A 56,740-nucleotide genomic window follows, 5' to 3' on the forward strand; every position below is an offset into this window, starting at 1 on the left:
ATCGGCGCATCGGGCTGCCGCATTCTCGTGACGCTGCTGCACGAAATGCAGCGCCGCGACGCGAAGCGCGGCCTCGCCTCGCTGTGCATCGGCGGTGGCATGGGCGTGGCGCTCGCGCTCGAACGCGCGTGACGGGAGTGCCGGGGCGGGCCGCTAGCGGTTCGCCCCGGCGCGGCGACGAACGCGCAGGTCACTTGAGCGGTGGCCCGCGAACGGCGCAGGCGGAGACAGCGGGAAGGAGCGAGGCCGGAGCCGTTGATCAACGCTGACGATCGGCGCATCCGGAAAACGATAATGGAGTGTGGTTTATGTCAGAGCGTATTGCGTACGTAACGGGCGGTATGGGCGGCATCGGAACAGGCATCTGCCAGCGCCTCGTCAAGCAGGGTTTCACGGTGGTCGCCGGCTGCGGCCCGAATTCGCCGCGCCGCGTGAAGTGGCTCGAAGACCAGAAGGCGCTCGGCTTCGACTTCATCGCCTCGGAAGGCAATGTGGGCGACTGGGATTCGACGCGCCAGGCGTTCGACAAGATCAAGGCGGAGGTCGGCGAAGTCGACGTGCTCGTGAACAACGCCGGCATCACGCGCGACGTGGTGTTTCGCAAGATGACGCGCGAAGACTGGACGGCCGTGATCGACACCAATCTCACGAGCCTCTTCAACGTCACCAAGCAGGTGATCGACGGCATGGTCGAGCGCGGCTGGGGCCGCATCATCAACATCTCGTCGGTGAACGGTCAGAAGGGCCAGTTCGGGCAGACCAACTATTCCACGGCCAAGGCGGGCATTCACGGCTTCACGATGGCGCTCGCCCAGGAAGTGGCGACCAAGGGCGTGACGGTCAATACCGTCTCGCCGGGTTATATCGGCACGGACATGGTGAAGTCCATCCGTCCCGACGTGCTGGAAAAGATCGTCGCGACGATTCCCGTGCGCCGTCTGGGCGCACCCGAGGAAATCGCCTCGATCGTGGCGTGGCTCGCCTCCGACGAGTCAGGCTTTGCAACCGGTGCTGACTTCTCGCTGAATGGCGGGTTGCACATGGGCTGATCCCCGCGTAGCAGGGATCGAGGGCGGCAGCGGGCCTGTTTGCACACCGGGGCAGGCCGCTACCGGGCTAGACCAACGCGCGACGGCAGTGGCCGCCGCGCGTTGGCGCTAACAAGGGCGACACATGACGACTACAAAGAAAACCGCCGAACGTCTCATCAAGAAATATCCGAATCGTCGGCTGTACGACACGGAGACGAGCACGTACATCACGTTGACTGATGTGAAGCAACTCGTGCTGGATCAGGAGGAGTTCAAGGTCATCGACGCGAAGACCAACGAGGATCTGACGCGCAGCATCCTGCTGCAAATCATTCTCGAAGAGGAAAGCGGCGGCCTGCCGATGTTCTCGTCGTCGATGCTGTCGCAGATCATCCGCTTCTACGGCCATGCGATGCAGGGCATGATGGGCACCTACCTGGAAAAGAACATCCAGGCGTTCATCGACATCCAGAACAAGCTCGCGGACCAGTCGAAGAGCCTTTACGAAGGCAACGCGATGAACCCCGAAGTCTGGTCGCAGTTCATGAACATGCAGGCGCCGATGATGCAGGGCATGATGACGAGCTACATCGAGCAGTCGAAGAACATGTTCGTGCAGATGCAGGAGCAGATGCAGAACCAGGCGAAGAACATGTTCAGCAGCTTCCCGTTCAAGCCCGCAGCGCCGGGCGGTGCGGCGGCGCCTGCCCAGGGCGCGCCCGAGGGCGGCGAGGAAGAGAAGAAGTAAGCGACGGCCGGCGGGTTGCGCCGCTTCGCGGCGCGCCGTAACTGGCGCGCGTCGCGCTATGCCACGCTACGCCACGGGCGGCCACGCCTCGCCACGCGGCCGATGCAAGCGCTTTCAGGCGCGCTGTAAATCGCGCAAGGCTTCGGGGTGCGCCACGGCCACCCGCAGCAGCATTTGCGCGGCGCCGGTGGGTTGGCGGCGGCCTTGTTCCCAGTCCTGTAGCGTGCGTGTGGAAACGCCCAGCAACGCTGCGAACGCACTTTGCGAGAGCCCGGCCTTGGAGCGCGCGAGCGCCGCGGCCGTGAGCTTGTCTCGCGAGATGAGCGTCGGGTTCTTGTTCACGTTGGGTGTCTCCACGTTGCCGGTTGAAGGGGGCCACGAACCGCGCACGAGGTTCTGGCGGCCGGAATTATGCGGCGGGGCCGTAGCCGGGCGAGAAAAAGGTGACGGAAGTTTGATCCAGTCGATATTTCATTCGACCCTGACGGCCCGGGCGTGCGGGCCGTTATGCTGCACCGCACGATACGCCAAACGGGTAAAATGGCGGATTGGCAAGATCCTCGCGCCGCGCTTAATTCGCCCCGCGCCCCACATCCGGACGTACACGTGAAAAACCCTGTTGAATCAACGACCTCCCGCAACCCCGCTCCGCGCGTCGGGATGGTTTCCCTCGGCTGCCCGAAGGCGCTTGTCGACTCCGAGCAGATCATCACCCAGCTGCGCGCCGAGGGTTATGAAATCTCGGGTTCCTACGACGGTGCGGATCTCGTGGTCGTGAACACCTGCGGCTTCATTGACGAAGCGGTGCAGGAGAGCCTCGACGCGATCGGCGAGGCGCTTTCCGAGAACGGCAAGGTGATCGTCACCGGGTGTCTGGGCAAGAAGGCCAGCGCGAGCGGCTCGAACCTGATCGAAGAAGTGCATCCGAAGGTGCTCGCCGTGACCGGCCCGCACGCCGTGGGCGAGGTGATGCAGGCGGTGCACAGCCATCTGCCCAAGCCGCACGATCCGTTCGTCGATCTCGTGCCGGCCGCCGGCATCAAGCTCACGCCGCGCCATTACGCGTATCTCAAGATCTCCGAAGGCTGCAATCACCGCTGCACGTTCTGCATCATCCCGTCGATGCGCGGCGACCTCGTGTCGCGCCCGGTCGCCGAGGTTATGCTCGAAGCGGAAAACCTCTTCAAGTCCGGCGTGAAGGAACTGCTCGTGATCTCGCAGGACACGAGCGCCTACGGCGTGGACGTGAAGTACCGCACCGGCTTCTGGAACGGCAAGCCGATCAAGACGCGCATGACCGACCTCGTCGCCGCACTGGGTGAGCTGGCCGCGCAGTACGGCGCCTGGGTGCGCCTGCACTACGTCTACCCGTATCCGAGCGTGGACGAAGTCATTCCGATGATGGCCGAAGGCCCGTTCAAGGGCCATGTGCTCCCGTATCTCGACGTCCCGTTCCAGCACGCGCACCCCGAGGTGCTCAAGCGCATGAAGCGCCCCGCAAACGCCGAGAAGGTGATGGAGCGTGTGAAGGCGTGGCGCGAAATGTGCCCCGACCTGACGATCCGCAGCACGTTTATCGCGGGCTTCCCGGGCGAGACCGAGGAGCAGTTCGAAACGCTGCTCGACTTTATTCGCGAGGCCGAGCTCGACCGCGTGGGCTGCTTCGCCTATTCGCCGGTCGAAGGCGCCACGGCTAACGAACTCGACGGCGCGCTGCCCGACGAGGTGCGCGAGGAGCGCCGTGCGCGCTTCATGGAAGTGGCGGAGCAGGTCTCGGCCAAACGCATTCAGCGCAAGGTCGGCAAGACGCTCAAGGTGCTCATCGACGAAATCAACGCCGATGGCGGGATTGGCCGCACGGCGGCCGATGCGCCCGAGATCGACGGCGTGGTGTATGTCGCGCCCGCGACCAAGGCGTCGAAGCGCTACAAGGTCGGCGACTTCGTGTCGGTGAAGATCACCGGCGCGGACGGCCACGACCTGTGGGGCGAGGTCTGAACGGCATGACGAGCGTCGCGGCGGAAGTCCTCGCGTATGGCGAGGCCATGGTCGAGTTCAACCAGGCTTCGCGGGATTGTCCCGAATACCTGCAAGGCTTCGGCGGCGACACATCGAACTTCGCCATCGCGGCGGCGCGCCAGGGCGCGCGCACGGGCTTCGTCTCCGCCGTCGGCGACGATCACTTCGGACGCCTGCTGATCGACCTGTGGACGCGCGAAGGCGTCGACACGTCGGCGGTGCGCGTGGACGCCACGGCGCCCACCGGCGTCTACTTCGTTTCGCACGGGCCGGCCGGCCATGCGTTCGACTATCTGCGCAAGGGCTCGGCCGCAAGCCGTTACACGCCGGGCGACTTGCCGCGCGATGCGATTGCCGCGGCGCAGGTGCTGCATCTTTCCGGCATCAGCGTGGCGATCAGCGACAGCGCCTGCGACGCGGCGCTCGCCGCGGTCGAGCACGCGCGCGCCAACGGCGTGCGGGTGAGCTTCGACACCAATCTGCGCCTGAAACTCTGGCCGCTCGCGCGCGCCCGCGCCGTGATGAACGAGGTGCTGCGCCTGACCGACATCTGCCTGCCGAGCTGGGACGACGTCGCCGTGCTCACGGGCCTGGACGACCGCGATGCGATCGTCGATTACCTGCTCGCGCGCGGCGCACGCGTGGTGGCGCTCAAGCTCGGCAAGGACGGCGCCTACGTGGCGACACCGGGCGAGCGGCGCGTCGTGCCGGGCCACGTGGTCGCGGCCGTGGACGCCACGGGCGCGGGCGACTGCTTCGGCGGCGCGTTCGTCGCGCGGCTCGCGGCCGGCGACGACCCGTTCGCCGCCGCGCGCTACGCGAACGCGGCGGCCGCGCTTTCGACCCTGGGCTATGGCGCGGTGGCGCCGCTTCCGTATCGTGAGGACGTCGAGCGCATGCTGGCCGCGCAACCCGCCGGCTGAGCACGCGACGTTTCAGCAAGAAGAACAAGATTCATTTCAATCAGAAAGACGAGGAGCAAGACAATGGAACGCGAAGTAGTGGTGGTGAGCGGTGTGCGCACGGCAATCGGCGACTTCGGCGGCAGCCTGAAGGACTTCTCGCCGACCGATCTCGGCGCGCGCGTGGTGCGCGAAGTGCTCTCGCGCGCGAACGTGGAAGGCGACGCGGTGGGGCACGTGGTGTTCGGCAACGTCGTGCACACGGAGCCGAAGGACATGTACCTCGCGCGCGTGGCCGCGATCAACGGCGGCGTTGCGCAGCACGCGCCCGCGCTGACCGTGAACCGTCTGTGCGGCTCGGGCCTCCAGGCCATCGTCTCGGCGGCGCAAACCATTCTGCTCGGCGACGCTGACATCGCGATCGGCGGCGGGGCGGAAAACATGAGCCGCGCGCCGTACTCGATGCCGGCCGCGCGCTTCGGCCAGCGCATGGGCGACACGCAACTCGTCGACATGATGATCGGCGCGCTGCACGACCCGTTCCAGGCGATCCACATGGGCGTGACGGCGGAAAACGTCGCGAAGAAGTTCGGCATCACGCGCGAGGCGCAGGATGCGCTCGCGCTCGAATCGCACCGCCGTGCCGAGCGCGCGCTCGCCGAAGGCCGCTTCAAGGACCAGATCCTGCCGATTTCGCTCAAGTCGAAGAAGGGCGAAGTGGTGTTCGACGCCGACGAGCACGTGCGTCACGGCGCGACGCTCGAGGACTTCTCGAAGCTCAAGCCCGTGTTCGCGAAGGAAAACGGCTCGGTCACGGCGGGCAACGCATCGGGCATCAACGACGCCGCTGCCGCCGTGCTGCTGATGAGCGCCGACGCCGCCCGTGCACGCGGCGTGAAACCGCTCGCCCGCCTCGTTTCGTACGCCCATGCGGGCGTGGATCCGGCTTACATGGGCATCGGCCCGGTGCCGGCCACGCAGAAGGCGCTCGAGCGCGCGGGCCTGAAGGTCAGCGACCTCGACGTGATCGAGGCCAATGAAGCCTTTGCGGCGCAGGCCTGCGCGGTTTCGCAGGAACTCGGGCTCGACCCGGCCAAGGTCAATCCGAACGGCTCGGGCATCTCGCTCGGTCACCCGATCGGCGCGACCGGCGCGCTCATCACCGTGAAGGCACTTTATGAACTGCAACGCATTGGCGGGCGCTATGCGCTCGTGACGATGTGCATCGGCGGCGGCCAGGGCATTGCGGCCATCTTCGAGCGCATCTGATCCGTTGGCGCTGATCCCTTGGCTCGCCCCGTCCGCCTTGCAAGTGAGGGAAGGACACAGATGGAAGTTGTGATGCAAGCACAGCGGCCGCCGCGCGCGGCCGCTCGACCCGGCGACAGCGGCCGCGCCATGAAGGCGCGCGGCTGGCTCGTGATCGCTGCGGCGGCGGTGGCAGTGGCGGCGCTTGCGCTGCCGCTCGCTTCGCACGCGCAGAGCGCCGCCGCGTCGCAGCTCAAGCCGAACCCCGAGTTCGCGAAGCTGCCGCAATACACCGGCACGCTCGGCAAACGCCCGATCGTCATGCGCCTGGGCGCGAAGACCGACGACGACGACCCGACCGGCGTGCACGGCGAATATCAGTTCACGGACACCGGCGAGGTGAACCTGATCGCGGGCGACCGCGACGGCGCCACGCTCGAAGCCGAGGACTCGAACGACGGCACGCATATCAGCGGCAACTGGGTGGGCACGTTCGCCGAAGACGGCGCGCTCACGGGCGAGCGCATGGAACCCGACGATTCCAACCCGGTGCCGTTCGACTTGAAGCCGGTTGCACAAGGCAGCACGGCTGCGGCGGCTCCCGTTTCTGCCTCTACTCCCGCGTCCGCCTCGAAGGGTGGCCAGGCCGTGAACGGCGTGGGCAATCTCGTCATCGGACAATAAGCGCCGCCGCGGGTGTTACTCTTCGGTATGCGGTGTTGCAAGCGCGCGCGGGCCCCACGGCTTCCATGCCGAATGGCCAGCCGCGCGCCGCAACGTGACCGCGCCTCAACCGAATTCGCTCCGACATGAAGAAATCCGACTCCAGCCGCGCGTTGCAGACGCGCATCGTTCACCCGCAAGACGACCTCACGCCCGGCTTCGAATCGTTTGCCGCGCCCGTCACGCGCGCTTCGACCGTGGTGTTTCCCGACCTCGCATCGGTGCGCGCGCTCGACTGGCGCAACGACGCGCAATGGCGCTACGGCCTGCACGCCACGCCCACTTCGGCCATGCTTCAGAAGCGGATTGCCGAGATCGAAGGCGGCGAGTATGCGTTGCTTCAGCCGTCGGGACTGTCGGCCATCTCGAACGTCTACTTCGGACTGCTGAAGTCCGGCGACGACGTGCTGATCCCCGATAACGTCTATTCGCCGAACCGCGACCACGGCGACTGGCTCGCCCGCGATTTCGGCCTTACGGCGCGCTATTACGACCCGATGATCGGCGCGGGCATCGCCGACCTGATCCAGCCGAACACGAAGCTGATCTGGCTGGAGGCGCCCGGTTCGGTCACGATGGAAGTGCCCGATACGCGCGCGATCACGGCGGCGGCGCGCGCGCGCAACGTCATCACGGCGATCGATAATACGTGGTCGGCGGGTCTTGCGTTCAAGCCGTTCGAGCACGGCATCGACATTTCGGTGCAGGCGCTCACCAAGTACCAGTCGGGCGGCAGCGACGTGCTGATGGGCGCGACCATCACCGCCGACCGCGATCTGTATCTCAAGCTCAAGGCCGCGCGCATGCGGCTTGGCATTGGCGTGTCGGTGGACGACTGCTCGCTCGTGCTGCGCGCACTGCCGAGCATGAAGGCGCGTTTCGAGGCGCACGACAGCACGGCGCTCGCGCTCGCGGGCTGGCTCAAGGCGCGCCCCGAAATCGCGACCATGCTGCACCCCGCATTCGAGGACTGCCCGGGCCACGCGTTCTACAAGCGCGACTTCACGGGCGCGGGCGGCCTCTTTTCCGTGGTGTTCGACGAGCGCTACAGTGCGGCGCAGATCGACAGGTTCTGCGAGTCGCTCGAACTCTTCTCGCTGGGCTGGAGCTGGGGCGGGGCGCATAGCCTTGCCATGCCGTACGACGTCGGCTCGATGCGCACGGCCGCGAGCTGGCCGCATCGCGGCACGCTGGTGCGCTTCTACATCGGTCTTGAAGACGAAGCCGATCTGCGCGCGGACATCGAGCGCGCGCTCGCGAGGCTCGCGGAAAAAGCCAGTACACCTGAATAAATCGCACGATGCAAAAACGGCCACTCGCGCCCATAGGGACGCGAGCGGCCGTTGTCATTTGCGGCCGCTGTGAACGTGCGATCAGAAGAGGCGCAGCAGCCCGTCGAGCCCGACGAAGTTGAACGCGACGCTTGCCGCTTCGCGCACCACGGGTTTCGCGCGGAACGCCACCGAGAGGCCCGCCACACCCATCATCTTCAGGTCGTTCGAGCCGTCGCCCATCGCGATCGCGCGGCGCGGCTCGATGCCGATCTGCGCGCAGGTTTGCGCGAGCGTTCGCGCCTTCACATCGGCGTTGACGATCTCGCCGACAACGTGGCCCGTGAGCTTGCCGTCGACGATTTCCAGCGTGTTCGCGTGCGTGTAATCGAGCCCGAGGCGCGCCTTCAGGCGCTCGGTGAAGAACGTGAAGCCGCCGGAGACGAGCAGCGTCTTCAGGCCCGCGGCCTTCGCGCCCGCGAGCATGCGCTCCGCGCCCGGCGAGAGTTGCAGGCGCTCCTCGTACACGCGCTCCAGCGCGCTCGCGTCGAGACCCTTGAGCAGCGCCACGCGGCGCGTGAGGCTTTCGTTGAAGTCCTTGATTTCGCCGCGCATCGACGCTTCGGTGATCGCCGCGACTTCGGCCTTCAGGCCGCAGAAGTCCGCGATCTCGTCGATGCATTCGATCGTGATGAGCGTCGAATCCATGTCCATCGCCACGAGGCCGAAATCGGCCAGCGCGCGGCCCGCTTCGACGAAGGCGTAGTCGAGCTCGTGCGTGCCGCAGTAGACGTCCAGATCGGCGCGCTGGGCGGGCTCGGCGTTCTCGATGCGGATCGCGTGAGCGTCGAGCGGGGTGAGGCGGCTGCCGCGCGCGAGCGCGAGGAGCGCCTTGTGGTGGGCGGTGTCGAGCGGAGCGGGACTCTGGATGACGAGATTCATGGCTGGGCGGGCAGAGCCCCGGTGCGGCGTCGGCGGGGCGGACGGGTGAAAAGGGCGCATGTCGCGCGCGTGAGGCGCTGCGGCGCGCGCGGCAAAGCGCAATATTGTAACTTCTCGACGCTTGCGGCGGGCCGCGCGCCCCGGTTTCAACCCGTCCGGTTGCCCTCGATGCCGCCCTGATTCATAGAGATGTTGGGCCGCGCCGCGTACACCTTACGGCGACGAAAGCGCCCATTCGAGGCACAATGAAAGCACGTGCGGCGATCCGACGGGGGCGGCCGCCGCGTGCCGTCAACCAAACGTGTCGCGACTCGCGTCGCGCGACGCGCCATGTGCGTCGTGGCGCACCAGGGGAACCGGTATGCAGGACGCTCTCAAGGCCAAAGCAGCCACCACTGCCCGAACGCCGCGCGGCGAGCGGGCCCAGACTTCGGACGCCGCCGCGCCGGCCTCGCTCGCCGCGTCCGTGCATCGCTCGCCTCGCGCCGCCCGGCGCCGACGCCCCGGGAGCGCCGCCGAAAGCGAAATCGCCGGCATACGCATCACGAGCGCCCGGCGCGTCATCGACGCCGACAGCGGCACGCACAAGCTCGAACTCGTGCGCTACTACGCCCGCGTCGCGCGCTGGATCCTGCCGCATCTGCGCGAGCGCCCGGTATCGCTCGTGCGCGCGCCGCGCGGCCTGAGCGGGGAAACGTTCTTCCAGCGCCACAGCGGCCGCGCGCCGCTGCCCGAGCTCACGGAGCATGAAGGGCTCGATCCGGGCCATCCGGCGCTGCTCACCATCGACACGCCCACGGCGCTCGTGAGCGCCGCGCAGATGGACGTGATCGAGCTGCACACCTGGAACGCCTGCGTGGGCGATATCGAGCGGCCCGACCGCGTCGTGTTCGACCTCGACCCCGATCCGGCGCTCGGCTGGGACCGCATGATCGAAGCGGCGCAGCGCACGCGCGCGTTGCTCGCGGAGCTCGGCCTCGAATCGTTCTGCAAGACGAGCGGTGGCAAGGGCCTGCACGTCGTCGTGCCGCTCACGCCCGCGGCGGGCTGGGACGAGGTGAAGGCCTTCTCGCGTGCGGCGGCGCAGCATCTGGCCTCCATGTGGCCCACGCAGTTCACGGCGACGATGGGCCCGGAGCATCGCAAGAAGAAAATTTTCATCGATTACCTGCGCAACGCGCGCGGCGCCAGCACGGCGGCTGCGTATGGTGTGCGGGCGCGGCCGGGCATGGGCGTGTCCGTGCCGATCGCGTGGGACGAACTGGAAGCGACGACGGGCGGCGCGCATTGGATCCTTTCCAACATCGACACGCGCCTCGCGGCGATCGAGCACGCCGATCCTTGGGGCGCCTATGGGCGCGTGCAGCAGAAGCTGACGGCGGAGTTGACGTTCGAGCTGGAAGCGGGCGGGAAGTAGCGGCGCACAGGTGAGCAACAAGCGGGCAAATCGAGACCAGACCGGCGATCATTTTCAAAAATCGCCAAAGAAAGTTTCGCGGATTGCGCCGCTACCGGGGGCGGATGGCGCCACCTAAGATGGTTTCGAACGGCGCCACCCGGCGCCGGCCCATCCCGCCCAGGAGCTTCTGATGAAAGCTGTCGCCCTCTACCGCTATCTTCCGATCGACGACCCCGAATCGCTCGTCGATGTCGAGTTGCCCACGCCCGTTCCCGCCGGTCACGACGTCCTCGTGAAGGTCGAGGCGGTGTCCGTGAACCCGGTCGACTACAAGGTGCGTGCGCCGAAAGCCACCGTCGAGAGCGCGCCGCGCGTGCTCGGCTGGGATGCGGCGGGCGTCGTGGAGGCGGTCGGCCCCGAGGTCACGCTCTTCAAGCCGGGCGACGCGGTGTTTTACGCGGGCGACATCACGCGCGCCGGTTCGAACAGCGAGTATCAGCTCGTGGATGAGCGTATCGTGGGCCGCAAGCCGGCTACGCTCGATTTCGCGCATGCCGCCGCGCTGCCGCTCACCGCGATCACCGCGTGGGAGGCGTTGTTCGCGCGCCTGGGCGTCTCGCCGCAGGGCGCGGACGCCGGCAAGTCGGTGCTGATCTTCGGCGGGGCGGGCGGCGTCGGTTCGATCGGCATACAACTGGCCAGCCAGGTCGCGAAGCTCACTGTCGTCGCGACCGCCTCGCGGCCCGAATCGGCGCAATGGGCGCAGTCGCTCGGCGCGGATCACGTCGTCAATCACTATGGCGACATTCCCGCGCAGTTGAAGGCGCTCGGTATCGATAGCGTGGATTACGTGCTGATCTTCAACGACACCGACGCCAACTTCCCGGCCGCCGCGCAGGTGATCAAGCCGCAGGGCGGCATTGCGACCATCGTCGAAAATGACAAGCCGATTCCCGTCGAGTTGCTCAAGGCGAAAAGCGCCGCGCTGCACTGGGAGTTCATGTTCACACGCTCGATGTTCAGGACGCCCGACATGATCGAGCAGCACAAGCTGCTCACCGAAGTGGCGCGGCTCGTCGACGCGGGCACGCTGCGCACGACGCTCGGCGAGGTGCTCGGCACGATCAACGCGGCGAACGTGCGGCGCGCGCACAAGCTGCTCGAAGAAGGGCGCGCCATCGGCAAGCTGGTGCTGAGCGGCTTTTGATGCGCGGCTTCTGATTCGCGGCCTTTGATCCGTGGTTGCGCCGACCTTGCCGCCTATGCAAAGCGGGTGAGGCACGGCGCGCGGGCGCATGCCGTCGCGCGGCAAGCAAATTACGCGCGCTGGCAAGCGGGATAAAACCTGGTCCGTTCGATGCGTACCCTCGGCGCAAGCCGTCGCGCGGCGCGCTAGACTGCTAACAGACCATCCGCCGCACGAGCGCGGTGCGTCGTGCCCGACCTGCGCGGCTTGCCGCGTTCGTTGCGCACGCCGTCAACGCGATCGGGCGCGGCCGTTCCCGCCAGGAGGTGACGCATGCCTTGCCGCAGCTCCCGCCATACTCGCCGCCGCCACGCGGCGCTTGCCCGGTTCGTTTTCGCCGTTTCCTGCGCGTTCGCGCTGCCCGTGTTCGCGGCCACGCCGATCACGGTCACCTCGAAGGCCGCAACCGACGGGCCGATCCGCTACACTGTGCGGGTTGCGTCGAAGCAGTTCGGCAACGCCCAGGAGACCCGCACGCTGCGCTCGGGCGACACCGACGATTTCACCTGGCGCACCACGCCGCCGGGCGGCGCCGTCGCCACGCCGCAAGGCTGTCCGGACTACGCCACGCTGCCGCTCGACGCGAACGGCGCGATGGTCCGGCAGACCCAGCTGCGCCTCGCGCCGATCGTCGCGAGCAACGGCACGGCCACCGTGCAGGTGAGCTTCCGCGCCCAGGCACCGCACGGCACGCAGTCGGTATCGAGCAACGGCGCGCAGATCACGTGTCCCGCCGTGGTCGCGCATAGCGAAGTCGCGCACCTCACGATGCCGACCAATGGCACCGCGAAGACGCTCACGCTCAGCGACGGCACGCAGATCACGATCTCGGCGCAGCGCTAGCAGGGCGGACGGCGCGCGCTTCGCGCTTCCGGTGCGTCTGGTGCACCTCGTGCGCGGCTAGACGCGCGCGTTGCGCTCGACGAGCCGCGTGGCGAGAAAGCGGTGCTCAGGTGAGAACAGCCGCCGGTACGCGAGCAGCACCGCGCCCACCGTGCCGAGCGCCGAAGACGCCGCGATCAGGAACATGATCACGATCTGGTAGCGCACGGCTTGAAGCGGCGACTGTCCGGCGAGCACCTGGCCCGTCATCATGCCGGGCAGGCTCACCACGCCCACCACGGCCATCTGGTTGAGCGTCGGGATCATGCCGGCGCGCACCGCCTCGCGCGCGCTCGCCTGCGCGGCCTCCCAGCGTGTTGCGCCGAGCGCGAGCGCGCTTTCCACGCGGTCGCGCCGCGCGGTCAGCTCCTGCATCATGCGCTCCACGCCGAGCGACACGCCCGTGAGCGTATTGCCGAGAATCATCCCGAGGATCGGAATCGCATACTGCGGCTCGTACCACGGCCGGATGCGGATCACCACGAACAGCCCCACGGCCGCCACGAGCCACGCGCTCACCCAGATCGACACGATGCTGTCCGCGCGCTGGCCGCCGTAGCTGCGCGTACCGCGCTGTGCACCCGCGAAGCCCGCGATCAGCGTCATCAGCGCCATGAGCGGCAGTACCACGTACCAGCGATTGAAGGCGAACACCCAGCCGAGCACATAGCCGATCGCTAGCAGTTGCACGACGGTGCGCACGGCCGCCCAGGCGAGCTTGCGTTCGAGGTCGAGCTTGAGCAGCACGGAAACCGCGCCGTTCACGAAGACGAGCAGCGCCGCGATGGCGACGTCGCCGATGCCGAGGTTCTGCAACACGCCTGGACTCATGGCGCGGCTCCCTGTGTGGTCGCCGCCTGCGCGGCCGGTTTATCGAGCACGCCGGCACGCATCGTCAGGTGCCGCGTGCCCACGCGCTGCGCCTGCGCCGGATCGTGCGAAACCCAGACGGTCGCGCGCGCGGCGCTCGCCTGATCGAACCATCCCGCCACGAGCGCTTCGACCCCGCGCGCCGACTCGGGATCGAGCGATGCCGTCGGCTCGTCGAGCAACAATGCGTCGGGGTCGAGCTGGAGTACGCGCACGAGTGCGACGATCTGCGCCTCGCCGCCCGAGAGTTCGGAGGTCAGGCGGCCGAGGAAGTCGCTCGCGCGGCCGGCGGCGTCGAATAACGCGCGGGCGCACGCCGCGTCGAAGCGCGCGTCGCGATAAACGGCGAGCGTGTAGGGGTAGCGCAGGTTGTCCTCCACGCTGCCGTCGAGCAGCGCGGGCCGCTGCCGCAAATACGCAATATGCCGCCGATAGCGTACGATGCGCGCGCGCGTGACGTGTTCGCCGTGCCAGAGCACCTCGCCGCCATCGGGGGCGTCGAGCAGGGCGAGCGCGCGCAGGAAGACGCTTTTGCCCGAGCCGGACGGCCCGGTCAGCACGCAGCGCTCACCGGCACGCAGCGCGAAGTCGGTGGGTTGCAGCAGCCATTGGCCGCGCTGGGCGTCGCGCCGTGCGAGCGCGCGCGCCTCGACGAGCGGCGTGCCTTCGTCTTGCGGAGTGGAAGAATTCTTGTGCGTAAGCATCGGAAGATTGCAAACAAGGCGTTCATGCAGCGTGCGGCGCGTAGTCAACCGGTCCGTGAGCCCGTAAGTCAGCCCACAAGTCGGCCCGATGTAACCGGGCACGCTGACTGCTCTTGCGGTGTTGCATGGCAGGCGAAACAACAACGGAAAAACATGGAGTACGCATGACGTCACCGCAACCCAACGCTTTCAGCCTGGGCCGCACGCTCGCCAGGATCATCGCATGGCTCGTTGTGCTTGTCGTCGTGTTGATCGCCGCGCTCGCGGGTTTCATCCTCCTGTTCGACTGGAACCACGCGAAGCCCTACGTGAACGACAAGGTGAGCGAGGCGATCGGGCGGCCGTTCGCGATTGAAGGCGACCTCAAGGTCGGCTGGCGCAGGCCGCCCGGCGAAACGGGCTGGCGCGCCTGGGTGCCCTGGCCGCGCTTTTCCGCCACGCAGATCGAAATTGCCAATCCCGCCTGGACCCAGTCCCCGCATTTCGCCACGCTCGACGAGATCGACTTCGAAGTGGCCGTGTTGCCGCTGCTCGCGCACGACATTGTGATTCCTGCGATCAATCTCGTGAATCCGTCCGTCGACGTCGAGCGTCTCACCGACGGCCGCAATAACTGGACCTTCCAGTTGCCCGCTTCGAGCGGGCCTTCGACGTGGCGTCTCAATCTGCACGACATCACGTTTTCGAGCGGCAACATCGCCGTGAGCGATCAGCAGACGAAAACCGACGTGAAGATCGCCGTGAGCCTGCTTGGCCAGGGCATTCCGATCGGCGAGGTGATGGCGCAGCAGGAGGCCGCGTCGCGCCAGGGCTCGGCGCAGGTGATCGGCCGCGCGGGCGCGAATCGCCTCGCGCAGCAGGCGCGTGAGCAGGCGGCCTCGGAGGCGGCGGCCGCCAGTGCTGCCAGCGAGGCCGCCGCGGCGAGTGGCGCAGTGGCCTCGGGGGCGATTGGCGCGGCGAGTACGGCAAATGCAACGAGCGCGCCGGGCGTAACGAGCGCAACGAGCGCGCCCGCAGTGGGCTCGCAGGCGCTTGCCGCGAGCGCCGCCTCGGGTGCATCCGGCGCAAAGCTGCCCGCCCGGCAGCCGTTCTACGCGATCGGCTGGACGATCAAGGGCACGTACAACAAGACGCCGCTCTCGGGCGAAGGCAAGCTCGGCGGCGTGCTCGCGCTCCAGGATGCAAAGCGCCCGTTCCCGATCCAGGCCGACGTGCGCGCGGGCGACATGCATATCGCGCTCGTCGGCACGCTCACCGACCCCGCGCATCTGGCCGCCGTCGACTTGCGTCTGTGGCTTCAGGGCCAAAGCATGGGGCATCTCTACAACCTCACCGGCGTGACGCTGCCCGAGACGCCGCCTTACGCCACCGAGGGACGCTTCGTCGGCCAGTTCCATCGCGGCGCGAGTGTGTTCCGCTACGAGAACTTCACGGGCCGCGTGGGCGGCAGCGACCTGAACGGCACGCTCGTCTACGAGCAGCGCTCGCCGCGGCCGCTGCTCTCGGGCGTGCTGGTCTCGAACCTGTTGCAGTTCTCCGATCTCGCGCCGATCATCGGCGCGGACAGCAAGGCGAGCAAGGAAAAGCGCGGCGACACGGTCAGCCAGCCCGCCGACCGTGTGATCCCCGTCGAGCCGTTCCACACCAACCGCTGGAACGCCATCGACGCCGACGTCAAATTCACGGGGCGGCGCATCATCAAGCAGGGCAGCCTGCCGATTCAGGACCTCTATACGCACCTGAGCATGACGAACGGCGTGCTCGTGTTCGATCCGCTGCAATTCGGCGTGGCGGGCGGCACGCTGGCCACGCGGCTTTCGCTCGACGGCAGCGGCGAGCCGCTCAAGGCGCGCGGCACGGTGGAGGCGCGCCATCTCAAGCTCAAGCAGTTGTTCCCGAGCGTGAAGTCGATGCAGTCGGCGCTCGGCGAGATCAACGGCGACGCGTCGCTGTCGGCCACCGGCAATTCGCCGGCGGCGCTCGCCGCGACCTCGAATGGCGAAGTGAAGCTGCTCGTCACGCAGGGCACGATCAGCCGCCTGCTCATGGAGGCGGCGGGCCTGAACGTGGCGAACGTGGTCTACGAAAAACTCTTCGGCACGCGCGACGTGAAGATCAATTGCGCGGCGGCGGACTTCGTCGCGACCAACGGCACGCTCGATCCGCGCGTGTTCGCGCTCGACACCGACGACGCGGTGATCAATATCGACGGCCCGATCAATCTGCACGACGAGTCGTTGGACATGAAAGTCCATCCCCACACGAAGGGCTTTCGCATTTTCACGCTGCGCTCGCCGCTCTACGTGAAGGGCACCTTCAAGAACCCGCACGTGGGCGTGGATGCAACGGCGCTTGCGCTGCGCGGCGGCGCGATGATCGGGCTCGGGCTGATCAACCCGTTCGCCGCGCTGATCCCGCTGATCGCGCCGAGCAACAACAAGCCGCTGCCGTGCGACGAGCTGTTCGCGCAGATGCGTCAGCACCCGGTGGCGCCGCCGCCGGGCCAGAAGATGCACGCGGCGGCGCTGCCGAAGCTGCCGGCGGGGAACGCGACGAACGCAGGAAGTGGCGCGAAGGAAGGCGGCGGGAAGTCCACGGGCGGCAACGCGAGCCCGGCTACGCGAACGCAGCCTGCGCCGTCCACGCCACAATCGGGGCCGTCGAATCTCTACCGGGGAAGCTAAGCGTGAGGGCGAACAAGAACGCGCCGGGTGGCTCGCACCCGGCGCGTTCCGTGAAACCGGCGCTGCCCGCCTAGCGCAGCGAGCGCGGTGCCGTGTCGCCCGCGGCGTCCTGGCGGCGCGTGACGCGCCGCGAAGTCATCGACGGACGCGCCGCGCCGAACTCGGGCAGGATCCGCCCGCGCGCGCGGCTCGCGAACACGAGAAAACCGAAGCCGTCCGCCTCATACCAGTAGCCGCCGTTTTCGAGGCCTTCGATCGGTTGCTCGAGCGCATGCGCGATCGATTCGATGCAGCGTTTGCGCAATTCGCTCGTGCCCGGATACGGCGGCTGTGCGCCACGCACGCTGCACAGGAGTACGTCCAACCCTGGCAGGACATGGGCGTACAGCACTGGCTCGTCCTGAGCGCGCGCACGCGCGATCTTGGTATCGAGTTGGCCGAACGGTTTGAAGTGGCTCAGCACGGCGAGAAACGACTCGTCGCCATCAGCCTTGATGCGTTTGCGCTTTTTCGGGAAGGACATAAAAATTCGCCTGAAAAAGGTGGATTGCAAAACACTCAGCGTTCCCATGCGACCACTCCCGGACTGGTGCGCCGCACGTCGATCCGTTATAGCACACGGATTTGCAGGGTTCACGAGGATAGAAACGGGGACGCGCCGCGATCACGGCTTGCGGCTCGTGTTGTGCGTTGGCGCGCTACGCCGCTCGCACGTCATGCCCCTGTCCAACCCTCATTGCGTCCGCAAACGTCATGCCGGATCGCACGTTGCGCTCATGTAGATATCCCGGCGCTCTCTCGCTTGTCTCCGGTCTCAATAATAGACCTGTGTGTCCGTGGAGTGTGGCGAATTGCCGCAAAAAAGCGGGTTTTCCACGAACCAGGGTGCGTGGAGCCACACAGATTGTCATCCTGAAAATTCGCGCAGATAATGTTGCGGTTCCGGCGTTCGCGGCCCCGGCCGGGCCGCGCGGGCCAACGCGGCGCGAGGCACGGCGCGTCGTGCGGACCGGCCACTGACCGGACTCCAGACAGACCCACATGAAACTGTTCGCCAAGGGGCTCTTGCTGATCGCGATACCGAGCGTGATCGAACTGGCGCTGCTCGGCGTCGTGTTCGACACCCAGGGCGAGGCCGCGCTCGCGGCGAAACGCGCGGAAAATACCCAGCAAATCCTCTGGCAGGCCACGAGTCTCGTCGACCCGTTGTTGCGCGAAGCCGCGCGCCTGCGCACGGGCGTCATGCTCGAAGATCCTTCCTTCATCGACCGCCGCGCCGTGTGGACCGAGTTCACCGACCGCATCACGCTGCTCGCCAGCATGGTGGCCGACAATCCCACGCAGCTCGCGCGCGTGGAGCACATGCGCGCGGCTGCTTACGCGTGGCGCAAGGAGGCGGGCGATATCGCCGATGCATTGCGCATGGGCCACAGCGCACCGTTCGCGCAGGCGGCCGGCGACGGCTTGCCGCCCGAGATCGACACCGTGCGCCAGGTGCTGGGCGAATTCGTCGCCGAGGAAACGCGGCTCGACGAGGCGCGCGCGGCCATGCTGCGCGAGACGCGCGAGCGTCAACAGGACGCGCTCATTTTCGTGGTGGTGGGCTCGATGCTGATCTGGGGCTTCACGGCGATGGCGTTCGCGCGCAACGTGGGCGTGCGCCTGGCCGCGCTCGGCGCGAACGCGCAGCGGCTGGGCGAGGGCGCCACGCTCGCGCCGCGCCTTTCGGGCAACGACGAAATCGCGGCGCTCGATGCCGTACTGCACCAGACGAGCGTGCGGCTGCAAGCGGCCGAGCGCGAGCAGACCGCGCTAAAGGCGCAGCTCCAGGCGCGCGCGGCCGACCTCGCGCGCGCCAACGAGCATTTGCGCCAGGAGACGCAGGACAACGAGATGTTTATCTACAGCGTCTCGCACGATCTGCGCTCGCCGCTCGTCAATCTCCAGGGCTTTTCGAAGGAGCTACAGGTCTCCTGCGACGAGTTGCGCGCGCAGATCGATTCGGCCGGCTTGCCCGGGCACGAGCACCGCGCCATGGCCGAGATCCTCGACGGCGACGTGGACGAATCATTGCAATTCCTGCGCCAGGCGGTCTCGCGCGCGGCGGCCATCATCGACGCGCTGCTGCGCATTTCGCGCGCCGGGCGGCTCGAATACCGCTGGCAGCGCGTGAACGTCGCGCGGCTCGTGGAGCGTGTGCTGGGCGGCCTGAGCGGTCGGAGCGGGGAGCTCGCGCGGACCGCGCGCATCGAGGTGCGCGAGTTGCCGCCCGCCTGGGGCGACCCCGTCGCGCTCGAGCAGATTTTCGGCAACCTCGTTGACAACGCGCTGCGGCACCTCGACCCGGCACGGCCGGGGCGCATCGAGATCGGCGCGCTCGACGCGGGAAGCGCGACAGGCAACGAAGGGCAAGAGGAACCGGCGGACGGGCAAGCCGAAAAAGACGTGCGCGCGACGCCGGGCGAGCGGACACGGACGTATTATGTGCGCGACAATGGCGTTGGGATTGCGCAGGCCTACCTGCCGAAGCTCTTTCGCGCGTTTCAGCGCTTGCACGGCGGCGATTCGGCCGGGCAGGGCACGGGCCTCGCGCTCGCGCGACGCATTGCGGAACGGCACGGCGGCCGCATCTGGGTCGAGTCGACCGAAGGCGCGGGCTCGACGTTCTTCGTCGCGCTGCCGGACCAACCGTTGCGCACCGCCTAGCGGCAACCTTTCAACAAGCAGGCAATAGACCCTTGCAGCATGTGGGAGTGTCGAGATGAAGAACGGGGAACAGGTCAGCATCGTGCTGATCGAAGACGACGACGGGCATGCCACCCTGGTCGAGCGGAACCTGCGGCGCTCGGGCATCTCGAACGGCTTCGTGCGCTTTCGCGACGGCCAGGAGGCGCTCGATTACTTTTTCGGCGCGCCGGGCACACAGGGCGCGGAGAATGACGCGCAAAGGGACGCACGCTATCCGTCGCGCGACGCGCTCGGCAACTTCGTCGTGCTGCTCGATCTGCGCATGCCGCGCGTGGACGGTTTCGAGGTGCTGCGGCGCCTGAAGGCGGAGCCCGCCACGGCCTCGGTGCCCGTGATCGTGCTCACGACCACCGATGACCCGCGCGAGATCGAGCGCTGCTACGAACTCGGCTGCAACGTGTACATCACGAAACCGGTCGAATATGACGCATTCATCGAGGCCGTTCGGCGACTCGGTTTCTTTCTCCAGGTCGTCAAGCTGCCGCCTGGTCATCGTTTCGCCCAACCCTGATCCGTTGCCACTGACTCACGCATCACGCATGGACTCTTCACCCCTGGCCACACGGCCGCAAGCGCGGCCCATGCCCGAACGGACGCTTCGCGCATGACTGACGCAACTACGATGCTGGTCGGCGCGCGCGTGCTCGTCGTCGACGACGACGAAGGCATCCTGCGCCTCGCCCGCAAGTCGCTCCTGCGCGCCGGCGCGCGCGTCGACACCTGCCCGGGTGTCACGGAGGCGAGCGCGCTGCTCGCCGCCCATACGCCCGACGTGCTCGTGCTGGACTACCAGCTCGACGGCGCCGAAACAGGCCTCGACTTTTTTCGCCGGCTGCGCGCCGACGACGTGCGCGTGCCCGCCATTCTCGTGACGGGCTTCACCGACGAGTCGCGCGTGATCGCCGCGCTGCGCGCAGGTGTCTCGGACGTGGTGCCGAAGTCGGGCGACTATCTCGACTATCTGCCGGAGGCGGTGGCGCGCGTGCTCTCGCAGGTCGCGCTGCAACGTGCCTCCGACGAAGCGCTGCTGCTGCGCGATCGCGAGGAGCACTACCGCACGCTATCCGAGGCGCTGCCCCACCTCGTGCTCACCTGCGGCGCGGACGGCAATTGCGACTTTCTCTCGAAGCAGTGGCTCGACTACACGGGGCTCGACGCGCGCGACGCGCAAGGCCTCACGTGGCTCGATGCCGTGCACCCCGACGACCGCGAGGAGATCCGCCATACGTGGCTCAGGTCCGTGGGCAGCGGCGCCACCGACTATCGCCACGAATTGCGCATTCGCCGTCATGACGGCGTGTACCGATGGTTCGACGTTCGCATCGTGGCGATGCGCGACCCGCGCGGCGGCGTGAACAAGTGGTTCGGCAGTTGCACGGACATCGATTCGCAGCGCGAAGCAACCGAGGAGCGCGAACGTTTGCTCGCCTCGGAGCAGGCCGCGCGCCAGGCGGCGGAGGAGGCCAATCGCGCGAAAGACCGTTTCCTCGCGATGCTCTCGCACGAGCTGCGCACGCCGCTTACGCCGGTGCTCGCGGGCACGCGCCTGCTCGAACAGATCGACGGGCTGCCCGAAGCCGCGCGCACGGGCGTGCTGATGATCCGCCGCAACATCGAGCTGGAGGCGCGCCTCATCGACGATCTGCTCGATCTCACGCGCGTGGCCAACGGCAAGCTGAGTCTTGCGCTCGACACCGTCGACGTGCACGAAGTCATCGAGGCGGTGCTCGAACTCTTTCACAGCGAAATCCAGATCAAGCAGCAGGACGTGCATGTGGATCTGCGCGCGCAGCATCACTACGTGCGCGGCGATCGCGCGCGGCTGCAACAGATGCTCTGGAATCTCGTGCGCAACGCCGCGAAGTTCACGCCCGACGGCGGCCATATCTATGTGCGCACGCGCGACGAGCGCACGCACGTGGAAATCGAGGTGGAAGACACCGGCATCGGCATCGCGCCCGAGCAGATCGGCAAGCTCTTTCACGCGTTCGAGCAGGGCAGCCACAACCTTACGCGCCAGTTCGGCGGCCTCGGCCTCGGGCTTGCCGTGACGCGCGCGCTGACCGAGGCGCATGGCGGGCGCGTGAGCGCGAAAAGTCCGGGCGCGCATTGCGGCGCGACCTTCACGATCGTGCTGCCCACCGCGGTGCCGGGCGAAGGCGCGGCGGCCACCGCCGAGCTGCGTGGTCCGCACCGCGAGGGCGCATTGAACATTCTGCTGATCGAGGACCACGAGGACACCGCCGAAGTGATGTCGCAACTCATGCGCGCGAGCGGCCACGAGGTGGCGGTGGCGGGCAGCGTGGCCGGTGCGCTGGCGCTCACGGCCGGCATGCGTTTCGACCTCGTGGTGAGCGACATTGGCTTGCCGGACGGTTCCGGCATCGACTTCATCCGTGCGTTCCGGGCACAATCGTCGGCGCCGGCTATCGCGCTCACGGGTTTCGGCACCGAAGACGACGTGCGCCGCAGCGTCGAGGCGGGCTTTACCGCGCATCTCACGAAGCCCGTCAACTTCGAGCAGCTCGAACGGCTGATCGAAGAGGCGCTGGCCGCGCGCGCGGCGGCGCCGTTCGGGCCGGACGCGGCGAGCCCCGCGTCCTGAGCGTCGCCGGGCGGCACGGCAAGGGCGAAAAAAACCCGCGCGGCCTTGCGGCGGCGCGGGCTTTTTTTCCGGATTCTCTCGTCCGGGCGCTGACCAGACTCAGCGCGGATTGTTCTTCAACGAGTCGCGGATCTCACGCAGCAGCAGCACGTCTTCGGGCGTCGGCGCCGGAGCAGCGGCCGCGGCTTCTTCCGGCTTGCGCAGCTTGTTGATGAATTTCACCATCAAAAAGATGATGAACGCGAGGATGACGAAGTTGATCACCGCGGTGATGAACGAGCCATAGCCGAACACGGCCACGCCCGCAGTCTGCAAATCCTTGTACGACTCGGGATTGCCTTTATAGCTGGCCGGAATGTGGCCGAGCCGGACGAACATGTTCGAGAAGTCGAGGCCGCCCGTGATCACGCCGATGACCGGCATGATGAGATCCTTGACGATGGAGTTGACAATGCTCGAGAACGCGCCGCCGATGATCACACCGACGGCAAGATCCATCACGTTGCCTTTGACGGCGAATTCCTTGAACTCCTGGACGATGCTCATGAGCGGGCTCTCCCTGAATGGCGCAGCACGGGGCTGGGGTCAAAACGACGTATTGGCGCAATCATAGCGAACGCGTCCGTATTGCGGTAGCAGTTTGACATTCCCTGACGTTTTGCCGAGCGCGTTGGCCAGGGCCGGCGACGAAGTCCGGGCACGCGCACGCGGCATGCCTGCCGGGCGCGCTCGATGTGACTCAGTGCGCCTCAGTGTGCAAGCGAGAGGTGCGAGTGGAATGCGTCGGGGTCGGTGTTGGTGCCGCACAGCAGCACGCCCACGCGTTTGCCTTGCAGCGTGTCGCGCAGCGGCCCGAGCAGGCCTGCCGTGGCTGCGGCGCAAGCCGGTTCGACCGCGAGCTTCAGTTGCTCGAAGAGCACGCGCATCGCGCGGCGCATGTCGTCGTCGGAAACGGTGACGACGCGCTCGATATGGCGGCGGCACAGCGTATAGCTGTATTGCTCCGTGTGCGGCGCCATGAGCGAGTCGGCGATCGAGTGCATATGGGTCATGCGCACGGTGTGGTTCGCGGCGAAGCTGCGGCTCATCACGTCCGAGCCCTCGGGCTCCACGCCATACACATGCACGCGCGGATTCGCGAGCCGCAGCGCCGTGGAGACGCCCGCCGCCAGACCGCCGCCGCCGATGGGCACGACCACGGCGTCGAGGTCGGGCGCCTGGGTGGCCCATTCGTAGCCGAGCGTGGCCGTGCCGAGCACTGTGCGGTAGCCGTTGAACGGATGCACGAAATAGCGTCCCTCGTCGGTCTCGATACGGCGCACGATGTCGAACGCCTCGCTGCTGTTGCCCGCCATGACGATTTCTGCGCCAAAGCGCCGGCATTGCGCGACGCGCGCCTCGCTCGCGGTGCGAAAGAGCACGACCTTCGCACTGATGCCGAGACGCATGGCCGCATACGCGACCGCGATGGCGTGATTGCCGCCCGAGACGCAGGTGACGCCCGCGCTGCGTTGCGCGGCGTCGAGCGCGAGCAGATGCGTGAACGCGCCGCGCACCTTGAAGCTGCCGCTCGATTGCAGCAGCTCGAACTTGAAGTTCACGAGCGTCGCTTCGAGCGTCGACAGATCATGGCGGTCGAACACCGGGGTGCGCAGCACCCACGGCGCGAGGGCGAAATGCTGCGAGGCGATCTCGTCGAGCGTGGGGATCGCCTCACCGTCTATCGTGTGGCTGGTGGGCAGCGGCGTGGCGGTGGACATGGCGGTGCGCGTGCGGCGTGGTTATCGTGCCTGGGCTTCGACGGACAGGCCGTGCACGAGCTTGCGCAGGAAACCTTCGCAGGCCGCGAGCTGTTCGAGCGACACGTATTCGTTGGGCTTGTGCGCCTGCTGGATGTCGCCGGGGCCGCACACCACGCTCGGAATGCCCGCGCGCGCGAAGAGGCCCGCCTCGGTGCCGTACGCAACCTTGCGGCGCGCGTCGTCGGCGGTGAGCGCACGCACGAGCTGCGTGATCGCGGCCTGCTCGGTGGCGTCGAGGCCGGGGGCGGCTGCGATCTTCGTAAATTCGATCGCGCCCACCGCGTGCTCGCGCTGCATCTTCGGCACGAGCGTTTCGCGCGCGTACTGCTCGATGCGCGCGAAGATCGTCTCGGGGTCGAGCGTCGGCAGATTGCGGAACTCGAACGCAAAGCGGCATTCCGCCGGCACCGTGTTGATGGCGTTGCCGCCTTCGATCGTGCTGGTTTGCGCGGTCGTGAACGGCACGTCGTAAAGCTCGTCGAAGGGGCCGTTGGCGCGGAACTCGTCGGCCATGTCGCGGATGTAGCAGATGAGGCGCGCCGCGTATTCGATGGCGTTGAGGCCGCGCGGCGTGAGCGACGAATGCGCGGCCTGGCCGCGCACGCAGCACTGGTACGCGTTGATGCCCTTGTGCGCCACGATGGGGCGCATGCTCGTGGGTTCGCCCACGATGCAGCCTTCGGGCTTCACGCCGCGCTTCACGAGTTCCTCGATCATGAGCGGCGCGCCCACGCAGCCCACTTCCTCGTCGAACGAGAGCGCGAGGTGCAGGGGCTTGGCGAGTTTCGTCTGCTGGATTTCGGGCAACAGCGTGAGCGCCGCGCCGATAAAGCCCTTCATGTCGCAGGTGCCGCGGCCGTAGAGCAGCCCGTCGCGGATCTCGGGCTTGAACGGGTCGCTGTCCCACTTCTGGCCGTCCACGGGCACCACGTCGGTGTGGCCCGAGAGCACGATGCCGCCGTTCGTTTCGCCGTCATGGGCGGGGATCGTGGCGAACAGGTTGGCCCACTTGCCGTCGCGGCCATAGGTGAGCGTCGATTCGATGCCGCGCGCGCGCAGATCGTCGCGCACCGTCTCGATCAGGCCGAGATTCGGATGACGGCTGACCGTATCCATCGAAACGAGGCGGGTAACCCAGGGGAGCGAGGCGGGAACGGAGGCGAACTGCGTGGAAGACTGCGCTGTTTCAGCGGCGTGGGACATGTTGGACTCCAGCTTGCTTGTATTCTTCATCTTACCCAAAAAGAATGTGGCAAGCCAAAGCGACCGGCAGTGTGTGGCTTCCCGGAGCGCTCGCCGGCCACCTGCATGGCGCGCTGCAACATCACGTGAAAACGCCCGCGCGGAAGGCGATCCGCGCGGGCGTCGGGAAGGCGTGCCGGGACCTTAGCGCGCAGCGCTCGCGCGATTGGGCGCGCCGAGCGCGCGCAACGTCTCCTTCACGGTGGCCACGCGCACCGCGAGGTCGGGGCTGCGCGTTTCTATGCGCAGCTTGTCCTGGCCCGCGAGCTTGATGTGCTTGTGCTTCTGCACCATCTCGATGATGCGCATGGCGTCCACGGGCGGATTCGGCACGAACTGCAAGCCGATCACGGCTTCGCCCGCATCGATCTTCGTGATGCCGAGCGGCTTGGCCGCCAGTCGCAGCCGATGCGTTTCGATCAGCGCGTGCGCCTGCGGCGGCATCTTGCCGAAGCGGTCGATCAGCTCCTCCTGAATGCCGTCGATCGAATCGTCGTGCTCGCAGTTCGCGAGGCGCTTGTAGAGCGACAGGCGCTCCTGCACGTCGCCGCAATAGTCGGCAGGCAGGATGGCGGGCGCGTGCAGGTTGATCTCCGTCGTCGCTGCGAGCGGCGCGTTCAGATCGGGCTCGCGGCCGTCCTTGAGCGCTTTCACGGCGTCGTTGAGCATGTCCGTGTAGAGCTGGAAGCCGATCTCCTGGATCTCGCCCGACTGCTTGTCGCCGAGCACTTCGCCCGTACCGCGAATCTCCAGGTCGTGCATCGCCAGATAGAAGCCCGAACCGAGTTCTTCCATCTGCTGAATCGCCTCCAGACGGCGCTGCGCCTGCTTCGTGAGCCCTTGCGGATCGTGCACGAGCAAATACGCGTACGCCTGGTGGTGCGAGCGCCCGACGCGGCCGCGCAACTGGTGCAACTGGGCGAGACCGAACTTGTCGGATCGATGGATGAGGATCGTGTTCGCGGTCGGCACGTCGATGCCGGTCTCGATGATCGTCGTACACAGCAGCACGTTCGCGCGTTGCCCCACGAAATCGCGCATCACGGTTTCGAGCTCGCGCTCGTGCATCTGGCCGTGCGCCACCGCGATGCGCGCTTCGGGCACCAGCGCTTCGAGCATCGCGCGGCGGTTCTCGATGGTCTCCACTTCGTTGTGCAGGAAGTACACCTGGCCGCCGCGTTTGAGTTCGCGCAGCATGGCCTCGCGAATCACGCTGTCTTCCTCGCGGCGCACGAAGGTCTTGATGGCGAGGCGCTTTTGCGGCGCGGTCGCGATCACGGAGAAGTCGCGCAGGCCTTCGAGCGCCATGCCGAGCGTACGCGGAATCGGCGTGGCGGTGAGCGTGAGCACGTCCACTTCGGCGCGCAGCGCCTTGAGCGCTTCCTTCTGGCGCACGCCGAAACGGTGCTCCTCGTCGATGATCACGAGACCGAGGCGCTTGAACTGCACGTCGGACGACAGCAGCTTGTGCGTGCCGATCACGATGTCGACGGTGCCGTCGTTGATCTGCTGGATCGCGCCGCTCACTTCCTTCGCGGTCTTGAAGCGCGACAGCTCGGCAATGCGCACGGGCCACTCGGAGAAACGGTCCGTGAAGGTTTGCGTGTGCTGCTCGGCGAGCAGCGTGGTGGGCGAGAGAATCGCCACCTGCTTGCCGCCCATCACGGCGATGAACGCCGCGCGCAGCGCCACTTCCGTCTTGCCGAAGCCCACGTCGCCGCACACGAGGCGGTCCATCGGCTTGCCGCTCGTCATATCGCCGATCACGGCGGCGATTGCCGCGGCCTGGTCCGGCGTTTCCTCGAAGCCGAAGCTTTCCGCGAACTTCACGTAGTCGCGCGGATCGAGCTTGAACGCGTGACCTTCGCGCGCGGCGCGGCGCGCGTAGAGGTTCAACAGCTCGGCGGCCGTGTCGCGGATCTGCTGCGCGGCCTTGCGGCGCGCCTTTTCCCACTGGCCCGAGCCGAGCGCGTGCAGCGGGGCGCTGTCGGGATCGGCGCCGCTGTAACGCGAAATCACATGCAACTGCGAAACAGGCACGTAGAGCTTGCTGCCGTTCGCGTATTCGAGGTGCAGGAACTCGGTATCGCCTTCGCCGAGGTCCATCGTCACGAGGCCGTGATAGCGGCCGATGCCGTGCTGCGCGTGCACGACCGGGTCGCCCACTTTCAGCTCGGAGAGGTCGCGCACCATCGAATCGACGTTGCTCGCCTGTTCCTGGCGGCGGCGTCCCGCGCGGCGCGCGAGCGGCCCGTAAAGCTCGCTTTCGGTAATGATGGCGAGCGCCTCGCCCGGCAGCGAGAAGCCCGTGGTCAGCGGCGCGACGCCGAGCACGAAACGCTCGTCGCCGGTGAGCCAGTCCTCGAAACTGTCCGCGCCCGTGGGGCGCAGGTGATTATCGGCGAGCAACTGGGCGATGGTTTCGCGCCGGCCCGCCGATTCCACCGCGAACAGCACGCGGTTTTTCGTTGTGTCGAGGTAGGCGCGCAACGCGGCGAGCGGGTCGTCGGCGTGACGGTCGATCGCAAGGCTCGGCAGCGCCGTGGCCCAGCCGCCTTCGCTTGTGGCCGGCAGCACAAGGCGCGCGAACGGCTTCGCGAACGTGAAGAAGTCCTCGTCGGTCAGGAAGAGGCGCTGCGGCTCCAGGATCGGCCGCTCGCGGTCGTGCGAGAGGAAGCTGTGGCGCTGCTTCGTGTCGTTGGTGAAGCGGCGGATCGAGGCGTCGAGGTCGCCCGAGAACACCAACTGCGCGTTTTCCGGCAGGTAGTGGAACAGCGTGGCCGTCTCCTCGAAAAAGAGCGGCAGATAGTATTCGATACCGGCCGAGGGCACGCCGTTGCCGATGTCCTTGTAGATCGTCGCACGGCTCGGGTCGCCTTCGAACACCTCGCGCCAGCGGCTGCGAAACGCCGTGCGCGACGCTTCGTCGAAGGGAAATTCGCGGCCCGGCAACAGGCGCACGTCCTTCACGGGGTAGAGGCTGCGCTGGCTGTCCGGGTCGAAAGCGCGGATCGAGTCGACCTGGTCGTCGAACAGGTCGAGACGGTAGGGCAGCGGCGAGCCCATCGGAAAGAGGTCGATGAGCGAGCCGCGCACGCAGTACTCGCCGGGCCGCACCACCTGGCTCACGTGCTCGTAGCCCGCGAGCGTGAGTTGCGACTTGAGCTTCGCTTCGTCGAGCCGTTCGCCCTGCGAGAACGAGAACGTATAGGCCGCCAGGAACGACGCGGGCGGCATGCGGTAGAGCGCCGTGGTGGCCGGGACAATGAGGATGTCGCAGCGGCCCTCGCCGAGGTCGTGCAGCGTGGCGAGGCGCTCGGAGACGAGATCCTGGTGCGGCGAGAACGTGTCGTACGGCAGCGTTTCCCAGTCGGGCAGCAGGCGCACGCGCGCCTGCGGGGCGAAGAACGGGATTTCCTGGGCGAGCCGTTGGGCGTCCACGGCGCTCGCGCAGATCACGGCCAGCAGCGGAGCACGCGCGGCGCCGGCGAGGGCGGCCTCGCGGTAGCGGGCGATCAGGAGCGCGTCGGACGAGCCGTGCGTGCCGTCGAATGCGTAGCGCTGCCCCGGCTTGACGACGGCGACGGGGGACGGGGAGTGCGAGGATGCGGCGATATCGGACATAGGCAACAGGGTGGCCGACGCTTGTGTCGGTATGGTGGCCAACTCGGGCGAAGTGCAATGCCAGAATTTGGGGGCCGGGCTCGGGCCTTCAAGTGCAAAGCCATGCGCAAAGCTGCACCGGCCGGGCTCCGGCGGTCATTCGAAAGGCGCCCGCGGCCCGCAGGGCGGGGCGGCAGGCGCCATTCGGGTGACCGGTCAGGCGTGCGCCACGGCTCGAATTCACGCGAATCCGGCGCATGGCGCGGGCGTCTTTGCGGGCGTCCGGCGTGCGGCTAAGGGACCTATTATAAAATCCGTCCTTTACTTTGACTCATGCGGCTCGCGACACCGTGACTTCACGCCTTTTTGCCCTGATTCCGTGCGCCGGCACCGGCAGCCGTTCTGGGTCGGCCATGCCGAAACAATATCGAATCGTTGCCGGACGCGACCTCCTGCACTATACGCTCGCTGCTTTCGACGCCTGCAACGAATTCGCGCAGACGCTCGTGGTGATTTCCGCCGACGATAACCACTTCGACGCCCGCCGCTTCGGCGGCCTGCGCTTCGCTGTGCGGCGCTGCGGCGGCGCCTCGCGCCAGGCTTCGGTCTACAACGGCCTCGCCGCGCTTGCCGAATTCGGCGCGCGCGACGACGACTGGGTGCTCGTGCACGACGCGGCGCGCCCCGGCATCACGCCCGCGCTGATCCGCACGCTCGTCGAGGCGCTCAAGGACGACCCCGTGGGCGGCATCATGGCGCTGCCGGTGGCCGACACGCTCAAGCGCGTCGCGCCGCGGGACGACGCGGCGCCGGGCACGCGTATCGCGCGCACCGAGGCCCGCGACGGCCTCTGGCAGGCCCAGACCCCGCAGATGTTCCGCATCGGCATGCTGCGTACCGCGATCGAGCGCGCGCAGCAGGACGGCCACGATCTCACCGACGAAGCGAGCGCGATCGAGTGGCTGGGCCACAAGCCGCGCCTCGTGCAAGGGAGCCTGCGCAACTTCAAGGTGACGTACCCCGAAGACTTTGCGCTCGCCGAAGCCATTCTCAGGCAGCCCGCCGAATAAGCCCGCTGCGCAATCCCATCACCCATCTCCCGGAACCCCCACCCATGGACATCAGAATCGGACAAGGCTACGACGTGCACGCGCTGGTGCCCGGCCGCCCGCTCGTGATCGGCGGCGTGACGGTGCCGTACGACCGGGGCCTGCTCGGCCACTCGGACGCCGACGTGCTGCTGCACGCCATCACCGACGCATTGTTCGGCGCCGCCGCGCTTGGCGACATCGGCCGCCATTTTCCCGACACCGACAAGCAGTTCTACGGCGCCGACAGCCGCGTGCTGCTGCGCGAATGCCTGCGCCGTGTGCAGGAAGCGGGCTTCACGCTCATGAACGTCGACACCACGGTGATCGCACAGGCGCCCAAGCTCGCGCCCCATATCGAGGCGATGCGCAAGACGATTGCCGAAGACCTGAACCTGCCGCTCGATCGCGTCAATGTGAAAGCGAAGACGAACGAAAAGCTCGGCTATCTCGGCCGCGGCGAAGGGATCGAAGCCCAGGCCGCCGTGCTCCTGCTGCGCACGTGACGCGCCTGCTAGCCCCGGATGGCGGGGGCTAGCGCGCCTGAGCAGGGCGCGTGCCTGCTCCCCACCTTACGGCGATGGTTGCAACTGCAATCATCGCCGTCGCTTTTCTTGCCGATTAATTTCCGTTTATTTCATCCCATACTGAACCGGTAACCGGAAGTGGGGAGGGCAATGGCGGGAGTTGAAAGACGCGTGAAAGGCCTCGACGGCCTGCGAGCGCTCGCGGTGGTGCTCGTATTCCTCTCGCACAAGGCGCACGTCGATGCGATCGACGCGGGCAAGATCGGTGTCTGGCTGTTCTTCCTGATCAGCGGCTATCTCATCATCGGCGAGCTGCATCGCAACCGGTTGCGCATCGAGCAGCACGGCGCGCGCACGTCCGCGCTGCTGTACGTCTTCTTCATGAAGCGCGCGCTGCGCATTTTTCCCGTGTATTACCTGCTGCTGATCGCGCTGACCATCGCGCATGCATGCTTCTATCAGCGCGATGTCGATCTGGGTCTCGTCTGGCATTTCGCATTCCTCTCCAATTACTGGATTGGCGTGGTGCACGATGGCTGGCCCGGCACGGTGTCGCATTTCTGGAGCCTCGCGGTGGAGCAGCAGTTCTATTTGGTCGCGCCGTTCGCACTGCTGTTCGTGCGCGCTTCGCGGCATCTCGCGCTATGTGCCGTGGTCATCGCTGCTGCCGCGTTCGCCCACCTCGCGCTGTACGAGGAAGGTGCGATCGAGCCGCTCGTCTACGCGTTCTCGCCGTGGAATTTCGCCATGCTCGCGCTGGGCGGCGCGCTGGCGATTGGCGGCGCGCGCGTGTCGCTGCGCGCCGGGGCCGCGAGCGGCGTGTGGTTCTTTGCCGCGCTCGCGGCCATCACGGGGTTCGCGCTCGCGCGCGCGGATTGTGCGCAAGCGCTGACGGGCGCGACGCTGCCGGGCCTCTTCGATATCGGGCTCGCGCTCTCGCTGGGTGCGCTGTTCCTGTGGCTCGTGTGCCGCCAGGACAGCGCGCTCGTCGCCGCACTCGAACTGCGTCCGCTCGCGTATCTCGGCACGATCAGTTACGGCTTCTATCTGTTCCACAACCTGGTGCCTTCGCGCCTGGGCGTGGCGCCGGAATTCTATGCACGGCTGCATGTGCCGGAGACGGTGCAGACGGCGCTCGCGCTCGTATTGCAGTTCGCGCTGGCCGTGCTGCTCGCGCATCTGTCGTGGCAGGTGCTGGAAAAGCGCGTGCTCGAATGGAAGCGGCCGCTCGAAACGGCGATACGCAACCGTTTGCCCGCGCGCGCCGCGGCAAGCCAGACGTGACGCGCAGGGTGGTGCGGCGCCAGGCCGCGCTGCGTTGACGTGTCGCGCTGCGCTAAAGCGTCTCGCCGCCGATCTCGCGCCCGCCGGGGCACAACTCGCCGGTCTGAAGACCGTCGAGCACGCGCAGGACTTCTTCTGCGCTGCGGCCCACGTTCAGGTTATTCACCGTTACGTGCTGGATCGTGTTGTCGGGATCGATGATGAAGGTCGCGCGCAGCGCCACGCCCGCTTCCTTGTCGCGGATGCCTAGCTGATCGATCAGTTCGCCCTTCACGTCGCCGAACGAATAGTGATTGAGGCGGTTCAGGTCCTGGTCTTCGCGCCGCCACGCGAGCTTCACGTATTCGTTGTCGCAGCTGCCGCCCATCACGACCGCTTCGCGGTCGTCGAACTCCTTGATGAGCCGCGCGAACGCGACGATCTCGGTGGGGCAGACGAGCGTGAAATCCTTCGGATAAAAGTAGATGACCTTCCACTTGTTCGAGAAGGTCTGCTCCGTGATTTCGATGAACGCGGACTCGCCGTTTTCCTCGGGATGGTTGAAGCCGGGCTTCGCGGCGGTCACCGTGAAGGCTTCGAGTTTGTCGCCGACGGTTTTCATGGCGGGGATCCTCAGACGAGAGGCGGGCCAGGCGGCCCGCTTTGGCTCCGCACGCGGGAAAGCGTGCCCTTGAATCCGATTGTCGCAGGAGCGGGCGGCGCGTGCTGTGAGCGTGCGCCGTCGCGGGCTACGGGTTACGAAGAGACGGGACGAGCGCGATCAGGCGCCCTTGGCGAGCGGGAACTCGATCGTCACTTCGAGGCCCGGGCCCGGCAGCCGGTTGCGCAGGCGCAGCGCGCCGCGATAACGGCCCACGAGCCGCTGCACGATGGCCATGCCGAGGCCCGTGCCGTTGGCCTGGGTGCGGGCCGTGTCCACGCGGTAGAACGGCCGCGTGACGAGCGGGAGCTGATCCTCGGGAATGCCGGGGCCTTCGTCGACCACCGAGAGCTCGACGCGCGAGTGCGAGACACGCGTTTCGAGCATGATGTGCGGAATGCCGTCGGTTTCGCTCGCGCCGTACTTGCGGGCGTTCTCGATCAGGTTGCCCACCACGCGGCGCATGTCGGTGTCGTCGGCTTCGATCATGGCCGAAGGCGCGAGCCGCGTGATCAGACGCACGCCGTCCTCGCTCGCCATGCGTGCAGCCATCTCGCCGGCGATGACCGAAAGATCGACGCGCTCGGGCATGCGCTGCGCGGGCCGCGCATAATCGAGGAAGCGGCCGATGATCATGTCCATCTGCTCGATGTCGTCGATCATCGCGTCCTTGGTCGCCTGGTCGGACGGGCTCATCTCCGTTTCGAGCCGCAGGCGCGCGAGCGGCGTGCGCAGGTCGTGCGAGATGCCCGCGAGCATCAGCGCCCGGTCGGCCTCCAGTTGCTCCAGGTCGCGCACCATCTGGTTGAACGAGCGATTGGTTTCGGCCGCGACGCCCATGCCGCTTTCGGGCAAGGGCGCAGGCGGCTGCCCCGAGCCCAGCATGCGCGCCGACATGGCCAGCCGCGCGAACGGCCGGTTCACGAGACTCGTGATGAAAGCCGCGCCGAACAGCGAGAGCGCGAGCGCGGAGACACCCCATCCCACCCACTGCAAGCCCGTGACGTTGTCGAGCTGATCCCGGTCGAGCGCGACCCAGTAATCGTCGTCGTCGATCTTGAAGCTGATCCACACGCCCGGAATGTTGTTCACGGACTGCGCGATGATGGTGTCGTCGCCAAGGCGCCCGCGAATGTCATGCTCGATCAGGCGATTGAGTGACTCGTCGGGCTGGAGCTTGTATTTGTCCGTGGTTTCGCGCGGGTAGACGCGCACGCCCTCGTTGCTCTCGAGATCCTGCAACAGCGCGCGGCGCAGATCGGGATCGGAGTAGAGGAGCGCCGTGCGCGTGAGCTTCACGACCGCGACGAGCTGGAGCGCCACGCGTTGCGCGCGCGGCTCGCGCTCGATCACGCGAAAGCTCTGGAACCACGCGGCAAGGCTGACGGCGATGAGCAGGGCGATCAGCAGGAAGGTGCGCCAGAACAGATCGCCGAACGCGAGCGTGAGCAAACGCCGGTCAATCCGCATGGACCCTTCCCGTTTCAACAGAGGCAGTGCAGACAACGAGACACCATCCAGGATCAGGCGGCGCCGTCGGGAATGAACACGTAGCCGAGTCCCCACACCGTTTGAATGAAACGCGGGCTGCCCGGATCGGGTTCGATGAGCTTGCGCAGGCGCGAGATCTGCACGTCGAGGCTCCGGTCGAACACTTCGTATTCCCGGCCGCGTGCGAGCTCCATGAGCTTTTCGCGCGACAGCGGCTGGCGCGGATGACGCGCGAACACCTTGAGCACCGAAAACTCGCCCGTGGTGAGCGGAATTTCCTGCCCGGCCTTGGTGAGCGTGCGCGTGGCGAGATTCAGCGCGAATTCGCCGAACTCGAACACCTCGGTGGTTTCCGAGGGCGCGCCCGGCAGCTCGGACGGCGCCTGGCGGCGCAGCACGGCGTGAATGCGCGCGACCAGCTCGCGCGGGTTGAAGGGCTTGGGCAGATAGTCGTCGGCGCCCATTTCGAGGCCGACGATGCGATCCACGTCCTCACCCTTGGCGGTGAGCATGATGATAGGCGTGCGGTCGTTGCTGCCGCGCAGGCGGCGGCAGATCGACAGGCCGTCTTCGCCGGGCAGCATGAGGTCGAGCACCAGCAGGTCGAAACGCTCGCGCACCCACAGCTTGTTCATGGCGGGGGCGTTTTCGGCCACGTATACGTTGAAGCCCTGTTCGCCGAGGTAGCGGCGCAGCAGATCCCGGAGTCGGGGATCATCATCGACAACGAGAATTTTGGACGGGTTTTTGGTTTCCATGCCTGGCATCTTAGCGCGATTGGATAGTGATGCGAGTTTGCACCAATTATCAGGTTACAGTCAGTTACAAAATTTACCCGTGCTGTGCCACGGCATCAAGCACCGACAGATAGACTTCTTTACGTAAAGCGGCTGTTCGGTAGATACTTCATTCGACTTTAAATTCCAGGCCCGCGCAGGTCGGGTTCGTACATGCATTCGAGGTAGCCGTTTGCCGCGTCAAGAAGGGAACAAAACGATGGGAGGGGTCAGGCCGACAATGCGCCACACCATGCTTGCACTGGCGCTAGCCGGTGGCGTGGCGGCTGCATTGGAGTCGGTGCCGGCTCGGGCCCAGCCCTCCGCAGACCGGTACGAAAACACGCAGTCGCCCGCTCGCGCGCCGGGTGGCAAGTCACCGATGCGCCGCGTACGCGGCGACCCGATCCCGCGTCCTGCATCAGACCTCAATCAGCGTCCCGCCGTTCCCCCCGATCTCGATCAGCGCCGCCGTGACGGCCATATGACGCCCGACGAGCGCAAGCTCTTGCGCCAGCACATCGAAGACGCCGTGCGCGAACTGTATAAGCGCTGATATTGTCGCGGCGTTTCAGGCGCGCCATTTTCTCTTCGCTCGCACCGCACGCCTTTCTCGTGCCTTTCATGATTTTACCGGCTTGGGGCGGCATATTCGGGTTATGCACGCAATCGCGCCGCGCTGAAAAATCTCGTAGCAATTGCGCGGTCAACAGCCGTTTCTCGCGGACCGTTAAGCCGGTACATTCGATTCATGCGCCGGCTGTCTCGCCGCGCGCCCATTCATCATGAGCGACTCCAGACGGTTCAGGCCGGGCGCGATGTCTCGCGCGGCATCGTCAGACGATGACGACGGCGCGCTCGTCGACGCCGACGACGCGCGCCATCTCCTCATTCGCACGGGCTTCGCGCCACGCGCCGATGAGGTCTCGCCTTATGTGGGCCTGACGCGCGCGCAAGCCGTCGCGCGGCTGCTCGACAGCGCGCGCACCGAGGCGCTCACGTCGCTGCCCGCCTGGAGCGAAGAAGCACTGCCGAGCCGAGCCCAGCAACGCGCATGGACACCCGACGAGCGCCGCGACGCGCAACGCCAGCGCGGTGCGCGCTACGACGAACTGCGCGCATGGTGGCTGCGCGAGATGCTCGTCACGCCTTCGCCGCTCACCGAGCGCATGACGCTCTTCTGGCACAACCATTTCACGTCGGGGCAGGACAAGGTGTCCGAGCCGCAGTTGATGGCCGCGCAAAACGCGCTCTTGCGACGTAACGCGCTTGGCAGCTTCGCGACGATGTTGCATGCCGTCGCGAAGGACCCGGCAATGCTGCTTTACCTCGATGGCGCGAGCAATCGCAAGGGCCGGCCCAACGAGAATTTCGCACGCGAAGTGATGGAGCTGTTCACGCTAGGCGAAGGGCAATACACGCAGCGCGACGTGGCTGAAGCGGCGCGCGCCTACACGGGCTGGAGCCTCGACGCCGACACCCGGCGTTTCGTCTGGCGTCCCGAGCTGCACGACGACGGTGAGAAGGCCGTGCTCGGGCGCAGTGGAACATTCGACGGCGATCAGGTGCTCGACATCCTGCTCGCGCAGCCCCAAACTGCCCGTTATCTGAGCGCGAAGCTGTGGCGTGAGTTCATCTCCGGTACGCCCGACGATGCGCAGCTCGACACTGTCGCCGTGCGCTTTCGCACGAGCGGCTACGACAACAAGGCGGCGCTCGGCGCGCTCCTCACGACGCCCGCGTTCTGGGACGAGCACAATCGCGGCGTGCTCGTGAGTTCGCCCGTGGAGTTCATCGTCGGCACGATGCGGCGTTTCGACGTGACCTATGGCGACACGCTGCCGTTCGCGCGCCGCTCGGCGGCATTGGGCGAGAATCTGTTCTATCCGCCGAACGTGAAAGGCTGGCCGGGCGGGGCGGCATGGATCAACAGCTCGACGCTGCTCGCGCGCAAGCAGTTTGTCGAGCAGTTGTTTCGCGCGACCGAGACGGGGCCCTCGCATGCGCCGCACGCCATGACGAAGATCGCGTCGGGCATGCAGCAAGACACGCCAAATGCAGTGCGGCAAGCGATGCCGCAAGGCGGCATGCGTTTCGATCTGGATGGCTGGCTCACGCGCTTTGGCCTGAGCGCCGAGGCGCAGCCCGGCCTCTCGGCGCAGTTGCAAATGCAGCATGCCGTGCTGCCGCTCGCACCGGTCGATGCGATTGCGGCCGGCAGCAGTGCCGGTTCCTATCTCCAGGCACTGCTGATGGATCCGGTGTATCAGTTGAAGTGAAGCATGAAAATGACAAGCCGAAATCCCGGTGGCCGGGTTCGCCACCGTACTGACGAGCGAGGCAGCGCATGAAGCGACGCGACTTTCTTGCGGCCGGCGCCGCGATGGCGGGCACGACGCTTTGGCTCCCGGGCGCGGCGCGCGCGCAAGGGGCGAAGCCCGTGCGCGCAGGTGCATCGAACCGCTACGACAATCTGCTGATTCTCGTCGAGCTCAAGGGCGGCAACGACGGCCTGAACACCGTCGTGCCGTTTGCCGATCCGCTCTACTACAGCTACCGGCAAACCATCGGCGTGCCGCGCGCGCAGGCGGTGCAGCTCGACGAGCGCACGGCACTGCATCCGGCGCTCGCGCCGCTCATGCCCATGTGGGGCGCGCACGAACTCGCGATCGTGCAGGGCGTGAGCTACGCGCAGCCGAATCTCTCGCACTTTCGCTCGATCGAGATCTGGGACACGGCCTCGCGCGCCGATCAATATCTGCGCGAAGGCTGGCTCACGCGCGCGTTCGCGAGCGCGCCGGTGCCGGGCGGATTCGCAGCCGATGCGCTCGTGCTGGGCAGCGCCGAGATGGGACCGCTCGCGAACGGCGCACGTGCCATCGCGCTCGTGAATCCGGCGCAGTTCGCGCGCGCCGCGCGGCTCGTCACGCCGGTTTCGCTCAAGGAACGCAACCCGGCGCTCGCGCATATCCTCGACACCGAAAACGACATCGTGCATGCGGCCGACCAGTTGCGTCCGCGCCCAGGCGCGTACACGCTCAAGACGGCGTTTCCGCAAGGCGCATTCGGCGCTTCGATCAAGACCGCCATGCAGGCGCTCGCGTCGGCCGACACGCCGCAAGGTGCACCGGTGCCCGAGCGCGGTGTCGCGGCGATTCGTCTGACGCTAAATGGCTTCGACACGCATCAGAACCAGCCGCAGCGCCATGCGGACCTGCTGCGCCAGTTCGCGGCCGGGATGGTGGCAATGCGCTCTGCGCTCATCGAACTGGGGCGCTGGGACCGCACGCTCATCGTGACGTATGCGGAGTTCGGGCGGCGCGTGCGCGAGAACCAGAGTCGCGGCACGGATCACGGCACGGCGTCGGCGCATTTCGTCGCGGGCGGGCGGGTGGCGGGCGGGCTCTATGGGCAGGCGCCGCAACTGGCGCGGCTCGACGGCAACGGCAATCTGCCCGTCGGCGTGGACTTCAGGCAGATCTATGCGACGGCGCTCGGGCCCTGGTGGGGGCTCGACGCGCCGGCGGTCCTGCAACAACGTTTCGAGCCGCTGCCGTTGCTGCGGGCATGAGGCACGCGCGGCAGGCTTGGGCGGGATTCAACCGCGGGATTCAACCGCGCCGCGCGGCGCGCCACGCGATCCACAGCTTGCGGATGGGCGTGAGCACGATCTGTTGATGCAGCACCTGGTGGCCTTCGCGCTCGACTTCGTCGAGTAGCGCGAGTTCGAGCGCCGCGAGCGCGCGCAAGGTGCCCTGGTCGCGCCGCGTGTCGGCGGGAACCGCCGCGAGCGCGGCGTGCACCGATTCGCGCGCGCGCGAGGTCTGGAACTGCATGAGCTCCGTGAATTCCGCGCTGTAGCGGCGATTGATCAGATCGGCGGCGGTCACGTTGTAGCGCTGAAGCTCGTCGATGGGGACGTAGATGCGGCCGTGGCGCGCGTCGTTGCCGATCTCCGGCACGAACTGCGCGAGCATCAGCGCGTTGCCGAGCGGCGCGGCCCAGCGCGCGGCGTCGCGGCGCGCCTCGTCGGTGCGCGCGCTGAGCTGCGCGACGAGCGTCGCGAACGTGCCGCCCACGCCGTCCATGTAGCGGCGCAGGTTGGGCAGATCGAGATAGCGCGCCTGCTCGAAATCCATCTCGAAGCCGGCGAGCAGCGCCTGCAAGCCGGGATAAGCGGCGCTCACATCGTCGAGATGCTGCGCGAGCGCTTGCGTGACCGGGTGGGACGGATTGCCCGAGGCCAGCGCGGCCAGCTCCTTTTGCCACCAGGCGAGCTTCGTGCGGCCTACGGTGGGGTCGCTCGTCTCTTTCGCGGTTTCCTCGAGTTCTCGGCGCAGCGCAAAGAGGGCGGTGAGTAGCGGCTGGCGCGCGGCGCGGGCCTGACGCAGCGCATAGTAGGTGCTCGATCCGGGGGGGGCCGCCTTTTGCAGGCAGTAGTCGTCGAAGTTCACGGCGTTTGGCGGGTGTGGGGCGATGCGGCTCGCGCGGCGGCCAGAGCCCGCCGCGACGGCAGAGCCGCGATTCTAGCACCGGGGCGTGTTTCGGCCGACCCGGCGCGGCTGGCAGTGCAGGCAGGCGGGCGGGCGCACGCATCGGCGCGGCGTGTTTTCGGGATGCAGACAAGCGCCGGTCTATCGGTTAGAATCTCGCGCTTGCGCTTTCGAGGTGCAGGCGCGTAGCCGGTTCATCACGGCCCATCATGCGGCTCATAATGAGATGCAGGGCAGCCCGGCGAGCGCGGGCCGAAAGAAGACAGAAAGCGAGCCGGATTGCGGGCGAGGCGCGTGGCGCCGGCCCGATGTCTCACGAGGACTCGATCGGTCGGCATGTTGCAGAGGGTTGTATCGCACGCGTTATTCGCAGCGGTCCCGCCGGGCGCAAAGAACAAGAAGAAGCAAGCGCAAAGAATTCGCGTGAGTGGCGAAATTGGTAGACGCACCAGGTTTAGGTCCTGACGCCCGCAAGGGTGTGCCGGTTCGAGTCCGGCCTCACGCACCATCGAAAAAAGGCCATGTACCCCAAGGTACATGGCCTTTTTGTTTGCCCGGCTCATCCGTGCCATGGCAGCCCGTTGCGGGCCGCCATCTGTTTCGTTTATCGCCTCTGCCGGGTCACAGCTCGGCCTGCATCGCTTCGATCACCTTGTCGAGTGCGCGGGCGAGCGTCTCGCGTTCCTTGTCGTCGAGGCTCGCGAAGAGGTCGACATTCCACTTGCGCGCGACGGGCATGACCTTGCGGTAGAGCGCACGGCCATCGGGTGTGAGCGAAACGAGTACGAGGCGGCCGTCTTCCTCGCTCGTGTCGCGGCGCATGAGGCCGCGGCGCATCAGCGCCTCGGCTGCGCGGCTCGCCTGGCTCTTGTCGAGATTCGCGTGGCGCGCAAGCTCCATCACTGAAAACGGGCCGAACGCCCCCACAGCTGCAATGAGCCGAGCTTCCGGAAGCGTGATGCCGAGCTTCGCCTGATAGCGTTCGCTGGCGCCCCGTTCGGAGAGCTTGTTCAGGACATGCAGCCGATAGGTGAGGAATTGTTCGAGTCCGGCTTTGCTTGCCTTCATGGGAGTCCTGGTCTGGTCGCTTGGGAAGGGCGCGATCGTGTCGCGTTTACGTGATTGTTGCCCCATCTGGCGCGCGGGTCAACGCATCCAAACCCTTGTGCGGTACGCCCGTCGCGGCGCACGAATCTATTAATCGCTTACTGCGGAATACGCGACGGGCCCCGGCGACTGCGCTCAGATGGATGCGCGCGCAGCGTATTTGAGGCGCGTGAGCTGCTCGGCCTCGTTGGCGAGCAGGCGCGCGGCGTCGCGGATCGCCGTTTCGAGCGTGATGGGACCGGGCGCCGGCGAGAAGCAGCCGCTGAAGTGCTCCGCAAGGCGCGGCAGCGCGGCCGGGTCCACCGCGCCGGAAAGCAGTGTGGCGGGCACGCCCGCGGCCACGGCGTGGCGACAGGCGATGAAGGGCGCCTTGCCATGCAGTGTTTGCACGTCGGAGCGGCCTTCGCCGGTGATGAGCCAATGTGCGTTCTGGAGCGCGTCGTCCAGACCGATGGTGCGCGCAACGACTTCCGCGCCGGGTTCGAAGCTCGCGCCGAGCATGCGCAGCGCGAATCCCAGGCCGCCTGCCGCGCCGGAGCCGGCTTCGTCGCGCACGCGGCGGCCGAGCGCCGCTTCGAGCAGATCGGCGAAACGGCCGAGCGCCGCGTCGATCGGCGCGACCTGTTCCGGCGTCACGCCTTTTTGCGGGCCGAACACGGCGGTCGCGCCATGCTCGCCGGTCAGCGGATTGTCGACGTCCGACATGCCGACGAACGAGGCTTCGCGCAGCCGCGCATCGAGCTTCGTGGCGTCCACGCGCGCCACCTGCGCGAGCGCTTCGGGCGTGGGTTCGAGCGGCTTGCCGGCGGCGTCGAACAGTTGGAGGCCGAGGCCCGCGAGCAGGCCCGCGCCGCCATCGTTCGTGCTGCTGCCGCCGAGCGCCACGTAAAAGCGCCGTACGCCTTCGTCGAGCAGCACGCGAATCGCTTCGCCCATGCCGCGCGTGCTGCGCGCGCTCACCGGCACGCCCATGCCGACCGGGTCCGTGATGCCGACGATCTCGGCGGTCTCGACGATCGCACTGCCGTCGAGCAACAGGCCGACCGTCGCGTCGCGCTTCGGGCCGGCGGCGCCTTCCACGGTGATCACGCGGCGCTCGCCGCCCACCGAAAGCATGGCGTCGAGTGTGCCTTCGCCGCCGTCGGCCATCGGACGGATGCGGATATCGGCGTCGGCGCGCACGCGGCGGATGCCCTCGGCGATCGCGGCGGCGACCCCGTCCGCGCTGAGCGAGCCTTTGAAAGAGTCAGGAGCAATGACGATAACGGGGGCGTCAGTCGACGAATTCGGCATGGTGTCTCTGCTGGAAGAATTGTGTTGGAAGCGGCTGCGGCCGGCGGGGCGTCCGGCGCGAGCGTAAGCTTAACAGCCTTGCCGCGTGCGCTGGATACCCGGGCGGAGATAGCGCGCATCGGGGGCGCAATGCGCGATCGAACAGGTCCGGATGCGCGCTCGAAGTGGGCTGGGAGTGGGCAAAAAGCGGGCGAAAACAGGCCAAAAACCGGCCCAATGGCACGCTCACATGGCGTCCGAATGGCATTTCCCTTGGGTCCGCGAAATAGTTTGCTAAAATACTTGGCTCTTTTGACGGAACCGCACCGCAAACCGCCCGATCCGGCGCAGTTGAGCGGCGCACCGAGGCGCCGGCGTTGCGGTTAAGCCGCATCGGAATGCCCCCGGCGGAAAGGCCCCAACGGGCTGCGGCACGCAAAGACCACAGATTACTGATTCGCTCGAACAATTTTAGGACGATTGAAGCCATGGCTAACGTTGTTGAAAACCTCGGCAAGCTCGAACGCCGCGTGACGATTTCCCTGCCGAAGGATGCCGTGCAGAAAGAAGTCGATTCGCGCATCCGTAAACTCGCGAAGAACGTGCGCATGCCGGGTTTCCGCCCGGGCAAGGTGCCGCTCAAGATGGTCACGCAGCAGTATTCGGGCCAGGTCGAAGCCGAAGTCCTGAGCGACAAGGTCGGCAAGGAATTCTTCGACATCAGCCGCGCCGAGAACCTGCGCGTCGCCGGTCAGCCGAGCTTCGCCCCGAAGGCGGAAGCCGCTGAAAGCGACTACGCGTTCGACGCGACTTTCGAGGTCTACCCGGAAGTGAAGCTCGGCGACGTCGCGACGGCCGAAATCGAGCGCACGACCACGACCATCACCGAAGCCGAAATCGACCGTACGCTCGACATCCTGCGCAAGCAGCGCGTGCACTTCCACGCTCGCGGCGACGCGGGCGAGCACGGTGACGGCGGCGCCGACACCGCAGCGAAGGAAGGCGACCGCGTGACGGTCGACTTCGTCGGCAAGATCGACGACGTCGCGTTCCAGGGCGGCACCGCCGAAGGCTTTGCATTCGTGCTGGGCGAAGGCCGCATGCTGCCGGAATTCGAAAAGGCCGCCATTGGCTTGAAGAAGGGCGAGTCGCGCGAATTCGACCTCGCGTTCCCCGAGGACTATCACGGCAAGGACGTCGCGGGCAAGACCGCGAAGTTCACGATCACGATGCAGCAGATCGAGTGGCCGCACCTGCCGGAAATCGACGCTGAATTCGCCAAGTCGCTCGGCATCGCCGACGGCGACCTCGTGAAGATGCGCGCCGAAATCAAGGACAACCTCGAGCGCGAAGCGAAGCGCCGCACGCAGGCCATCGTCAAGAACCAGGTCATGGACGCGCTGCTGAAGATCTCGGAACTCGACGTGCCGAACGCGCTCGTCGAGCAGGATCAGGAACGCCTCGTCGAAATGGCGCGTGCGGACCTCGCGCAGCGCGGCGTGCCCAACGCCAAGGACGCGCCGATCCCGGCCGAAATGTTCAAGGAGCAAGCCGAGCGCCGCGTGAAGCTGGGCCTCGTGCTGGCCGAACTCGTGAAGGCCAACAGCCTCGAGGCGAAGCCGGAGCAGATCCGTGCCGAAGTCGACGAATTCGCGAAAAGCTACGAAGACCCGAAGGAGGTCGTGCGCTGGTATTATTCCAACCAGCAGCGTCTGGCCGAAATGGAAGCCTACGTCGTCGAATCGAACGTCGTGGACTTCGTGATCGGCAAGGCCAAGGTGACGGACAAGCAAGTTAGCTTCGAAGAACTGGCAAGCGCAACGGCGCAGGCTTAAATCTGCCCGCTACGGCGTGCCGGCTGTCGGAGCAACCGACGGCCAGCACGCCGTTTTTGTATCCGCGGGTTTTAGCCATGTTGTTCGTGTGGTTGATTTGACCGGGGTCCGTCTCCATACGGGTATATCAGAAGAACTTTTCCAGACAAGGATGCACCGCATGACCATTCGCGCTCAATCGCTGGATACGTTGACCTCCCACGCATCGCGGGACTTCGACCCGCAGGCGCTCGGCCTCGTGCCGATCGTCGTCGAAACGAGCGGCCGCGGCGAACGTTCCTACGACATCTACTCGCGCCTGCTCAAGGAGCGCGTGGTGTTCCTGGTGGGCGAAGTGAACGACCAGACGGCGAACCTCGTGGTCGCCCAGCTGCTGTTCCTCGAAAGCGAAAACCCGGACAAGGACATCAGCCTGTACATCAACAGCCCGGGCGGCTCGGTGTCGGCCGGCATGGCGATTTACGACACGATGCAGTTCATCAAGCCTGACGTTTCGACCCTATGCATGGGCCTCGCGGCCAGCATGGGGGCGTTCCTGCTGGCTTCGGGCGCGAAGGGCAAGCGTTTCGCGCTGCCGAACTCGCGCGTGATGATTCACCAGCCGCTGGGCGGCGCGCGCGGCCAGGCGTCGGACATCGAAATCCAGGCGCGCGAAATCCTGTACCTGAAGGAGCGCCTGAACCAGTTGCTCGCGCACCATACGGGTCAGCCGGTCGAGCGCATCGCGCGCGACACGGATCGCGACAATTTCATGTCCGGCGACGACGCCCAGGCGTACGGTCTCGTCGACCAGGTGCTGCACAAGCGTCCGTAACATCGCGCGAGCGACATTTGCGCGTCGGACCCCGCGAAATCGGGCGATGACGCGTAACTCGGCCCCCGTACAAAAGGGGATAGCCGACGCCGCGCAGACCTTGTGAAATAATCGGCAAACGCGCTTCGCGGCCTGCGGCCCCCAACGCCGTCACAGCAAGCGGTTCACGCACCCTCCGGCCTGGCCGGGGGAAACGGCGTATCATGTAACATAGTGTCCGGAGGCTCATTTATCCATGGCGGACAAGAAAGGTTCTAACAGCGAGAAGCTGTTGTATTGCTCGTTCTGCGGCAAGAGCCAGCATGAGGTGAAAAAGCTCATCGCTGGTCCGTCGGTATTCATCTGCGATGAATGCATCGACTTGTGCAACGAGATCATTCGCGACGAAGCCGCAGGTGCGGGCGTCGACGCGGCGCTGTCGCGCTCGGACCTGCCGAGCCCGCAGGAGATCCGCGACATCCTCGACCAGTACGTGATCGGGCAGGAACGCGCGAAGAAGATCCTCGCAGTGGCGGTGTACAACCACTACAAGCGTCTGAAGCACCTCGACAAGAAGGACGACGTCGAACTCTCCAAGAGCAACATCCTCCTGATCGGGCCCACGGGCTCGGGCAAGACGCTGCTCGCGCAGACGCTCGCGCGCCTTCTGAACGTGCCGTTCGTGATCGCCGACGCCACCACGCTGACCGAAGCCGGTTACGTGGGCGAAGACGTCGAGAACATCATTCAGAAGCTGCTGCAAAACTGCAATTACGAGGTCGACAAGGCCCAGCGCGGCATCGTCTACATCGACGAGATCGACAAGATCAGCCGCAAGTCGGACAACCCGTCGATCACGCGCGACGTGTCGGGCGAAGGCGTGCAGCAGGCGCTGCTCAAGCTCGTCGAGGGCACGATGGCCTCGGTTCCGCCGCAGGGCGGCCGCAAGCATCCGAACCAGGACTTCATCCAGGTCGACACGACCAATATCCTGTTCATTTGCGGCGGCGCGTTTGACGGTCTGGAAAAGGTCATCACCGACCGTACGGAAAAGACCGGCATCGGCTTCGGCGCGAGCGTGAAGAGCAAGCAGGAACGCGACACCGGCGAAGTGCTGCGCGAAACGGAACCGGAAGACCTGATCAAGTTCGGCCTGATTCCCGAACTGATCGGCCGTCTGCCCGTGGTCGCCACGCTCGGCAAGCTCGACGAAGCCGCGCTCATGAAGATTCTGGTCGAGCCGAAGAATGCGCTCGTCAAGCAGTATCACAAGCTCTTCAACATGGAGCGCGTGGAGCTGGAAATCCGACCGGCCGCCTTGCAGGCCGTCGCCCGCAAGGCGATCCGCCGCAAGACAGGTGCGCGAGGCTTGCGCTCGATCCTGGAACAGGCGCTGCTCGATGTGATGTACGAGCTGCCGACCATGAAGGGCGTGAGCAAGGTCATCATCGACGACAACGTGATCGACGGCGACGGTAAGCCGCTCTTGATCTACGAAGACGCTCCGAAGGTTGCTGGGTCGAACTGATGGTGGTGATCGGCTAAAGAGTTCCGGAAAAAGGCCGTTCATACAATGGGATGAACGGCTTTTTCGTTTATCTTGTGGTCGATGGCGCACTATTTTGGAGTCACTGAACTTTTCCCACACGCGCGAGGCTTGTAATCGGTATCTCAGGCCTCAATTACCGAACAATTGATTCCACTCATGGGGAAATGAAATGTCAGGAACCCAACTCCTCCCGCCGGAACGCACCACGCTCCCGCTGCTGCCGCTGCGAGACGTCGTCGTCTTCCCGCATATGGTGATTCCCCTTTTCGTGGGCCGACCGAAATCGATCAAGGCCCTCGAAGCGGCAATGGAAGGCGGCAAGCACATCATGCTCGTCGCGCAGAAAACCGCCGCCAAGGATGAGCCGACCGAAAAAGACATGTATGAAGTAGGGTGTATCGCCAACATCCTGCAAATGCTCAAGCTGCCCGACGGCACCGTAAAGGTGCTCGTGGAAGGCTTGCAGCGCGCGAAAACGCTCTCCATCGAAGAGCAGGAAACGCAGTTCTCGTGCGAAGTGATGCCGCTCGAGCCGGACCACGCCGACAGCGCCGAAACCGAAGCGCTGCGCCGCGCGATCGTCTCGCAGTTCGACCAGTACGTGAAGCTCAACAAGAAGATCCCGCCGGAGATCCTGACCTCGCTGTCGGGCATCGACGAAGCCGGTCGTCTTGCTGACACCATCGCCGCGCACCTGCCGCTCAAGCTCGACCAGAAGCAGCACATTCTCGAGATGTTCCCGGTCGTGGAGCGTCTGGAGCATCTGCTCGCCCAGCTCGAAGCCGAGATCGACATTCTCCAGGTGGAGAAGCGCATCCGTGGGCGCGTGAAGCGCCAGATGGAAAAGAGCCAGCGCGAGTACTACCTGAACGAGCAGGTCAAGGCCATCCAGAAGGAACTGGGCGAAGGCGAAGAGGGTGCGGATCTCGAGGAACTCGAGAAGCGCATCACGGCTGCGCGCATGCCCAAGGAAGCCAAGAAGAAGGCCGACGCTGAGCTCAAGAAGCTCAAGCTGATGTCGCCGATGTCGGCCGAAGCGACCGTCGTGCGCAACTACATCGACACGCTGATCGGCCTGCCGTGGCGCAAGAAGAGCAAGGTCAACAACGACCTCTCGAACGCCGAAGCCGTGCTCGACGAAGACCACTTCGGTCTCGAGAAAGTGAAGGAACGCATTCTCGAGTATCTCGCAGTGCAACAGCGCGTGGACAAGGTCAAGGCGCCGATCCTGTGCCTGGTTGGCCCTCCGGGCGTCGGCAAGACGTCGCTTGGCCAGTCGATTGCGCGCGCAACGAACCGCAAGTTCGTGCGCATGGCGCTGGGCGGCGTGCGTGACGAAGCCGAGATCCGCGGCCACCGTCGTACGTACATCGGTTCGATGCCGGGCAAGATTCTGCAAAGCCTGACCAAGGTCGGCGTGCGCAATCCGCTCTTCCTGCTCGACGAAGTCGACAAGATGGGCATGGATTTCCGCGGCGATCCGTCGTCGGCGCTGCTCGAAGTGCTCGACCCGGAACAGAACCACACGTTCGCCGACCACTACATCGAAGTCGATTTCGATCTCTCCGATGTGATGTTCGTCGCCACGTCGAACTCGCTGAACATCCCGCCGCCGCTGCTCGACCGGATGGAAGTCATCCGCCTCTCGGGCTACACGGAAGACGAGAAGGTCAGCATCGCCCAGCGTTATCTCCTGCCGAAGCAGAAGAAGAACAACGGGCTGAAGCCGGGCGAGATCGAGGTGACCGAAGGCGCGATCCGCGACATCATTCGCTACTACACGCGTGAAGCGGGCGTGCGTTCGCTCGAGCGTGAAGTGTCGAAGATCTGCCGCAAGGTCGTGAAGATGCTGCTGCTGAAGAAGGCCGACAAGGCCGTCACGGTGGACAGCGCCAATCTCGACACCTTCCTCGGCGTGCGCAAGTACGACTTCGGTCTGGCCGCGAAGGAAAACCAGATCGGTCAGGTCACGGGCCTCGCATGGACGGAAGTCGGCGGCGATCTGCTGACGATCGAAGCGGCGGTCATGCCCGGCAAGGGCAACGTGATCCGCACGGGTTCGCTCGGCGACGTCATGAAGGAGTCGGTTGAAGCGGCTCGCTCGGTGGTGCGTTCGCGTTCGCGTCGTCTCGGCATCAAGGACGAAGCGTTCGAGAAGCAGGACATCCACATCCACGTGCCGGAAGGCGCGACGCCGAAGGACGGTCCGTCCGCGGGCGGGGCGATGACGACGGCGCTGGTGTCGGTGCTCACGGGCATTCCGGTGCGTGCCGATGTCGCGATGACGGGTGAAATCACGCTGCGCGGCGAAGTGCTGCCGATCGGCGGGCTGAAGGAGAAGCTGCTCGCGGCGCATCGCGGTGGCATCAAGCTCGTGCTGATCCCGGAAGAGAACGTCAAGGATCTCACCGAGATTCCGGACAACGTGAAGAACGCGATCGAAATCGTGCCGGTCCGCTGGATCGACAAGGTGCTGGAACTCGCGCTCGAACGTGTGCCGCAACCGCTGCCGGAAGAGGAAGTGAAGGCCGAGGACGCCAAGGCGCCCGTAGCCGAAACGAAGGATGCCGGCGCAACCGAAGTGGTCAAACACTAAACGGTTTCTCGCTCGAAGCACAAAGCCCGCGGCATTGTCCGCGGGCTTTTTTTTTCGCCTTCACGATCGTTGACGCTGCAACGTCGGCCGCTGCGTTTTCTGACATTTCCCGCTGTTCGAAGCCTTCCTCGAATGCCGCGTTGCATCCGGCTCAACCCCGCTTGACACGGGCCTTTCGGCCCCGTTAAATGAGCGGGCCCGGCGCATTGCCGGGGCCGTCTTTCCAATAAGTTGATGTTCTTTCTTACGATTGCCCAAACACATTCTCGGGGGCTGGAATGAATAAAACGGAATTGATCGACCACATCGCACAACAAGCCGATATTTCGAAAGCGGCAGCGGGACGCGCACTCGACGCCGTCATCGGCGGCGTCAAAGGGACGTTGAAGAAGGGCGGCTCGGTCACGCTCGTCGGCTTCGGCACGTTCGCCGTCGGCAAGCGCACGGCCCGCACGGGTCGCAATCCGCGCACGGGAGATGCGATCAAGATCAAGGCGGCAAAGGTTCCGAAATTTAGGCCTGGCAAAGCTCTGAAGGATGCGCTAAACTAGCGGGCTCGCTACCTGATGAGGTAGCGCAGCAGAAGTCGCAGTGCAGGAAAGCATGAAGCTGGGTGCTTAGCTCAGTTGGTAGAGCGGCGCCCTTACAAGGCGTAGGTCGGGAGTTCGAGCCTCTCAGCACCCACCACAGCTTCGGTTCCAGCGTCTCGCGCAATACCGCACGGAGCGGTAGTTCAGTTGGTTAGAATACCGGCCTGTCACGCCGGGGGTCGCGGGTTCGAGTCCCGTCCGCTCCGCCAAGGATATCTCGACAAGAAGGCGAACTCCGGTTCGCCTTTTTTGTTGGCCGCTGTTGTAATATCGGGCGTTCCGTTTTTTGGCGCCCTCAACGTCTGGTCACGCATGCTCGACTTTTTCCGCAATCACAAACGCCTGATGATGTTCATGCTGCTTCTGGTCATCGTGCCAGGGCTGGGCTTCGTCGGTATTCAAGGTTTCCGCGGCTTCTTCGATGAAAGCGCGAATGTCGCGAGCGTCAACGGGCACAAGATCACGCGTGTCGAGTACGACAACGCCGCACGTCAGCAGATGGATCAGGCTCGACAGATCATGGGCGCGCAGTTCGACGCGAGCATGTTCGACACGCCTCAGCATCGCAAGGACATTCTCGACGGCCTGATCCAGCAGCGTGTGCTCGTGGACGAAACGCAGCGTCTGCATCTCACCGCATCGGACGACGCCGTGCGCCGCGCGCTGCTCTCCGACCCGGTGATCTCGTCGCTCAAGAATCCCGACGGCACGATCAATCTCGATCAGTACAAGCAACTGCTCGCCATGCAGGGCATGACGCCGGAGCAGTACGACGAGCGTGTGCGCTACAGCCTCGCCATGCAGCAGTTGCCCGCGTCGATCATCGGCAGTGCATTCACGCCGAAGTCGCTCGCGCAGCAGCTCACCGGGCTGTCGGAGCAGCAGCGCGACGTGCAAGGTCTCGCGTTCCATGTGAGCGACTACGCGCAAAAGGTCCAGCCGACCGACGCGCAACTCCAGGCGTACTACGACGCGAACAAGAACGCGTTCGCCACGCCCGCCACGGCGCAGATCCAGTATCTCGTGCTCTCGGCCGCTACCGTGGCCGCCGGCGTGCAGCCGAGCGACGCCGATCTCAAGAAGTACTACGACGACAATATCGCGCACTACCGCACGCAGGAAGAAGTGCGCGCGAGCCACATCCTGATCACCGTGCCGAAGGACGCGAGCGCCGACGTGCGCAACGCCGCGAAGCAGAAGGCCGACGCGGTGCTCGCCGAAGTGAAGGCGCATCCGGATCAATTTGCGCAGATCGCGCAGAAGGAATCGCAGGATCCGGGCTCGGCCTCGAAGGGCGGCGACCTCGGTTACTTCGGCCCTGGCATGATCGCGGGCGGCCAGGCGTTCGACGACGCGGTCTTCAAGCTCAAGAAGGACGAGATCAGCGGCGTGATCCAGTCGGACTTCGGTTATCACGTCGTCAAGGTGACGGACGTGAAGCCGGCGGTTACGAAGCCTTTCGACGACGTGAAGGCGCAGATCACGAACGAGGTGAAGGCGCAGCAGGCCGCGAAGCTGCTGGCCGACGCAAGCGACGGCTTTACATCGAGCGTCTACGAGCAGGCCAAGACGCTGCAACCGGCCGCCGACAAGTACAAGCTCGCGATCCAGACGGCCACGGTCACGCCGAAGCCGAATGCGACGCTGCCGGCGGACAGCCCGCTGAACAACCAGAAGTTCCTCGACGCCGTGTTTGCCAGCGACTCGGTCAACCAGCACAACAACACGCAGGCGATCGACGTGGGCAACAGCACGCTGATCTCCGCACGCGTCACGAGCTATCAGCCGGCCGCCGTGCCCGCGTTCGCCGCGGTCAAGGATGCCGTGCGCCAGAAGGTGGTTGCGCAGCAAGCGGCCGACATGGCGCGCAAGGACGGCGAAGCGAAGCTCGCGGAACTGCAAAAGTCGAAGTCGACCGATGGCTTCTCGTCGGCGCTCAAGGTGTCGCGCAACGACGCGCAGGGCTTGCCGCCCAGCGCGCTGTCGGCGGTGTTCAAGGCCGACGCGCAGAAGCTGCCCGCTTACGTGGGCGTCGATCTCGGCAACGACGGCTACGCGATCTATCGCGTCAACAGCGTCACCAACGGCCCGGCCGCGGATGGCGCGCGCCTTGCCGCCGCGCAGCAGCAGCTCGCGCAGGTGGACGGCCAGTCGCAGGTGCAGGCGTATCTCGACGCGCTGCGCGACCGCTCGAAGGTCAAGATGTATGGCTCACTCGGAGCGGCGGGTCAGTCGGGCGACGGCGACGGCGGCCAGTAACCGGCCTGCCGGTCATCCCCGCCGGCGTGCGACGCCCGCGCAAAAAAAGCCCCGCAAGATGTTTGCGGGGCTTTTTGCATTCTGACGCGCCTGGCTAGAGATCAGAAGCAGGCGGTCAGAGGCAGGCGCTGATATCGCCAGTGGCGTCGCCGCCCGCGCCGCCGCCGGAGCGGAAGCCGACCCACGTCTTCGCGCTGGCGTTCCACGCCGGGCGCACGGTTGCTGCGGCGCCGTTGGGCGGTTGCTGGCCCGGCACGTAGACGTCGACAGCCTGGCCGTTGGCGAGCACGGACTGCGAGACGACCTTTTGCTGCGATTTGTCGGCCCACTTTTGCGCGATGCATTGCGCAACGGCCGCAGGCGGTTGCTGGCTGGTGCCGACGGACTGCGATCCGCTCGGCATTGGCTGATTGGCGCAGGCGGCGAGCGCCGCCGTTACGACAATAAGAGGTAAATATTTCACGCTTTATCCCTCCAGTCAGGGTCGGTCGGATTCAGACGGAGCGGCCAGCCGGGCTCGCTCCTCTGACACAAACTGTGGCCTGCGCCGAGGCGCTGCTGCCCGCCTCAGTGCGGCGCGCCGCTGCCGAGCAGCGGCTTGAGTGCCGGCCACACGTTGTCAAGCAGCAAAGGCTGTGCCTGCCGGGTGGGATGGATCTGATCGGACTGGAAAAGCTCGGGTTTATCGGCGAGACCGGCGAGCAGGAAGGGCACGAGCGGGACGTTCATCTCCTTCGCCAGCTTCTCGTAGATGGCGTGGAAGTTCCGCGTGTAGTCGGGCCCGTAGTTCGGTGGGACGTACATGCCGATCAGCACGGGTTTCGCGCCGCCTTTGCGGACCTGGGCGACGATGGCGCGCAGATTGCTCTCGGTCGTAGTGAGCGGCACGCCGCGCAGCGCGTCGTTTGCGCCGAGCTCGATTACCACCACGGCGGGCTTCATGCGCTGCATGACGAGTGGCAGGCGCGCGAGGCCGCCGCTCGTCGTGTCGCCGCTGATGCTCGCATTCGCGACGTTATAATCGATTCGCTCGCTGGCGAGACGCTGGCGCAGCAGCGCCACCCAGCCGCTATCGCGCGGCAGGCCGTATTCGGCCGACAGGCTGTCGCCCAGCACGGCGAGCGTCGGCCTGGCCGTGGCTGCGGGTGTCGCCGCGGCGCCGGCCGCAGGCGCCGGTGTGGCGGCGCGGGCACCGCCGCTCACGCCGAACATGGCGGCCCCGGCGAAGGCGGCGATCGAGGCAAGCGCGCCGGAGCGCGTGAGTGTGTAGCGTAGGGCGCGGCGCCATGCGGCGCGCTGTGGATTCACGGCTAACCTGTGCGTCATCATGTGCGAATGAATAGCGATCCAGTCATCGAAGTACGGGGTTTATCCAAGCGGGTCACCGACGCCACCGGCGAGCTGACCATCCTCGACGGCATCGACCTCACGGTGCAGGCGGGCAGCAGTGTGGCGATCGTCGGGGCCTCGGGTTCCGGCAAGTCGACGCTGCTCGGGCTGCTCGCCGGTCTCGACAGCGCGAGCGCGGGCTCGGTGCGACTGCTCGGCCATGAGCTTACCGGCATGGCCGAAGATCAGCGCGCGGCGCTGCGCAACGGCTCGGTCGGTTTCGTGTTCCAGTCGTTCCAGCTCATGCCGCATCTCACCGCTTTGGAGAACGTGGCGTTGCCGCTCGAGTTGCAGGGCGGCATGTCGACGCGCGAGGCTTTCGCGCGTGCTCGCACGCTGCTCGAACGCGTGGGACTCGCCGAGCGCACGGGCCATTACCCGAAGCTGCTCTCGGGTGGCGAGCAGCAGCGCGTGGCGCTTGCGCGGGCATTCGTCACGCGCCCGTCCGTGCTGTTCGCCGATGAACCCACCGGCAGCCTCGACGCCGCCACGGGCCACGCCGTGATCGACCTGATGTTCGAACTCAATCGCACGAATGGGGCGACGCTCGTGCTCGTCACCCATGACATCGATCTCGCGCAGCGCTGCGACACTATCGTCACGATCGAGGCGGGCCATCGCGTCGCCAACGCGCCGCATGGCGTTGCGCACAGCACGAGCAACGTCGAAGCCGGACGCTAGCGCCCAGGTTCACCAGGCGATCTACCAGACAATGCGCGGCGTGCGCTGGACAAGCGCACGCCGGATTCCCGCGATCTAGCGCTTGAGCGCCGCGCGGGCGCGCGCGATGAGCGCAGCCGTCGACGAATCATGCGCCTTCACATCGGCGCTCGCCGAGGTCAAGTCGGCTTCGACCACCTTGCCGAGGATCTTGCCGAGTTCCACGCCCCACTGGTCGAACGGATTGATGTCCCACACGGAAGCCTGCACGAGCACCTTGTGCTCGTAGAGCGCGATGATCGCGCCGAGCGAGCGCGCCGTGAGCGCGTCGACGAGCAGCGTGGAAGTCGGGCGGTTGCCGGGGAACATGATGTGCGGCACGAGCTCGGGCTTGTCCGGGCCCGCGATCTTGCGCGCTTCTTCCTCGGTGCGGCCGAGCATCAGCGCCTCGCTTTGCGCAAAGCAGTTCGCGAGCAGCTTCGGATGATGGTCGCTCAGCGGATGCTCGGGCGTGAGCACGGCGATGAAGTCGATCGGCACGATTGTCGTGCCCTGGTGCAGCATCTGGAAGAACGCGTGCTGGCCGTTCGTGCCGGGCTCGCCCCAGGTGATCGCCGAGGTCGCGTAATCGACGAACTGGCCATCGAGTCGCGCCTGCTTGCCGTTGCTCTCCATTTCGAGCTGCTGGAGGTACGAAGGCAGGTAGTGCAATGCTTCGGAGTACGGCGCAACGAGATAGCTTTGCGAGCCGAAGAAGTTGCGATACCAGATGCCGATCATGCCGAGCAGAACGGGCAGGTTCTTTTCCAGCGGCGCTTCGCGGAAGTGCTTGTCCATGTCGTGGGCGCCGGCGAGCAGTTCGTCGAACTGCTGCGGCCCGATGGCGATCATGATCGACAGGCCCACGGCCGACCACAGCGAATAGCGGCCGCCCACCCAGTCCCACATCTCGAACACGTTTTCTTTGGCGATGCCGAACTTCACGACTTCGGCCGGGTTGGCCGAGACGCCCACGAAGTGCTTCGCGAGTTCGCCTTGCGGGCAGCCGTGCTTGACGAACCAGTCGCGCATCGACAGCGCGTTGGTCATCGTTTCGAGCGTCGTGAAGGTCTTCGACACGATGATCGCGAGCGTTTCTTCCGGATCGATGTTTTCGATCGTGCGCCACAGATCCGCGCCGTCGACGTTGGAGACGAAGTGCGAGGTGATCTCGGGCAGTTCGAGATGCTTGAGCGCGTGCACGACCATCTTCGGTCCGAGGTCCGAGCCGCCGATGCCGATATTCACGACGTGGCGAATGCGCTTGCCCGTGTAGCCGGTCCATGCGCCGCTGCGCACGGCGTCGGCGAACCTGGCCATCTTCGCGCGCTCGGCGAGGATCTGCGCGTGGAACGGGGCGTCGGCTTCGGTGGCGCGCAAGGCGGTGTGCAGCGCCGCGCGGCCTTCGGTCGGGTTGACGACTTCGCCCTTGAACATCGCGTCGCGTCGCGCCTCGACGCCGGCTTCGCGCGCGAGTTGCACGAGCAGCTTGAGCGTGGCGTCGGTGATGCGGTTCTTCGAGAAGTCGGCGGCGAGACCGGCGCCCGCGAACGTGAAGCGTTCGGCGCGCGTCGGCGCGGGGTCGTTGGCGGGGGCGAACCAGTCGCGCAGCTTTTCGTCGCGGATCTGTTCGTAATGCGTCTGTAGCGCGGACCAGGCGGGGAGCGGATTCGTCATGTTCGTCTAGCGAGGGATCACGAATGGAGGGCGGCAGGCGCGGTTCGCCGGTGTGGCTGAACGCGCGCGTCGCGCGCCGCGGGGAAACACGGCACGCCTCCGGTGGGAGACGGCGTGCAGAGAATCAGTATAGCGGGCCGACGCGGCGCTGCGCAGGGCCATGCCGCTCGTAAGCGCGCTGTGGGCTAGCGCGCGCCGGACATCTTCGTGTAGCAAGCGCCATGCCGCGCGAACGGGCGTGCGGTGACGCGGCGACTTGCGTTCAGCCGTTCATGGAGCCCGGCATCAGGCTTCGTAATCGGGCGCGTAAAAAAGCCGGTTCATGAGCTTGCGCACCATGGGCGCGAGCTCGCCCGCCGTGAGTCCCGCGGGGCCGTCGCCCTGCGCGCACAACGTGTCTGCGGCGAGACCGTGCAGGTAGACGCCCGCGAGCGCCGCTTCGTAGGGCGGCAGGCGCTGCGCCAGCAACGCGCCGATGATGCCGCCGAGCACGTCGCCGGTGCCGCCTGTCGCGAGGCCTGCGTTGCCCGTTGGATTGACGGTGACGCGGCCGTCGGGCGCCGCGATCACCGTGCCGCTGCCCTTGAGCACGACGACGGCCGCGTAGCGGGCGGCGAGCGCGCGTGCGGCGGCGAGCCGGTCACGCTGCACGGCGGCCGTGTCGCCGCCGAGCAGGCGCGCCGCTTCGAGCGGATGCGGCGTGAGCAGGCAAGGCGCGCCGCGCGTGGCGGCCGACTGCGCAACGTGTGCCGCGAGCGCCTCATCGCGGGCGACGAGATTGAGCGCGTCGGCATCGAGCAGGACCGGCGCCTGAAGGCGCAGGATGGCGTCCACGAGCTGGCGCGCCGAGGCGCTGCCGCCCATTCCGCAGCCCGCTGCCACGGCGTCCATTGCGCCGAGCGCGAGCTTGCTGGCCGCGTGCAGCATCAGTTCGGGGTGAGGGGCATCGTAGGGCGGCGCGTCGCTGCCGAGAAAGCCCACGTGGATCTTGCCCGCGCCGGTGAGGAGCGCGGCGCGCGCCGCAAGAATCGGCGCGCCGCACATGCCGGTGTCGCCGCCCACGACGGCGAGCGTGCCGAACGTGCCCTTGTGGGTGGCGAAGTCGCGGGCGGGCAGCGCGGGCGCGAACAGCGCCGGTGCGTTCAGGCGGGCGGCGCGGGGCGTGTCCTGAACGTCGATGCCGATCGGCGCGACGGCCACCGTGCCTGCATGGTCGCGGCCCACGCCGGTGTAGAGGCCGGGTTTCGCGGCGATGAAGGTCACGGTATGGGTCGCGCGCACGGCCGGGCCGTCGCCCACCACGTTGCCGGTGTCGCTGTCGAGTCCGCTCGGCACGTCGAGTGCGAGCACGTGGCCGTGGCTGCGCGCGCGCGCCGAAAGGCGCCCGGCCAGCTCGCCGAACACGCCTTCGAGTCCGCGCGCGAGGCCGATGCCGAACATCCCGTCGACGAGCCAGCCGTAGGCGTCGAACGACGCCGGTGGCGCGGCGGCGATCGGCACGCCCGCCGCGCGCGCCGTTTCGAGCGCCCAGCGGGCGTCGTCGGGCTTGACCTCGACCGGCATGCAGACCTCGACCGCCACGCCCACGCGATGCAGCTCCGTGGCGACGACGAGCGCATCGCCGCCATTGTTGCCCGGCCCGGCGGCGAACCAGACCGGCTTGCCGCTCGCGGTCGAGGGCGCGTGAGCCAGTTGCTCGCGCAGGAAGTGCGAGGCCGCGGCACCGGCGCGCGCCATCAGCGTATGGGCGGGCAAGGCGGCCTGCGCCGCGACTTCGGCGGCGCGCAGCTGTTCGACGGTGAGAAGCGGGAGCGCACGGTCGTGCGGATTGAGCAGCGCCGGTTGTGCGGCGGCGGGGGAAAGCGGAGCGTGCGTCATGGCGAGGCGGGCGGGAGAGGCGACAACGCAACGATACCCGAGCACGCCGTCAGACGGCGCGCCTCATGAGCGTGGCGAACGAGCGCGGGGCGGCGAAGTCGCGGCGGCACTCGTCGCTCAACGGCGGC

The 56,740-nt window shown here is 66.4% G+C and carries 46 protein-coding genes, 3 tRNA genes and 1 pseudogene; 31 read left to right on the plus strand and 19 right to left on the minus strand.

The genetic code is table 11. From position 1 onward, the window contains the following. From C7402_RS36930 to phaR, 3 genes and pseudogenes are all read left to right on the plus strand, one after another. Window positions 1-132: pseudogene (locus C7402_RS36930) on the plus strand (acetyl-CoA C-acetyltransferase); the annotation flags it as partial. Window positions 133-308: 176 nt separating this feature from the next. Then, a complete protein-coding gene (locus C7402_RS36935) occupies window positions 309-1,049 on the plus strand; it encodes a 3-ketoacyl-ACP reductase (protein WP_112176432.1) in 741 nt (246 codons plus the stop codon). Window positions 1,050-1,173: 124 nt separating this feature from the next. Then, window positions 1,174-1,779 (plus strand): polyhydroxyalkanoate synthesis repressor PhaR, encoded by a 606-nt coding sequence (gene phaR / locus C7402_RS36940; protein ID WP_112176430.1) that lies wholly within the window; start codon window positions 1,174-1,176, stop codon window positions 1,777-1,779. A gap of 114 nt (window positions 1,780-1,893) precedes the next feature. Here the strand turns inward: phaR and C7402_RS36945 are convergent, their stop codons facing one another. Further along, the gene (locus C7402_RS36945) at window positions 1,894-2,121 is read right to left on the minus strand and encodes a helix-turn-helix domain-containing protein (RefSeq protein ID WP_112176428.1); all 228 of its coding nucleotides are present in this window, start codon (window positions 2,119-2,121) and stop codon (window positions 1,894-1,896) included. A gap of 318 nt (window positions 2,122-2,439) precedes the next feature. Here C7402_RS36945 and rimO point away from each other — a divergent pair, with 318 nt between their 5' ends. From rimO to C7402_RS36970, 5 genes are all read left to right on the plus strand, one after another. Continuing rightward, on the plus strand, window positions 2,440-3,777 hold the full coding sequence (gene rimO, locus C7402_RS36950) for a 30S ribosomal protein S12 methylthiotransferase RimO (RefSeq protein ID WP_208949065.1): 1,338 nt from the start codon (window positions 2,440-2,442) through the stop codon (window positions 3,775-3,777). Window positions 3,778-3,782: 5 nt separating this feature from the next. Then, the gene (locus tag C7402_RS36955) at window positions 3,783-4,721 is read left to right on the plus strand and encodes a sugar kinase (protein ID WP_116614090.1); all 939 of its coding nucleotides are present in this window, start codon (window positions 3,783-3,785) and stop codon (window positions 4,719-4,721) included. A 63-nt stretch (window positions 4,722-4,784) separates the two neighbouring features. After that, a complete protein-coding gene (gene bktB / locus C7402_RS36960) occupies window positions 4,785-5,969 on the plus strand; it encodes a beta-ketothiolase BktB (RefSeq protein WP_112176422.1) in 1,185 nt (394 codons plus the stop codon). Window positions 5,970-6,098: 129 nt separating this feature from the next. After that, window positions 6,099-6,632 (plus strand): hypothetical protein, encoded by a 534-nt coding sequence (locus C7402_RS36965; RefSeq protein WP_116614146.1) that lies wholly within the window; start codon window positions 6,099-6,101, stop codon window positions 6,630-6,632. Window positions 6,633-6,757: 125 nt separating this feature from the next. Beyond that, complete coding sequence (locus C7402_RS36970; protein ID WP_116614091.1) at window positions 6,758-7,963, plus strand: cystathionine beta-lyase; 1,206 nt, start codon at window positions 6,758-6,760, stop codon at window positions 7,961-7,963. 81 nt (window positions 7,964-8,044) lie between these two features. On the opposite strand, the gene serB is transcribed toward C7402_RS36970, so the two are convergent. Further along, window positions 8,045-8,884 (minus strand): phosphoserine phosphatase SerB, encoded by an 840-nt coding sequence (gene serB / locus C7402_RS36975; protein WP_116614092.1) that lies wholly within the window; start codon window positions 8,882-8,884, stop codon window positions 8,045-8,047. A gap of 361 nt (window positions 8,885-9,245) precedes the next feature. On the opposite strand from serB, the gene ligD reads away from it, so the two are divergent. The 3 genes from ligD to C7402_RS36990 all read left to right on the plus strand — a co-directional run bounded on the left by ligD (window position 9,246) and on the right by C7402_RS36990 (window position 12,372). Continuing rightward, window positions 9,246-10,301, plus strand: a complete 1,056-nt coding sequence (gene ligD / locus C7402_RS36980) for a non-homologous end-joining DNA ligase (RefSeq protein WP_116614093.1) — start codon at window positions 9,246-9,248, stop codon at window positions 10,299-10,301. A gap of 172 nt (window positions 10,302-10,473) precedes the next feature. Next, a complete protein-coding gene (locus C7402_RS36985; protein WP_116614094.1) occupies window positions 10,474-11,490 on the plus strand; it encodes a zinc-binding alcohol dehydrogenase family protein in 1,017 nt (338 codons plus the stop codon). Window positions 11,491-11,802: 312 nt separating this feature from the next. Further along, window positions 11,803-12,372 (plus strand): DUF6013 family protein, encoded by a 570-nt coding sequence (locus C7402_RS36990; RefSeq protein ID WP_112176410.1) that lies wholly within the window; start codon window positions 11,803-11,805, stop codon window positions 12,370-12,372. 57 nt (window positions 12,373-12,429) lie between these two features. Here C7402_RS36990 and C7402_RS36995 read toward each other — a convergent pair whose 3' ends face one another. Then, window positions 12,430-13,242 (minus strand): ABC transporter permease, encoded by an 813-nt coding sequence (locus C7402_RS36995; RefSeq protein WP_112176408.1) that lies wholly within the window; start codon window positions 13,240-13,242, stop codon window positions 12,430-12,432. Continuing rightward, a complete protein-coding gene (locus tag C7402_RS37000) occupies window positions 13,239-13,985 on the minus strand; it encodes an ABC transporter ATP-binding protein (RefSeq protein ID WP_116614095.1) in 747 nt (248 codons plus the stop codon). Before C7402_RS37000 ends, C7402_RS36995 begins: the two co-directional genes overlap by 4 nt. A gap of 164 nt (window positions 13,986-14,149) precedes the next feature. On the opposite strand from C7402_RS37000, the gene C7402_RS37005 reads away from it, so the two are divergent. Continuing rightward, window positions 14,150-16,669, plus strand: a complete 2,520-nt coding sequence (locus C7402_RS37005; RefSeq protein WP_116614096.1) for an AsmA family protein — start codon at window positions 14,150-14,152, stop codon at window positions 16,667-16,669. A gap of 70 nt (window positions 16,670-16,739) precedes the next feature. Here the strand turns inward: C7402_RS37005 and C7402_RS37010 are convergent, their stop codons facing one another. Further along, a complete protein-coding gene (locus tag C7402_RS37010; RefSeq protein WP_112176402.1) occupies window positions 16,740-17,240 on the minus strand; it encodes a hypothetical protein in 501 nt (166 codons plus the stop codon). 470 nt (window positions 17,241-17,710) lie between these two features. On the opposite strand from C7402_RS37010, the gene C7402_RS37015 reads away from it, so the two are divergent. From C7402_RS37015 to C7402_RS37025, 3 genes are all read left to right on the plus strand, one after another. After that, window positions 17,711-19,375, plus strand: coding sequence for a sensor histidine kinase (locus C7402_RS37015; RefSeq protein ID WP_116614097.1), 1,665 nt, complete (start codon window positions 17,711-17,713; stop codon window positions 19,373-19,375). A 55-nt stretch (window positions 19,376-19,430) separates the two neighbouring features. After that, on the plus strand, window positions 19,431-19,928 hold the full coding sequence (locus C7402_RS37020) for a response regulator (RefSeq protein ID WP_112176398.1): 498 nt from the start codon (window positions 19,431-19,433) through the stop codon (window positions 19,926-19,928). 93 nt (window positions 19,929-20,021) lie between these two features. Beyond that, entirely contained in the window at window positions 20,022-22,022 is a 2,001-nt protein-coding gene (locus C7402_RS37025) for a hybrid sensor histidine kinase/response regulator (RefSeq protein WP_116614098.1), read from the plus strand. A gap of 99 nt (window positions 22,023-22,121) precedes the next feature. On the opposite strand, the gene mscL is transcribed toward C7402_RS37025, so the two are convergent. The 4 genes from mscL to mfd all read right to left on the minus strand — a co-directional run bounded on the left by mscL (window position 22,122) and on the right by mfd (window position 28,690). Next, window positions 22,122-22,568 (minus strand): large conductance mechanosensitive channel protein MscL, encoded by a 447-nt coding sequence (gene mscL / locus C7402_RS37030; protein WP_112176394.1) that lies wholly within the window; start codon window positions 22,566-22,568, stop codon window positions 22,122-22,124. A gap of 203 nt (window positions 22,569-22,771) precedes the next feature. Continuing rightward, on the minus strand, window positions 22,772-23,782 hold the full coding sequence (locus C7402_RS37035) for a threonine ammonia-lyase (RefSeq protein WP_116614099.1): 1,011 nt from the start codon (window positions 23,780-23,782) through the stop codon (window positions 22,772-22,774). Between the two features lie 21 nt (window positions 23,783-23,803). Beyond that, window positions 23,804-25,027 carry an acetylornithine deacetylase gene (gene argE / locus C7402_RS37040; protein ID WP_116614100.1) on the minus strand — a complete coding sequence of 408 codons (1,224 nt, stop codon included), beginning with the start codon at window positions 25,025-25,027 and terminating at the stop codon, window positions 23,804-23,806. A gap of 183 nt (window positions 25,028-25,210) precedes the next feature. Then, complete coding sequence (gene mfd, locus C7402_RS37045; protein ID WP_112176388.1) at window positions 25,211-28,690, minus strand: transcription-repair coupling factor; 3,480 nt, start codon at window positions 28,688-28,690, stop codon at window positions 25,211-25,213. Between the two features lie 329 nt (window positions 28,691-29,019). Between mfd and ispD the strand changes: the two genes are divergently transcribed. From ispD to C7402_RS37060, 3 genes are all read left to right on the plus strand, one after another. After that, window positions 29,020-29,739 (plus strand): 2-C-methyl-D-erythritol 4-phosphate cytidylyltransferase, encoded by a 720-nt coding sequence (ispD, locus tag C7402_RS37050; RefSeq protein ID WP_116614101.1) that lies wholly within the window; start codon window positions 29,020-29,022, stop codon window positions 29,737-29,739. Between the two features lie 44 nt (window positions 29,740-29,783). Beyond that, on the plus strand, window positions 29,784-30,263 hold the full coding sequence (ispF, locus tag C7402_RS37055; RefSeq protein ID WP_116614102.1) for a 2-C-methyl-D-erythritol 2,4-cyclodiphosphate synthase: 480 nt from the start codon (window positions 29,784-29,786) through the stop codon (window positions 30,261-30,263). Between the two features lie 171 nt (window positions 30,264-30,434). Further along, window positions 30,435-31,568: an acyltransferase family protein gene (locus C7402_RS37060; protein WP_116614103.1), complete on the plus strand. Its 1,134-nt coding sequence runs from the start codon at window positions 30,435-30,437 to the stop codon at window positions 31,566-31,568. A 52-nt stretch (window positions 31,569-31,620) separates the two neighbouring features. Here the strand turns inward: C7402_RS37060 and C7402_RS37065 are convergent, their stop codons facing one another. From C7402_RS37065 to ompR, 3 genes are all read right to left on the minus strand, one after another. Continuing rightward, window positions 31,621-32,169 carry a peroxiredoxin gene (locus C7402_RS37065; RefSeq protein WP_112176381.1) on the minus strand — a complete coding sequence of 183 codons (549 nt, stop codon included), beginning with the start codon at window positions 32,167-32,169 and terminating at the stop codon, window positions 31,621-31,623. Window positions 32,170-32,328: 159 nt separating this feature from the next. Then, window positions 32,329-33,678 (minus strand): ATP-binding protein, encoded by a 1,350-nt coding sequence (locus C7402_RS37070; RefSeq protein ID WP_112176379.1) that lies wholly within the window; start codon window positions 33,676-33,678, stop codon window positions 32,329-32,331. 53 nt (window positions 33,679-33,731) lie between these two features. Further along, a complete protein-coding gene (gene ompR, locus C7402_RS37075) occupies window positions 33,732-34,466 on the minus strand; it encodes an osmolarity response regulator transcription factor OmpR (RefSeq protein WP_027814652.1) in 735 nt (244 codons plus the stop codon). Between the two features lie 250 nt (window positions 34,467-34,716). Between ompR and C7402_RS37080 the strand changes: the two genes are divergently transcribed. The 3 genes from C7402_RS37080 (at window position 34,717) to C7402_RS37090 (ending at window position 38,046) form a co-directional block, all read left to right on the plus strand. Then, window positions 34,717-35,031 carry a hypothetical protein gene (locus tag C7402_RS37080; RefSeq protein WP_112176377.1) on the plus strand — a complete coding sequence of 105 codons (315 nt, stop codon included), beginning with the start codon at window positions 34,717-34,719 and terminating at the stop codon, window positions 35,029-35,031. A 262-nt stretch (window positions 35,032-35,293) separates the two neighbouring features. After that, a complete protein-coding gene (locus C7402_RS37085) occupies window positions 35,294-36,754 on the plus strand; it encodes a DUF1800 domain-containing protein (protein WP_116614104.1) in 1,461 nt (486 codons plus the stop codon). A gap of 68 nt (window positions 36,755-36,822) precedes the next feature. Continuing rightward, a complete protein-coding gene (locus C7402_RS37090) occupies window positions 36,823-38,046 on the plus strand; it encodes a DUF1501 domain-containing protein (protein ID WP_116614105.1) in 1,224 nt (407 codons plus the stop codon). Between the two features lie 40 nt (window positions 38,047-38,086). Here the strand turns inward: C7402_RS37090 and C7402_RS37095 are convergent, their stop codons facing one another. Continuing rightward, window positions 38,087-38,929, minus strand: coding sequence for a squalene/phytoene synthase family protein (locus C7402_RS37095; protein WP_112176372.1), 843 nt, complete (start codon window positions 38,927-38,929; stop codon window positions 38,087-38,089). A 460-nt stretch (window positions 38,930-39,389) separates the two neighbouring features. Between C7402_RS37095 and C7402_RS37100 the strand changes: the two genes are divergently transcribed. Continuing rightward, a tRNA-Leu gene (locus tag C7402_RS37100) sits at window positions 39,390-39,476 on the plus strand. A gap of 113 nt (window positions 39,477-39,589) precedes the next feature. Here C7402_RS37100 and C7402_RS37105 read toward each other — a convergent pair. After that, complete coding sequence (locus C7402_RS37105) at window positions 39,590-40,036, minus strand: MarR family winged helix-turn-helix transcriptional regulator (RefSeq protein ID WP_112176370.1); 447 nt, start codon at window positions 40,034-40,036, stop codon at window positions 39,590-39,592. Between the two features lie 174 nt (window positions 40,037-40,210). After that, a complete protein-coding gene (locus C7402_RS37110; protein ID WP_116614106.1) occupies window positions 40,211-41,368 on the minus strand; it encodes a glycerate kinase in 1,158 nt (385 codons plus the stop codon). Between the two features lie 467 nt (window positions 41,369-41,835). Between C7402_RS37110 and tig the strand changes: the two genes are divergently transcribed. The 8 genes from tig to C7402_RS37150 all read left to right on the plus strand — a co-directional run bounded on the left by tig (window position 41,836) and on the right by C7402_RS37150 (window position 50,969). Next, the gene (gene tig / locus C7402_RS37115) at window positions 41,836-43,182 is read left to right on the plus strand and encodes a trigger factor (protein WP_116614107.1); all 1,347 of its coding nucleotides are present in this window, start codon (window positions 41,836-41,838) and stop codon (window positions 43,180-43,182) included. Between the two features lie 160 nt (window positions 43,183-43,342). After that, window positions 43,343-43,996, plus strand: a complete 654-nt coding sequence (gene clpP, locus C7402_RS37120) for an ATP-dependent Clp endopeptidase proteolytic subunit ClpP (RefSeq protein WP_028213090.1) — start codon at window positions 43,343-43,345, stop codon at window positions 43,994-43,996. 235 nt (window positions 43,997-44,231) lie between these two features. Next, window positions 44,232-45,503, plus strand: coding sequence for an ATP-dependent Clp protease ATP-binding subunit ClpX (gene clpX / locus C7402_RS37125; protein ID WP_112176364.1), 1,272 nt, complete (start codon window positions 44,232-44,234; stop codon window positions 45,501-45,503). Window positions 45,504-45,693: 190 nt separating this feature from the next. Then, window positions 45,694-48,120 (plus strand): endopeptidase La, encoded by a 2,427-nt coding sequence (gene lon / locus C7402_RS37130; RefSeq protein WP_112176362.1) that lies wholly within the window; start codon window positions 45,694-45,696, stop codon window positions 48,118-48,120. A 278-nt stretch (window positions 48,121-48,398) separates the two neighbouring features. Next, on the plus strand, window positions 48,399-48,671 hold the full coding sequence (locus C7402_RS37135) for an HU family DNA-binding protein (RefSeq protein WP_027796408.1): 273 nt from the start codon (window positions 48,399-48,401) through the stop codon (window positions 48,669-48,671). A gap of 60 nt (window positions 48,672-48,731) precedes the next feature. Beyond that, window positions 48,732-48,807, plus strand: a tRNA-Val gene (locus tag C7402_RS37140). A gap of 35 nt (window positions 48,808-48,842) precedes the next feature. Beyond that, a tRNA-Asp gene (locus tag C7402_RS37145) sits at window positions 48,843-48,919 on the plus strand. A 103-nt stretch (window positions 48,920-49,022) separates the two neighbouring features. Next, a complete protein-coding gene (locus tag C7402_RS37150) occupies window positions 49,023-50,969 on the plus strand; it encodes a SurA N-terminal domain-containing protein (protein ID WP_116614108.1) in 1,947 nt (648 codons plus the stop codon). A 115-nt stretch (window positions 50,970-51,084) separates the two neighbouring features. Here the strand turns inward: C7402_RS37150 and C7402_RS37155 are convergent, their stop codons facing one another. Then, a complete protein-coding gene (locus tag C7402_RS37155; RefSeq protein WP_112176358.1) occupies window positions 51,085-51,432 on the minus strand; it encodes a hypothetical protein in 348 nt (115 codons plus the stop codon). A 104-nt stretch (window positions 51,433-51,536) separates the two neighbouring features. Further along, window positions 51,537-52,181 carry an arylesterase gene (locus C7402_RS37160; protein WP_112176435.1) on the minus strand — a complete coding sequence of 215 codons (645 nt, stop codon included), beginning with the start codon at window positions 52,179-52,181 and terminating at the stop codon, window positions 51,537-51,539. 123 nt (window positions 52,182-52,304) lie between these two features. On the opposite strand from C7402_RS37160, the gene C7402_RS37165 reads away from it, so the two are divergent. Next, window positions 52,305-53,039, plus strand: a complete 735-nt coding sequence (locus tag C7402_RS37165; protein ID WP_112176356.1) for an ABC transporter ATP-binding protein — start codon at window positions 52,305-52,307, stop codon at window positions 53,037-53,039. Window positions 53,040-53,114: 75 nt separating this feature from the next. Here the strand turns inward: C7402_RS37165 and pgi are convergent, their stop codons facing one another. Both pgi and C7402_RS37175 read right to left on the minus strand, forming a co-directional pair. Further along, window positions 53,115-54,734: a glucose-6-phosphate isomerase gene (gene pgi / locus C7402_RS37170; RefSeq protein WP_116614109.1), complete on the minus strand. Its 1,620-nt coding sequence runs from the start codon at window positions 54,732-54,734 to the stop codon at window positions 53,115-53,117. Between the two features lie 285 nt (window positions 54,735-55,019). Then, complete coding sequence (locus tag C7402_RS37175) at window positions 55,020-56,612, minus strand: NAD(P)H-hydrate dehydratase (protein WP_116614110.1); 1,593 nt, start codon at window positions 56,610-56,612, stop codon at window positions 55,020-55,022. Window positions 56,613-56,740: the final 128 nt, after the last annotated feature.

It is taken from the genome of Paraburkholderia unamae (assembly GCF_003096875.1).
Taxonomy (GTDB): domain Bacteria; phylum Pseudomonadota; class Gammaproteobacteria; order Burkholderiales; family Burkholderiaceae; genus Paraburkholderia; species Paraburkholderia unamae.

What these genes read in the sequence shown, in the direction of transcription:
- C7402_RS36935 (WP_112176432.1), top strand. Translation starts at nt 309, where the DNA reads ATGTCAGAGCGTATTGCGTACGTAACGGGCGGTATGGGCGGCATCGGA.
- phaR (WP_112176430.1), top strand. Translation starts at nt 1,174, where the DNA reads ATGACGACTACAAAGAAAACCGCCGAACGTCTCATCAAGAAATATCCG.
- rimO (WP_208949065.1), top strand. Translation starts at nt 2,440, where the DNA reads ATGGTTTCCCTCGGCTGCCCGAAGGCGCTTGTCGACTCCGAGCAGATC.
- C7402_RS36955 (WP_116614090.1), top strand. Translation starts at nt 3,783, where the DNA reads ATGACGAGCGTCGCGGCGGAAGTCCTCGCGTATGGCGAGGCCATGGTC.
- bktB (WP_112176422.1), top strand. Translation starts at nt 4,785, where the DNA reads ATGGAACGCGAAGTAGTGGTGGTGAGCGGTGTGCGCACGGCAATCGGC.
- C7402_RS36965 (WP_116614146.1), top strand. Translation starts at nt 6,099, where the DNA reads ATGAAGGCGCGCGGCTGGCTCGTGATCGCTGCGGCGGCGGTGGCAGTG.
- C7402_RS36970 (WP_116614091.1), top strand. Translation starts at nt 6,758, where the DNA reads ATGAAGAAATCCGACTCCAGCCGCGCGTTGCAGACGCGCATCGTTCAC.
- serB (WP_116614092.1), bottom strand. Translation starts at nt 8,884, where the DNA reads ATGAATCTCGTCATCCAGAGTCCCGCTCCGCTCGACACCGCCCACCAC.
- ligD (WP_116614093.1), top strand. Translation starts at nt 9,246, where the DNA reads ATGCAGGACGCTCTCAAGGCCAAAGCAGCCACCACTGCCCGAACGCCG.
- C7402_RS36985 (WP_116614094.1), top strand. Translation starts at nt 10,474, where the DNA reads ATGAAAGCTGTCGCCCTCTACCGCTATCTTCCGATCGACGACCCCGAA.
- C7402_RS36990 (WP_112176410.1), top strand. Translation starts at nt 11,803, where the DNA reads ATGCCTTGCCGCAGCTCCCGCCATACTCGCCGCCGCCACGCGGCGCTT.
- C7402_RS36995 (WP_112176408.1), bottom strand. Translation starts at nt 13,242, where the DNA reads ATGAGTCCAGGCGTGTTGCAGAACCTCGGCATCGGCGACGTCGCCATC.
- C7402_RS37000 (WP_116614095.1), bottom strand. Translation starts at nt 13,985, where the DNA reads ATGCTTACGCACAAGAATTCTTCCACTCCGCAAGACGAAGGCACGCCG.
- C7402_RS37005 (WP_116614096.1), top strand. Translation starts at nt 14,150, where the DNA reads ATGACGTCACCGCAACCCAACGCTTTCAGCCTGGGCCGCACGCTCGCC.
- C7402_RS37010 (WP_112176402.1), bottom strand. Translation starts at nt 17,240, where the DNA reads ATGGGAACGCTGAGTGTTTTGCAATCCACCTTTTTCAGGCGAATTTTT.
- C7402_RS37015 (WP_116614097.1), top strand. Translation starts at nt 17,711, where the DNA reads ATGAAACTGTTCGCCAAGGGGCTCTTGCTGATCGCGATACCGAGCGTG.
- C7402_RS37020 (WP_112176398.1), top strand. Translation starts at nt 19,431, where the DNA reads ATGAAGAACGGGGAACAGGTCAGCATCGTGCTGATCGAAGACGACGAC.
- C7402_RS37025 (WP_116614098.1), top strand. Translation starts at nt 20,022, where the DNA reads ATGACTGACGCAACTACGATGCTGGTCGGCGCGCGCGTGCTCGTCGTC.
- mscL (WP_112176394.1), bottom strand. Translation starts at nt 22,568, where the DNA reads ATGAGCATCGTCCAGGAGTTCAAGGAATTCGCCGTCAAAGGCAACGTG.
- C7402_RS37035 (WP_116614099.1), bottom strand. Translation starts at nt 23,782, where the DNA reads ATGTCCACCGCCACGCCGCTGCCCACCAGCCACACGATAGACGGTGAG.
- argE (WP_116614100.1), bottom strand. Translation starts at nt 25,027, where the DNA reads ATGTCCCACGCCGCTGAAACAGCGCAGTCTTCCACGCAGTTCGCCTCC.
- mfd (WP_112176388.1), bottom strand. Translation starts at nt 28,690, where the DNA reads ATGTCCGATATCGCCGCATCCTCGCACTCCCCGTCCCCCGTCGCCGTC.
- ispF (WP_116614102.1), top strand. Translation starts at nt 29,784, where the DNA reads ATGGACATCAGAATCGGACAAGGCTACGACGTGCACGCGCTGGTGCCC.
- C7402_RS37060 (WP_116614103.1), top strand. Translation starts at nt 30,435, where the DNA reads ATGGCGGGAGTTGAAAGACGCGTGAAAGGCCTCGACGGCCTGCGAGCG.
- C7402_RS37065 (WP_112176381.1), bottom strand. Translation starts at nt 32,169, where the DNA reads ATGAAAACCGTCGGCGACAAACTCGAAGCCTTCACGGTGACCGCCGCG.
- C7402_RS37070 (WP_112176379.1), bottom strand. Translation starts at nt 33,678, where the DNA reads ATGCGGATTGACCGGCGTTTGCTCACGCTCGCGTTCGGCGATCTGTTC.
- ompR (WP_027814652.1), bottom strand. Translation starts at nt 34,466, where the DNA reads ATGCCAGGCATGGAAACCAAAAACCCGTCCAAAATTCTCGTTGTCGAT.
- C7402_RS37080 (WP_112176377.1), top strand. Translation starts at nt 34,717, where the DNA reads ATGCGCCACACCATGCTTGCACTGGCGCTAGCCGGTGGCGTGGCGGCT.
- C7402_RS37085 (WP_116614104.1), top strand. Translation starts at nt 35,294, where the DNA reads ATGTCTCGCGCGGCATCGTCAGACGATGACGACGGCGCGCTCGTCGAC.
- C7402_RS37090 (WP_116614105.1), top strand. Translation starts at nt 36,823, where the DNA reads ATGAAGCGACGCGACTTTCTTGCGGCCGGCGCCGCGATGGCGGGCACG.
- C7402_RS37105 (WP_112176370.1), bottom strand. Translation starts at nt 40,036, where the DNA reads ATGAAGGCAAGCAAAGCCGGACTCGAACAATTCCTCACCTATCGGCTG.
- C7402_RS37110 (WP_116614106.1), bottom strand. Translation starts at nt 41,368, where the DNA reads ATGCCGAATTCGTCGACTGACGCCCCCGTTATCGTCATTGCTCCTGAC.
- tig (WP_116614107.1), top strand. Translation starts at nt 41,836, where the DNA reads ATGGCTAACGTTGTTGAAAACCTCGGCAAGCTCGAACGCCGCGTGACG.
- clpP (WP_028213090.1), top strand. Translation starts at nt 43,343, where the DNA reads ATGACCATTCGCGCTCAATCGCTGGATACGTTGACCTCCCACGCATCG.
- clpX (WP_112176364.1), top strand. Translation starts at nt 44,232, where the DNA reads ATGGCGGACAAGAAAGGTTCTAACAGCGAGAAGCTGTTGTATTGCTCG.
- lon (WP_112176362.1), top strand. Translation starts at nt 45,694, where the DNA reads ATGTCAGGAACCCAACTCCTCCCGCCGGAACGCACCACGCTCCCGCTG.
- C7402_RS37135 (WP_027796408.1), top strand. Translation starts at nt 48,399, where the DNA reads ATGAATAAAACGGAATTGATCGACCACATCGCACAACAAGCCGATATT.
- C7402_RS37150 (WP_116614108.1), top strand. Translation starts at nt 49,023, where the DNA reads ATGCTCGACTTTTTCCGCAATCACAAACGCCTGATGATGTTCATGCTG.
- C7402_RS37160 (WP_112176435.1), bottom strand. Translation starts at nt 52,181, where the DNA reads ATGTTCGGCGTGAGCGGCGGTGCCCGCGCCGCCACACCGGCGCCTGCG.
- C7402_RS37165 (WP_112176356.1), top strand. Translation starts at nt 52,305, where the DNA reads ATGAATAGCGATCCAGTCATCGAAGTACGGGGTTTATCCAAGCGGGTC.
- pgi (WP_116614109.1), bottom strand. Translation starts at nt 54,734, where the DNA reads ATGACGAATCCGCTCCCCGCCTGGTCCGCGCTACAGACGCATTACGAA.
- C7402_RS37175 (WP_116614110.1), bottom strand. Translation starts at nt 56,612, where the DNA reads ATGACGCACGCTCCGCTTTCCCCCGCCGCCGCACAACCGGCGCTGCTC.